This is a genomic window from Collinsella sp. TF05-9AC (assembly GCF_003438495.1).
Taxonomy (GTDB): Bacteria; Actinomycetota; Coriobacteriia; order Coriobacteriales; family Coriobacteriaceae; genus Collinsella.
In genome coordinates, this window is the sequence record NZ_QSSH01000002.1 from 115,344 (window position 1) to 160,044 (window position 44,701).

Annotated in this window: 43 protein-coding genes and 1 pseudogene (1 of these 44 running past the window's edge); 40 read left to right on the top strand and 4 right to left on the bottom strand. The window is 61.1% G+C overall.

The window, feature by feature from the left end:
* The 7 genes from DXC52_RS01170 to rpsJ all read left to right on the top strand — a co-directional run.
* Positions 1-1,757: the final stretch of a DNA-directed RNA polymerase subunit beta' gene (locus DXC52_RS01170; protein ID WP_199409406.1), read on the top strand. The gene continues 2,722 nt to the left of window position 1, outside the view; only the last 1,757 of its 4,479 coding nucleotides appear in the window; its start codon lies beyond the left edge, outside the window; the stop codon is at positions 1,755-1,757.
* A gap of 309 nt (positions 1,758-2,066) precedes the next feature.
* Entirely contained in the window at positions 2,067-2,585 is a 519-nt protein-coding gene (locus DXC52_RS01175; RefSeq protein WP_117745811.1) for an RNA polymerase sigma factor, read from the top strand.
* Positions 2,536-3,612: a DUF4179 domain-containing protein gene (locus tag DXC52_RS01180; RefSeq protein WP_117745812.1), complete on the top strand. Its 1,077-nt coding sequence runs from the start codon at positions 2,536-2,538 to the stop codon at positions 3,610-3,612. The genes DXC52_RS01175 and DXC52_RS01180 overlap by 50 nt, the downstream gene beginning before the upstream one ends.
* Positions 3,613-4,295: 683 nt before the next feature.
* Positions 4,296-4,673 (top strand): 30S ribosomal protein S12, encoded by a 378-nt coding sequence (rpsL, locus tag DXC52_RS01185; RefSeq protein ID WP_006235012.1) that lies wholly within the window; start codon positions 4,296-4,298, stop codon positions 4,671-4,673.
* A gap of 73 nt (positions 4,674-4,746) precedes the next feature.
* Positions 4,747-5,220, top strand: coding sequence for a 30S ribosomal protein S7 (gene rpsG / locus DXC52_RS01190; RefSeq protein ID WP_006235013.1), 474 nt, complete (start codon positions 4,747-4,749; stop codon positions 5,218-5,220).
* 19 nt (positions 5,221-5,239) lie between these two features.
* Positions 5,240-7,339: an elongation factor G gene (gene fusA, locus DXC52_RS01195; protein WP_022094183.1), complete on the top strand. Its 2,100-nt coding sequence runs from the start codon at positions 5,240-5,242 to the stop codon at positions 7,337-7,339.
* A 60-nt stretch (positions 7,340-7,399) separates the two neighbouring features.
* Positions 7,400-7,708, top strand: a complete 309-nt coding sequence (gene rpsJ / locus DXC52_RS01200; RefSeq protein WP_022094184.1) for a 30S ribosomal protein S10 — start codon at positions 7,400-7,402, stop codon at positions 7,706-7,708.
* A gap of 116 nt (positions 7,709-7,824) precedes the next feature.
* Here the strand turns inward: rpsJ and DXC52_RS01205 are convergent, their stop codons facing one another.
* On the bottom strand, positions 7,825-8,601 hold the full coding sequence (locus DXC52_RS01205) for a biotin--[acetyl-CoA-carboxylase] ligase (protein ID WP_158554570.1): 777 nt from the start codon (positions 8,599-8,601) through the stop codon (positions 7,825-7,827).
* A gap of 176 nt (positions 8,602-8,777) precedes the next feature.
* Between DXC52_RS01205 and DXC52_RS01210 the strand changes: the two genes are divergently transcribed.
* The 27 genes and pseudogenes from DXC52_RS01210 to DXC52_RS01340 all read left to right on the top strand — a co-directional run bounded on the left by DXC52_RS01210 (position 8,778) and on the right by DXC52_RS01340 (position 29,688).
* Positions 8,778-9,737 (top strand): 3-oxoacyl-ACP synthase III family protein, encoded by a 960-nt coding sequence (locus tag DXC52_RS01210; protein ID WP_117745814.1) that lies wholly within the window; start codon positions 8,778-8,780, stop codon positions 9,735-9,737.
* Positions 9,738-9,789: 52 nt separating this feature from the next.
* Complete coding sequence (locus DXC52_RS01215; RefSeq protein WP_006235019.1) at positions 9,790-10,026, top strand: acyl carrier protein; 237 nt, start codon at positions 9,790-9,792, stop codon at positions 10,024-10,026.
* Between the two features lie 2 nt (positions 10,027-10,028).
* The gene (fabK, locus tag DXC52_RS01220; RefSeq protein WP_117745815.1) at positions 10,029-10,973 is read left to right on the top strand and encodes an enoyl-[acyl-carrier-protein] reductase FabK; all 945 of its coding nucleotides are present in this window, start codon (positions 10,029-10,031) and stop codon (positions 10,971-10,973) included.
* Entirely contained in the window at positions 10,961-11,887 is a 927-nt protein-coding gene (locus tag DXC52_RS01225) for an ACP S-malonyltransferase (protein ID WP_117745816.1), read from the top strand. The genes fabK and DXC52_RS01225 overlap by 13 nt, the downstream gene beginning before the upstream one ends.
* Before the next feature lie 30 nt (positions 11,888-11,917).
* On the top strand, positions 11,918-12,691 hold the full coding sequence (fabG, locus tag DXC52_RS01230; protein ID WP_117745817.1) for a 3-oxoacyl-[acyl-carrier-protein] reductase: 774 nt from the start codon (positions 11,918-11,920) through the stop codon (positions 12,689-12,691).
* Between the two features lie 39 nt (positions 12,692-12,730).
* Positions 12,731-13,978, top strand: a complete 1,248-nt coding sequence (gene fabF, locus DXC52_RS01235) for a beta-ketoacyl-ACP synthase II (protein ID WP_117745818.1) — start codon at positions 12,731-12,733, stop codon at positions 13,976-13,978.
* Between the two features lie 3 nt (positions 13,979-13,981).
* The gene (accB, locus tag DXC52_RS01240) at positions 13,982-14,455 is read left to right on the top strand and encodes an acetyl-CoA carboxylase biotin carboxyl carrier protein (protein WP_117745819.1); all 474 of its coding nucleotides are present in this window, start codon (positions 13,982-13,984) and stop codon (positions 14,453-14,455) included.
* 9 nt (positions 14,456-14,464) lie between these two features.
* Complete coding sequence (fabZ, locus tag DXC52_RS01245) at positions 14,465-14,887, top strand: 3-hydroxyacyl-ACP dehydratase FabZ (RefSeq protein ID WP_022094192.1); 423 nt, start codon at positions 14,465-14,467, stop codon at positions 14,885-14,887.
* A 10-nt stretch (positions 14,888-14,897) separates the two neighbouring features.
* Complete coding sequence (locus DXC52_RS01250; RefSeq protein WP_117745820.1) at positions 14,898-16,241, top strand: acetyl/propionyl/methylcrotonyl-CoA carboxylase subunit alpha; 1,344 nt, start codon at positions 14,898-14,900, stop codon at positions 16,239-16,241.
* Complete coding sequence (accD, locus tag DXC52_RS01255) at positions 16,228-17,952, top strand: acetyl-CoA carboxylase, carboxyltransferase subunit beta (protein WP_117745821.1); 1,725 nt, start codon at positions 16,228-16,230, stop codon at positions 17,950-17,952. The genes DXC52_RS01250 and accD overlap by 14 nt, the downstream gene beginning before the upstream one ends.
* Positions 17,953-17,992: 40 nt before the next feature.
* Positions 17,993-19,207 carry a PTS fructose transporter subunit IIB gene (locus tag DXC52_RS01260; protein WP_147330585.1) on the top strand — a complete coding sequence of 405 codons (1,215 nt, stop codon included), beginning with the start codon at positions 17,993-17,995 and terminating at the stop codon, positions 19,205-19,207.
* A gap of 150 nt (positions 19,208-19,357) precedes the next feature.
* On the top strand, positions 19,358-20,512 hold the full coding sequence (locus DXC52_RS01265) for a cation diffusion facilitator family transporter (RefSeq protein WP_117745823.1): 1,155 nt from the start codon (positions 19,358-19,360) through the stop codon (positions 20,510-20,512).
* A gap of 39 nt (positions 20,513-20,551) precedes the next feature.
* The gene (locus DXC52_RS01270) at positions 20,552-21,178 is read left to right on the top strand and encodes a histidine phosphatase family protein (RefSeq protein ID WP_117745824.1); all 627 of its coding nucleotides are present in this window, start codon (positions 20,552-20,554) and stop codon (positions 21,176-21,178) included.
* A 459-nt stretch (positions 21,179-21,637) separates the two neighbouring features.
* On the top strand, positions 21,638-22,258 hold the full coding sequence (rplC, locus tag DXC52_RS01275; RefSeq protein ID WP_035137484.1) for a 50S ribosomal protein L3: 621 nt from the start codon (positions 21,638-21,640) through the stop codon (positions 22,256-22,258).
* 46 nt (positions 22,259-22,304) lie between these two features.
* Positions 22,305-22,931: a 50S ribosomal protein L4 gene (gene rplD / locus DXC52_RS01280; RefSeq protein ID WP_006235032.1), complete on the top strand. Its 627-nt coding sequence runs from the start codon at positions 22,305-22,307 to the stop codon at positions 22,929-22,931.
* Positions 22,932-23,219, top strand: coding sequence for a 50S ribosomal protein L23 (rplW, locus tag DXC52_RS01285; RefSeq protein WP_022094197.1), 288 nt, complete (start codon positions 22,932-22,934; stop codon positions 23,217-23,219).
* 179 nt (positions 23,220-23,398) lie between these two features.
* A complete protein-coding gene (rplB, locus tag DXC52_RS01290; RefSeq protein WP_022094198.1) occupies positions 23,399-24,229 on the top strand; it encodes a 50S ribosomal protein L2 in 831 nt (276 codons plus the stop codon).
* A gap of 32 nt (positions 24,230-24,261) precedes the next feature.
* Entirely contained in the window at positions 24,262-24,522 is a 261-nt protein-coding gene (rpsS, locus tag DXC52_RS01295; protein WP_006235035.1) for a 30S ribosomal protein S19, read from the top strand.
* A 14-nt stretch (positions 24,523-24,536) separates the two neighbouring features.
* Positions 24,537-24,908, top strand: coding sequence for a 50S ribosomal protein L22 (gene rplV / locus DXC52_RS01300; protein ID WP_006235036.1), 372 nt, complete (start codon positions 24,537-24,539; stop codon positions 24,906-24,908).
* A gap of 6 nt (positions 24,909-24,914) precedes the next feature.
* Positions 24,915-25,625, top strand: coding sequence for a 30S ribosomal protein S3 (rpsC, locus tag DXC52_RS01305; RefSeq protein ID WP_006235037.1), 711 nt, complete (start codon positions 24,915-24,917; stop codon positions 25,623-25,625).
* Positions 25,625-26,020 (top strand): annotated as a pseudogene (rplP, locus tag DXC52_RS01310) (50S ribosomal protein L16); the annotation flags it as partial. The gene rpsC and the pseudogene rplP, both read left to right, overlap by 1 nt.
* 107 nt (positions 26,021-26,127) lie before the next feature.
* Entirely contained in the window at positions 26,128-26,343 is a 216-nt protein-coding gene (gene rpmC / locus DXC52_RS01315) for a 50S ribosomal protein L29 (RefSeq protein ID WP_006235039.1), read from the top strand.
* A 16-nt stretch (positions 26,344-26,359) separates the two neighbouring features.
* On the top strand, positions 26,360-26,620 hold the full coding sequence (gene rpsQ / locus DXC52_RS01320; protein ID WP_006235040.1) for a 30S ribosomal protein S17: 261 nt from the start codon (positions 26,360-26,362) through the stop codon (positions 26,618-26,620).
* A 118-nt stretch (positions 26,621-26,738) separates the two neighbouring features.
* Complete coding sequence (rplN, locus tag DXC52_RS01325; protein ID WP_006235041.1) at positions 26,739-27,107, top strand: 50S ribosomal protein L14; 369 nt, start codon at positions 26,739-26,741, stop codon at positions 27,105-27,107.
* Positions 27,108-27,120: 13 nt separating this feature from the next.
* Positions 27,121-27,426, top strand: a complete 306-nt coding sequence (gene rplX / locus DXC52_RS01330; RefSeq protein ID WP_006235043.1) for a 50S ribosomal protein L24 — start codon at positions 27,121-27,123, stop codon at positions 27,424-27,426.
* A 432-nt stretch (positions 27,427-27,858) separates the two neighbouring features.
* On the top strand, positions 27,859-28,938 hold the full coding sequence (locus tag DXC52_RS01335) for a Gfo/Idh/MocA family protein (RefSeq protein ID WP_117745825.1): 1,080 nt from the start codon (positions 27,859-27,861) through the stop codon (positions 28,936-28,938).
* A 3-nt stretch (positions 28,939-28,941) separates the two neighbouring features.
* The gene (locus DXC52_RS01340; protein WP_117745826.1) at positions 28,942-29,688 is read left to right on the top strand and encodes a DeoR/GlpR family DNA-binding transcription regulator; all 747 of its coding nucleotides are present in this window, start codon (positions 28,942-28,944) and stop codon (positions 29,686-29,688) included.
* 430 nt (positions 29,689-30,118) lie between these two features.
* On the opposite strand, the gene DXC52_RS01345 is transcribed toward DXC52_RS01340, so the two are convergent.
* Both DXC52_RS01345 and DXC52_RS01350 read right to left on the bottom strand, forming a co-directional pair.
* Entirely contained in the window at positions 30,119-30,778 is a 660-nt protein-coding gene (locus tag DXC52_RS01345; protein WP_040359019.1) for an RluA family pseudouridine synthase, read from the bottom strand.
* Positions 30,779-30,793: 15 nt separating this feature from the next.
* Entirely contained in the window at positions 30,794-33,286 is a 2,493-nt protein-coding gene (locus DXC52_RS01350) for a U32 family peptidase (protein ID WP_117745827.1), read from the bottom strand.
* A 378-nt stretch (positions 33,287-33,664) separates the two neighbouring features.
* On the opposite strand from DXC52_RS01350, the gene DXC52_RS01355 reads away from it, so the two are divergent.
* Positions 33,665-34,042, top strand: a complete 378-nt coding sequence (locus DXC52_RS01355) for a Rid family detoxifying hydrolase (RefSeq protein ID WP_117745828.1) — start codon at positions 33,665-33,667, stop codon at positions 34,040-34,042.
* Positions 34,043-34,166: 124 nt separating this feature from the next.
* Here the strand turns inward: DXC52_RS01355 and DXC52_RS01360 are convergent, their stop codons facing one another.
* Positions 34,167-34,823, bottom strand: a complete 657-nt coding sequence (locus tag DXC52_RS01360; RefSeq protein WP_233504707.1) for a transcriptional regulator — start codon at positions 34,821-34,823, stop codon at positions 34,167-34,169.
* Positions 34,824-35,175: 352 nt separating this feature from the next.
* Here DXC52_RS01360 and DXC52_RS01365 point away from each other — a divergent pair, with 352 nt between their 5' ends.
* The 5 genes from DXC52_RS01365 to xdh all read left to right on the top strand — a co-directional run bounded on the left by DXC52_RS01365 (position 35,176) and on the right by xdh (position 44,551).
* Entirely contained in the window at positions 35,176-36,570 is a 1,395-nt protein-coding gene (locus DXC52_RS01365) for a uracil-xanthine permease family protein (RefSeq protein WP_117745829.1), read from the top strand.
* 196 nt (positions 36,571-36,766) lie between these two features.
* Positions 36,767-38,122: a putative aminohydrolase SsnA gene (gene ssnA, locus DXC52_RS01370; protein WP_117745830.1), complete on the top strand. Its 1,356-nt coding sequence runs from the start codon at positions 36,767-36,769 to the stop codon at positions 38,120-38,122.
* Positions 38,123-38,271: 149 nt separating this feature from the next.
* Positions 38,272-41,271 carry a putative selenate reductase subunit YgfK gene (ygfK, locus tag DXC52_RS01375; protein WP_117745831.1) on the top strand — a complete coding sequence of 1,000 codons (3,000 nt, stop codon included), beginning with the start codon at positions 38,272-38,274 and terminating at the stop codon, positions 41,269-41,271.
* A gap of 10 nt (positions 41,272-41,281) precedes the next feature.
* Positions 41,282-41,761 (top strand): 4Fe-4S binding protein, encoded by a 480-nt coding sequence (locus DXC52_RS01380; RefSeq protein WP_055252516.1) that lies wholly within the window; start codon positions 41,282-41,284, stop codon positions 41,759-41,761.
* Positions 41,762-41,773: 12 nt separating this feature from the next.
* Entirely contained in the window at positions 41,774-44,551 is a 2,778-nt protein-coding gene (xdh, locus tag DXC52_RS01385; RefSeq protein ID WP_117745832.1) for a selenium-dependent xanthine dehydrogenase, read from the top strand.
* The last annotated feature ends 150 nt before the right edge of the window (positions 44,552-44,701 follow it).

The window sequence follows — 44,701 nt, forward strand, 5'->3', positions numbered from 1 at the left end:
GCACCACCGACCTCAACACCGACCTTGTCGGCCGTTGCTTCATTGAGGACGTCGTGGCTCCCGATGGCACCGTGCTCTTTGAGCAGGACGGCTACATCGAGAAGGTCGCTGACATCCAGAAGATGGTCGATGCGGGCCTCAAGAAGGTCAAGCTTCGCGCGCTGCTCACCTGCCGCTCCAAGTACGGCGTGTGCCAGAAGTGCTACGGCTGGGATCTTTCCACCCGTCGTCCGGTCGCCATCGGTACCGCGGTCGGCATTATTGCCGCCCAGTCCATCGGCGAGCCCGGTACGCAGCTTACGATGCGTACCATTCACTCCGGCGGCGTCGCTGGCGTCGACGATATTACGCAGGGTCTGCCTACGGTCAGCCGTATGTTCGATATCGTCGGCAACGTCAACGAGAAGATTCTGGGTCGCGAGGCCGAGCTGGCTCCGTACTCCGGTCACCTCTCGATTAAGCCCGAGAAGTCCGAGTACGTGCTGACGCTCACCGACTCCGAGGATCACACCCGTGTCCTCGACGAGCGTCGCGTCCCCGCTTCGGTGCGCTTTATGCCCGAGATCGAGGACGGCTGCGAGGTTCGCGCCGGCGACCAGATCACCAAGGGCTTCGTCAACTTCCGCAACCTGCGCAAGCTGACCGACATCGAGTCGACGATGCACACCTTCGTCGAGAGCGTCAAGGACGTCTACACCAGCCAGGGCGTCGACCTGAACGACAAGCACATCGAGGTGCTCGCACGTCAGATGCTGCGTCGCGTTCAGATCACCAACCCCGGTGACTCCAAGTACCTGCTTGGTCAGTACGTCGACCGCTACGAGTTCGCCGACGAGGTCGAGCGCGTTGCCCGTCTGGGCGGTCAGGCCCCCGTGGCCGAGCCCGTCATCCTGGGTACGCTCAAGGTCGCGTCCAACATCGACTCCTGGCTGTCGAGCGCTTCGTTCATCCGTACCGCCGGCGTCCTTACCGAGGCTGCCATCGAGGGCAAGGTCGACCACCTGCTCGACCTTAAGTCCAACGTCATCGTCGGTAAGAAGATCCCGGCCGGTACCGGCCTCAAGCCGTACGCCAACGCCAAGCTGACGTATCGCACGGCCGACGGCTACGTGGACATCGACGGCCCGGCTTCGCCCAACGCCAAGTCGCTGCCCGAGTGGGCTCCGGTTGAGCTCAAGGACCTGGACGAGCAGCTCCCGCAGCAGCTCGACTGGGCCGGCTACGACGAGTTTGGTGGTGCTGACGGTTCGTTCACCCGCAACGGCCACACCATCTCCGCCGAGAAGGCTCGCCTGTACTTGTTCGACGACCTGGGCGTGTCGCAGCGCTGGACCAACAAGTTCAGCGAGGTCGGCATCGAGACGGTCGGCGACCTGGTCGGCAAGTCCGAGGAAGATCTGCTGCGCATCGATGGTATCGGTGCCAAGGCGATCGAGGAGCTCCGTGACGGCCTCGAGGCCCACGACCTGCTCTACATCCTCGAGAACAACGACGACGTTGCCGACGAGGAAGACCTCTCGCAGCTGCTGCAGATGGTCTTTAGCCCCGACGGTCCGGACGATATCCTGCTGGGCACCTCCGCCGCGCCGACGCATCACGCCGACGCCGACGAGGAGCTCCTGGGCGCCCCGATCGACGACAAGAAGGCTCCCGCCAACGGTGCCATCAACGAGGACATGGCGTCCCTCGACGAGCTACTCAACCAGCTCGTGGACACCGACGATGCCGAAGAGGCCAAGGACAACGACGAGGAGTAACTAGTTCCGCCGTTCTAACGAACGGCGGCGACCTCCGTCGCTGCGCGGCCCCCAGAGCTACAATCTGTCATTCAAAAGGCAGGGCATGACCAAAAGGTCAATGCCCTGCCTTTTTCATGCCACCTTGTACGCTCTGGGGGCCGCTCGCTTGCGTATGCTCAACCTGTTGCGTTCCATTGATCCCTTGCCAATAAAGGACAGGTTTTTTTGGTAGGTTTTTCCTGCTTGAATTTGAAACATTTCGTCCGGCAAGAGCGTATCTATGGTGAGGGCCTCATCAAGAATCATTAACGTCACCGGGAGGTGATTATGGAAGAACAAGCTTTTAGACAGGCGGTCGAAGATCACAGGGATGTCGTGTTTCGAATCGCATTGACGTATCTGCGCGATCGTGCCGATGCCGACGATGTCGCTCAAGACGTCTTTCTGAAGTTACTCAAAAGCGATGCGCAATTTGAAAGCTGGGAACATCTTCGTCGATGGCTTATCCGGGTCACGATCAATGAATGCAAATCTCTCTTTCGAAAGCCATGGAGGCGTGTGGAGGATATTGAGAACCTGGCCGATTCGCTTTCGACGGCGCAGGAGGAGACCAAGGCGGTCCTGTCAGACGTTATGCGACTTCCGGAACGATTCCGTGTTCCCATCATGCTCTATTACTATCTGGGCTTTTCGACCTCAGAGATTGCCGAGTTACTGCATGTGCCAGCCGCGACCGTTCGAACGCGTTTAGCTCGCGGTCGAACGAAGCTCAAATTCATCCTAGAGGAGGGCGACCGTGAAATCCAATCAAATCAAGCAGGCCTTCGAGTCCGTCCAAGCCGATAGCGATCTTGCTGACCGTGTTCTTTATGCCGCTGCTGGTGAGCCGCTTCGCCGAAAGGGTCACGCGAAGCCTCTGTATGTTGCCGTGATCGGATGCCTTGCCGGAGTGCTGGCGACCGGAGGGGTCGCCTACGCCGTCGTCAATTCCAGTTATTTTGCCTCTGCCTGGGGAAACCACGGCAACGGGGATTCCATTACCTGGACCAACGGCGGCTCATCGGGAACTAAATATACCTACACCAGAGAGTTTGGCGATGGCATCGCGCCCCAAAGCCTGGAAGGCGCAGTCCAGGAGGTTAATCTGTCCGTCGAGGGCAACGGCTATACGCTTGATATCCATGAGATGGCAATCGACCAAAACGGCTGCGGAGCCGTGACGTTTACGTTGTCCAATCCAAATGGAGTTAACTACTACAAGCCAGCAGCAGAGATTGGCGAACTTGTTCTCTATGGTGAAGAAGAGCAGGGCATCGGCACGCCCGATATGAAGTTCGGCGAGGAATGGCCTGACACACGCAGCACAATTGATAAGGACACATCAAGCGATACTGTCATTAATGGCACGATGTACTTTGCCGCTATGGATCGCGAGCGAGATTTGCAACATGCTGTCACCTGGAATATCCACTGGACCGAGGGTGAAGGTGAGAGTGCGAGGCGGTTTGAGGCGTCGACACCCGAGTTCAATATTGGAGCGTACGTCGATACAAAGGAACTCCGCTCCGGTGACTCGCCTCTTGAGATTAGTCCGTTTTCCATCCAGACGCACATCGATGATTTGGGCTATGAAGCAGTTGATAATAAGCTGACCGTCAGCTACAAGGATGGATCGGAGCAGATTATCGAAGATGACGACGCAGGGGTGTTCAACTTATATTTTTCTTATGCGCGCAATAGCGGAGAGAACATCTGGGTGCCAACGAAGTTGATTGATGTCGACCAAGTGGTCTCAGTAACGCTTGAGGGCACGAGGTGCACGTCAACAGGAGAGACCGAAACAGAAGTACCCTTTACCATCATCTATTCGTAAGATTTGGGGCCGCTTCCCAAGAGGGGAAGCGGCCTATTTTGCGTTATATGGACGGTTATTTTGAGCGATATTCGCCTGAATTTCGGAAGTATGCGGCAAAATCTCGATGGGTCGACCACACCGCATATGCTCAAGCGCTCTGCCCGCGGGTTTATTATCGCAAAACCCCGGCGTGCTCGGCAGGTCCAGAATTTACCGCATACTTCCGAAAGCGCCGCCGATTTCCATGCGACAGGTGAGAGCAGATCACCGCTGGAGCGCGACATTTTCCCAGATAAAACCGACCAAAATAAACCTGTCCCTATTTGCCAGGGAACGTTGCCCCAACGATCACGTCGGATTCCCGGGCCGGGCGGCACAGGGGATTAAGTTTGTCGCGAGTTCCGCACGAGCCGGAGGCCACTTAATGTGGCCTCCGTGCGAGCCAGGACTGTAGAGCAGCAAACTTAACCCCTGTGCCGCCCGGCCCGGGAATCCGCCCCCGCGCACAGGAGGGGATTCCTTTTGTGTAGGCTTTGCGGAAATGTGCCAATTTTGGGATACGCCCGGCGGCGTGGTCTGTTGACGGCACAGCTAACGCCACGTATCCTATCGAACTGCGTGTTTCGTAGGGGGATGCTGACCCCTCGATTCAAGCCGTTGCACTTTACAGAAAGCTGGAATCATTCGAGAAGGAGTACGCTTTGCCTACTATTAACCAGCTGGTTCGCCAGGGCCGTCGTTCCGTGCCCAAGAAGTCCAAGAACGCTGCTCTGCAGCACAACTCCCAGAAGCGCGGCGTGTGCACCCGCGTCTTCACCACGAGCCCCAAGAAGCCGAACTCGGCTCTTCGTAAGGTTGCCCGTGTTCGCCTTGTCAACGGCATCGAAGTTACTGCTTACATCCCGGGTGAGGGCCACAACCTGCAGGAGCACTCCATCGTGCTCGTCCGCGGCGGTCGTGTCCGTGACCTCCCTGGTGTCCGTTATCACGTCATCCGTGGCGCCTACGACGCTGCTCCGGTCCAGAACCGTATGCAGGCCCGTTCCAAGTACGGTGCTAAGCGCCCCAAGGCTAAATAAGCCAGATAACGTTTTGATACTTTCGCCGTGTGCCGCCTAAGCGCCGCACGGTAGACACTTAAGGAGATTTCACATGCCGCGTCGTGCAGCAGCTAATCGTCGTGAGGTTCAGCCTGACGCCGTTTACAACAACCGCCTGGTGACTCAGCTCATCAACAAGGTCCTTCTTGACGGCAAGAAGGCCACCGCTGAGCGCATCGTTTACACCGCTTTCGAGATCGTTGCCGAGAAGTCCGAGGGTGGCGACGCTCTCGCTACCTTCAAGAAGGCTATGGACAACGTCAAGCCCACGCTCGAGGTTAAGCCCAAGCGTGTTGGTGGCGCTACCTATCAGGTCCCGATGGAGGTCAACTCCCGTCGTTCCACCGCTCTGGGCATCCGCTGGATTGTCAACTTCTCCCGCGCTCGCAAGGAGAAGACCATGGCCGAGCGTCTCGCCAACGAGATCCTCGACGCTTCCAACGGCCTGGGCGCTTCCGTCAAGAAGCGTGAGGACGTCTTCAAGATGGCCGAGGCCAACCGCGCGTTCTCTCACTATCGTTGGTAAGTTAAGGTAAGGAACTAACATGGCTAAGCCTAAGTACAAGCTTTCCGATACCCGTAACATCGGCATCATGGCCCACATCGATGCTGGTAAGACCACCACGACCGAGCGTATTCTTTACTACACCGGTAAGACCCACAAGATCGGTGAGGTCCATGAGGGCGCTGCCACCATGGACTGGATGGTTCAGGAGCAGGAGCGCGGCGTAACCATTACCTCCGCTGCTACCACCTGCTTCTGGAACAAGGACGGTAAGGACTACCGCATCCAGATCATCGACACCCCGGGCCACGTTGACTTCACCGCTGAGGTCGAGCGCTGCCTGCGCGTCCTCGATGGCGCTGTCGCCGTCTTCGACGCCGTTGCCGGCGTTCAGCCCCAGTCTGAGACCGTTTGGCGTCAGGCTTCTACCTTCAACGTCCCCCGCATCGCCTTCATCAACAAGTATGACCGCGTGGGCGCTGACTTCTTCAACGCTATCGAGACCATGAAGGATCGTCTCGACGCCAATGCTGTGGCCGCTCAGGTCCCGATGGGCGCCGAGGACAACTTCTGGGGCGTCATCGACCTCGTTACCATGACTGCATGGGACTTCAAGGCCGACGAGAAGGGTATGACCTACCCCGAGCCGATGGACGAGATCCCGGCCGAGTTTGCCGACATTGCTGCCACCAAGCGCGAGGAGCTCCTCGACGCTGCTGCCAGCTTTGACGACGAGCTCATGGAGAAGATCCTCATGGAGGAGGACTTCACCGTCGAGGAGCTTAAGGCCGCTCTGCGCAAGGGCGTTCTGGCCAACGAGCTCAACCTCGTCTTCGTGGGCTCCGCCTACAAGAACAAGGGCGTTCAGGAGCTGCTCGACGCTGTCGTCGACTACCTGCCCAGCCCGCTCGACGTTGAGGCCGTCACCGGTACCGATCCGGACACCGGCGAGGAGATCCAGCGTCATCCTTCCTTCGACGAGCCCTTCTCCGGCCTGGTCTTCAAGATCATGACCGACCCGTTCGTCGGTAAGCTCACCTACGTCCGCGTTTACTCCGGCCGCGCCGAGTCCGGCTCCTACGTTGTTAACGCTTCCAACGGTCAGCGCGAGCGCCTCGGCCGCATCCTCGAGATGAACGCCGCCGAGCGTATCGACCGTGACGACGCTGCCGCCGGCGACATTGTCGCTTGCGTCGGCTTCAAGAACTCCACCACCGGTGACACCCTGTGCGCCGAGGGCAAGGAGATCGTCCTCGAGAAGATCGAGTTCGCTAAGCCCGTTATCGACGTTGCCATCGAGCCCAAGACCAAGGCCGAGCAGGACAAGATGTCCCTGGCTCTGACCAAGCTCGCCGAGGAGGACCCGACCTTCCAGGTGTCCACCAACCACGAGACCGGCCAGACCATCATCGCCGGCATGGGCGAGCTGCACCTCGAGATCATCGTCGACCGTCTGCTCCGCGAGTTCAAGGTTGACGCTAACGTTGGTAAGCCCCAGGTTGCCTACCGCGAGACCGCTGGTCACGACGTCGAGAAGGCTGAGGGCAAGTTCGTCCGTCAGTCCGGCGGTCGCGGTCAGTACGGCCACGCCGTCATCAAGCTCGAGAAGATGGAGGAGGGCTTCGGCTACGAGTTCGTCAACGCTATCGTCGGCGGCGTCGTGCCCAAGGAGTACATCCCGTCCATCGACAAGGGCATCCAGGAGGCCCTGAACACCGGTGTTATCGCCGGCTTCCCGGTCCTCGACGTTAAGGTCACCCTGTTCGACGGTTCTTACCACGAGGTCGACTCCTCCGAGGCCGCCTTCAAGATCGCCGGTTCCATGGCTATCAAGGACGCCCTCAAGAAGTCCGATCCGCAGCTGCTCGAGCCGATCATGGCTGTCGAGGTCGAGACCCCTGAGCAGTACATGGGCGACGTTATGGGCAACCTCTCCGGTCGCCGCGGCAAGATCGAGGGCATGGAGGATCGCAAGAACAGCAAGCTCATCCGTGCCAAGGTGCCGCTGGGCGAGATGTTCGGTTACGCTACCGACCTTCGCTCCCAGACCCAGGGCCGTGCATCCTACACGATGCAGTTCGACTCTTATGAGCCCGCGCCCAAGTCCATCGTGGACGAGGTCATGAGCAAGAACGCCTAAGTTCGAGCTCCCTGTTACGTAATCCGCGAGAACATCTCTCGCACTCTTTGGAGGTTTAAGTTGGCTACCCAGAAGATCCGCATTCGCCTCAAGGGCTATGATCACGAGGTCGTCGATCAGTCCGCGAAGCTCATCGTCGAGACCGCTCAGAAGACCGGCGCTCGCGTTTCCGGTCCTGTCCCCCTGCCCACCGAGCGCAACCTGTACACGGTTATCCGCTCGCCGCACGTGAACAAGGACTCCCGTGAGCAGTTCGAGATGCGCACCCACAAGCGCCTCATCGACATCCTCGACCCCACCTCGGGCACCGTTGATTCGCTCATGCGTCTCGACCTCCCCGCTGGCGTCGACATCGACATCAAGCTCTAAGCGATATCGCTCATAGCTTATAGAGCCCCGCTGCCATCTTGGTAGCGGGGCTCTTTTGTTTTGAGTTTAGATTTTGGGATAGCGAATTCGTCTGCCGAGCTGATGGCTGCGGCGCCCTATTCGCTCAGGGGGCGCAAGGACGCTTCTTCGAAGTGGAAGACGCACAAGCCGCTCTCGGTCTCAATGCTTGCGCGGCCGCAATCGTCGACCGTTCTAAATATGCCGCGTGCCAGCTCGTCTCCAGCGGGGGAGCGGGCGATAACGTGCTCCCCAATCCAATTGAGGTGTGCGACATATTCGTCGTGGACGGGCGCGAGCGGTCCGGCGTTTTCTTCCATGGCGTTGAGGCGCTCTGCCCAGGTATCTACAGCGTCTATAACTGCGTGATAGACCTCATCGAGGAGCATGTCGACGGCGGGAACGCTCTCGTTGAGGTCCGAGAGGCCAATTGCCGCCAGGCCGCCATCGGGCACCTCTTGGGGCGTGTAGTTTACGTTGACACCAATGCCGCAGACGGCGAAAGGTTTGCCTTCGTTATCGCGTGCGGCCTCGACCAGAATGCCGCCGAGCTTGCGTCCTCGCGCGACCAGGTCGTTGGGCCACTTGAGGGCTATTTCGCTTGCAAGGCCTTGCTTTTCGAGTGCTTCGAGCACCGCTAGGCCGCTGACGGCGGCAAGACCAGAGTACTTTGCGGGATTAACGCATGGACGCAGGACAATCGAAAGCAATAGGTTGCCGGCGGTTGAATCCCACTTGTGGCCGCGCCGGCCGCGTCCTGCCGTTTGCGCGCGGGCGGCAAGTCCTGTGCCGTGCGGCGCACCCTGTTTTCCTGCCTCGAGCAGGTCATCGTTGGTCGATCCGGTTACATCGACAATCGTTAATTGGGCATCCATAGCGGCTGCTACCTCCTTATTGAATAAGTGAATGACGCAATGGTGTCGAGAGATAGACACAATGTGAAGCCTTTGTCGCATTTGGACAATTTAATGTTAACACGTCAACAAAGACTGAAATGCGTTATCCTCTCTTGGTCGATGTAAACACGTCAACAACTCAAAGGAGGTTAGTGATGGGTTTCACGATTCTTGGAACAGGTTCGGCACTTCCTGAGCGCAGTGTTTCCAATGACGAGCTGTCTGAGTTCCTCGATACCTCGGATGAGTGGATTTTTACTCGCACAGGTATCAAGAGCCGCCACGTCTGCACCACCGAGTCACTTGACGACCTTGCCGTAGCAGCGAGCGAGCGGGCACTCCAGGTGTCCGGAATCGACGCGAGCCAGCTGGATCTGATCGTCTGCTCGACGACGACGGGTGACCACCTTGTTCCCGCCGAGGCGTGTGCCGTTGCTGAGCGACTTGGCGCGACGTGCCCTGCCTTCGATGTCTCGGCGGCTTGTGCCGGCTTCGTATTTGCGCTCGATGTCGCCGAGGGCTATATCGCCCGCAGCCGTGCCGAGCGCGTGCTTGTTGTTGCTGCCGAGCAGATGACGCGCGCGCTCGACTGGACCGACCGTGCCACCTGCGTGCTTTTTGGCGATGGGGCAGGCGCCGCAGTGATTGAAGCTGGGGGAGACAACCCCCTTGCCGTTGAGCTTTCGACGGCGCCCGACGTCGAGACGTTGCGCGTTCCCGGTCTGGTCGGTACCTCGCCGTTTAGGGCTTCCGCAGATAGCGCGAGCGTGCTGTCCATGAACGGCCGCCGCGTGTTCAAGTTCGGCGTCAACGCCATCTGCGACACGGTCCATAAGCTTGCGATCGATGCGGGCATTTTGGTCGAAGACATCGATCATTTTGTATTCCATCAGGCTAACGAACGAATCCTGAGCCAGGCGGTCAAGCGCCTGGGCGTGCCGGACGAGCGCGTGGTTCGCACGTTGCGCGAGACCGGCAACATTTCGAGCGCATGCATTCCGCTTGCCCTCGACCGGCTGGCAAACGCCGGTGCACTTCACACAGGCGACACCATCGCCTTGGTTGGATTTGGCGCCGGTCTGGATATAGGTGGCTATCTGCTTCGTTGGAAGTAGTCGCACATAGGAAATAAAAACGCCCCTAGGGCACAAACAAAGGAGAACTACCATGGCAGATCAGAAGACCTTCGAGCGCGTTTGCGACGTTATCCGCGAGACCGCCGGTCTTGACGATGTCGAGATGAAGCCCGAGTCCACGCTCGAGGAGATTGGTCTCGACAGCCTGGGCACCGTCGAGATCCTCGTTGCCGTCGAGGACGAGTTTGGCATCCAGCTCGATACCGAGGAGAACCCCAAGACGGTCGGCGAGTTCGCCGATACGGTCGAGGCGGCATTGGAGAAGTAGAGATGCTCAAGACTCCTCTCTGCGATCTGCTCGGCATCGAAAAGCCCGTGTTCCAGGGCGGTATGGCCTGGATTGCCGATGCCTCGCTGGCGTCCGCAGTGTCCGAGGCGGGTGGCTTAGGCATCATCGCGGCCATGAACGCCGACGCCAACTGGCTTCGCGACCAGATTCATGAGCTGCGCGCCAAGACGGATAAGCCCTTTGGCGTCAACGTCATGCTCATGAGCCCGTTTGCCGACGAGGTTGCACAGGTCGTGATTGACGAGCGAGTGCCGGTCGTCGTGACGGGCGCCGGCAATCCCGCCAAGTACATGAAGGCGTGGAACGAGGCGGGCATCAAGGTCATCCCGGTCGTTGCCTCGGTGGCGCTGGCGCGCCTCGTGGCACGTCGTGGAGCCACGGCGGTTGTTGCCGAGGGTACCGAATCGGGTGGCCACATTGGCGAGACCTCGACGATGGCACTGGTGCCGCAGGTCGTCGATGCGGTTGACATTCCCGTCGTGGCCGCCGGCGGTATTGCCGACGGCCGCGGCGTGGCGGCCGCCTTTATGCTGGGCGCCGAAGGCGTGCAAGTGGGTACGCGCTTTCTGGTCGCAGACGAGTGCACCGTCTCGGAGCAGTACAAAGAGATGGTCCTGAAGGCCAACGACACTTCAACGCGTGCGACCGGTCGGTCGACGGGACATCCAGTGCGCGCCCTCAAGAGCCCCTTCACCAACGCCTATGCCAAGAGCGAGGGTTCCGGCGCGAGTGCCGAGGAGCTCGGTACTATGGGAACCGGTGCGCTGCGTAAGGCCGCCAAGGACGGCAACTACGAAGAGGGTTCGTTTTTGTGTGGACAGATTGCCGGCATGGTCAACGAGCGTCAGAGCGCACGCGAAATCGTTGACGATCTGGTCGATGGCGCCGAGCGCGTCCTGAAGGGTGCGTCCGCATGGGTAGCGTAGCGTTTCTGTTTGCCGGCCAGGGTGCCCAACACCCCGCGATGGGCGTCGACCTCATCGAGGCATCGCCGGCGGCTGCCGAGGTGTTCGCGATCGCCGACGAGGTGCGCCCGGGGACCAGCGAGCAGTGCCGGAGCGCCTCCAAGGAGGAGCTCTCGCAGACCGAGAACACGCAGCCTTGCGTGTTCGTGCACGACTTGGCTGTCGCCGTCGCCCTGCGCGAGCGCGGCGTGGTGCCTGCCGCCTGTGCGGGATTCTCGCTGGGCGAGGTCGCTGCACTCACCTTTGCGGGGACATTCGATACGCGAGCGGGTTTTGAGCTTGTGTGTGAGCGCGCGGCATTGATGGCCACGGCGGCCGAGCGTCACCCCGGCGGCATGCGCGCCGTCATCAAACTTGATGCTGCGCAAGTCGAGAACCTGGCTGCGCAGGCCGGCGAGGACTGCTGGCCGGTCAACTACAACAGTCCCCAGCAGACGGTTGTGGCCGGAGCGCCCGATGCGCTGCAGACCCTCGACGTCCTAGTAAAAGAGGCTGGCGGCCGCGCCATGAAGGTCGCGGTGTCGGGTGCATTTCATAGCCCCTATATGGCCGAGGCGACAGAGGGGCTGGCGATGTATATCCAGGCCGGCCACGCGCCGTCTCCGCTGCTGATTCCGGTCATGGCAAACATGACGGCGGCGCCCTATCCGGCGGACCCGCGAGCGGCATCGGATGTCTTGGCCAATCAGGTGAGCCATGCCGTGCGCTGGGTCGATACGCTGCATGCTCTGCAGGATCAAGGCATCGACACATTTATTGAGGTCGGCCCCGGCAAAACGCTGTCCGGCCTGGTCAAGCATACGTTGAGCGACGTTCGTGTGTATTTGTGCGAGACGGCCGAGCAGGTCGCAGCTATTGCCGACGAGCTCGCATAGTCCACAGGGCTGTAACCCGAAAGGAATGACATGGGCAACTTGAACAATGGCGCGCTCGAGCGCAACGACTCACGTCGCGTGGCACTGGTCACGGGCGGCTCGCGGGGTATCGGCCGCGCCTGCGCTATCGGTCTGGCGGAGGATGGCTACGATATCGCCGTCGTCTATGCCGGCAGCGTCGATGCGGCGCGCGAGACGTGCGACGCCTGCGAGGCGGCTGGCGCCACGGCGCGCTCATATCAATGTGACGTGGCCGACCCCGCTGCCGTCAACGCGTGCGTGGAAGCGGTCCTCAACGACTTTGGCTCCATTTGGGCGCTCGTCAACAACGCTGGCATCACCCGCGATGGCCTGCTCATGCGCATGGGCGATGACGCCTTCGATCGCGTGCTCGATGTCAATCTTAAAGGAACGTTTAACACGACGCGCGCGCTCACCAAGACCTTTATGCGCCAGCGCGGCGGCTGCGTCGTCAACATGAGCTCGGTTGTGGGCCTGATGGGCAATGCCGGGCAGGCCAACTACGCTGCCTCTAAGGCGGGCGTGATCGGCCTGACCAAGGCGGTAGCGCGCGAGCTTGCGCCCCGCGGCGTACGAGTGAACGCGGTCGCACCCGGGTTTGTCGAGACCGATATGACGGCAAAGCTATCGGATAAGGTGCGTGCGGCATGCGAGGAGCAGATTCCCCTGAGGCGCATGGCGCGTCCCGAGGAAGTGGCCGGCGTGGTGCGCTTTTTGGCGAGCGACGCGGCTGCCTACATTACGGGCGAGGTCGTACGCGTCGACGGCGGAATGGCGATGTAGAAACCAGGGCCGAAGAACGGCTTGGATGAGGAGACCATGATGGAACAGAGAGTTGCAATCACCGGCATCGGTGCCGTATCGCCGCTCGGCAACACGGCGCTTGCCACCTGGGCGGCCATGTGCGCCGGCACGTGCGGCATCGGCCCGATCACGCACTTCGATACCGATGCGTTTGCCGTCAAGGTGGCGGCCGAGGTCAAGGGCTTTGACGGCAACGAGTACTTTGGCAAGCGTGATGCAAAGCATCTGGACCCCTGCGTTCAGTTTGCGATGGCGGCTTCGGACGAGGCTATGCACGATGCGGGCTTTGATGTCGAAGGCGCCATCGATCGAGAGCGCCTGGGCGTCTACGTGGGCTCGGGTGTGGGCGGCATGCAGACACTCGTCGACAACGTCCACACGATCGCCGATCGGGGGCCTCGTCGCGCATCGCCTTACATGATCGCGATGATGATTCCCAACATGGCTTCGGGCAACATCGCGATTCGCCATAAGGCAAAGGGCCCGACCCTGCCCGTCGTGACTGCCTGCGCGACTTCTGCCCATGCGGTGGGTGAGGCGTTCCGCGCCATCAAGCACGGCTATGCCGACGCGATCCTCGCGGGCGGCGCCGAGGCCGCAATTATCCCCGATGCCGTTGCGGGCTTTACGTCCTGCCGCGCATTGACCACCAACCCTGATCCCGCGACGGCTTGCCGCCCGTTCGATGCAGGCCGCGATGGCTTTGTGATGGGCGAGGGCGCCTGCGTGCTCGTGCTCGAGAGCATGGAACATGCGCAGGCGCGCGGTGCGCACATTTATGCCGAGGTCGTGGGCTACGGCAACGCCGATGATGCCTATCACATCACGAGCCCTGATCCCGAGGCTGCCGGCATTGCCCGCGCGATATCGCTGGCGGTGACCGAGGGCGACGTCAGGCCTTCCGAGGGTCTCTACATCAATGCTCACGGCACATCGACCAAGCTCAACGATTCGTCCGAGACGGCGGGCATTAAGCGTGCGCTCGGCGAGGACGCGGCGCGCGCCGCGCACGTCTCGTCGACTAAGTCGATGACCGGCCACATGATCGGTGCCACGGGCGCCATCGAGGTCATGGCCTGCGCCATGGCGCTCGAGCAGGGCGTGGTGCCGCCGACCATTAACTACCGCACGCCCGATCCCGCCTGCGATCTTGACTACACGCCCAATCGCGCAGTTCGCGCCGACCTTACCTGGGCGCTTTCGACCAACCTAGGCTTTGGCGGGCACAACGCCGCCATCGCGCTGCGTAGATATACGAGGAGCTAGAGCATGGATTCCAAAAGACTTGCCGAGATAGCCGATGTGATGGAGGACCGCGGCCTCACGCGCGTGCGCGTTGAGGGGCCCGATGGCACCGCGGTCGAACTCGAGCGCGCGAGCGCCGCGCAGCCGGTTGCCGTGCCCATGCCTATGCCGAGCGCTATGACCGCTCCAGTTGCAGCTCCCACAGTCGCGCCTGCCGCACCGGAGCCCGCCGCGCAGACACCTGCCGCCGCACCGGAGCCCAAGGGCACCGAGGTGACCGCTCCCATGGTCGGCGTTTTCTATGCTGCCCCGGCGCCGGGCGACGAACCGTTTGTGCACGTGGGCTCCAAGGTCAAGGCTGGCGAGACCCTTTGCATCATCGAGGCCATGAAGGTTCTCAACGAGGTGACGGCCGAGGCAGACGGTGAGGTGCTCGAGATCTGCGTGGCCGACGGCGACCTCGTGGAGTTCGGCAGCTGCCTCATGAGGATCGGATAGGTGATATCCATGAACAAAGAAGAGCTCAAGAAGCTGTTACCGCATCGCGAGCCGATGCTTTTGCTCGACGAGGCCGAGCTGGTGGGCGACGAGGCCCACGGCAAGATCACGATCACGGGCGACGAGTACTTTTTGCAGGGGCATTTTCCGGGAAACCCGGTCGTCCCCGGCGTGATTCAGTGCGAGATGCTCGCCCAGAACTGCTGCGTGCTGCTGATGGGCGATGAGGAGGCGCGCGGCGCGACGCCGTTCTATACGAGCCTCGATAAGGTGCGCTTTAAGCGTCCGGTGCGCCCGGGCGACACGGTTGATCTGGTGTGCACCATCACGCGTGCGCGCGGGCCGTTCCGCTTTGCGACGGGTACTGCGAGCGTCAACGGTGAGGTTTGCTGCCGCGCCGATATGTCCTTTGCACTCATGCACGAAAGTTAAGGAAGGCTTCATGTTCGACAAAGTGCTCATTGCCAACCGTGGCGAAGTCGCGGTCCGTGTTATCCGCGCGTGCCGCGATATGGGCATCAAGACCGTCGCCGTCTATTCCACGGCCGATGCGGACGCGCTGCACGTGCAGCTTGCCGACGAGGCATATTGCATCGGTGGCCCGCGTCTTGCCGAGAGCTACCTCAACGACGATGCCGTGCTCACCTGTGCCGTAAAGTCGGGAGCTAAGGCAATTCATCCCGGCTATGGCTTTTTCTCCGAGAAGGCGAGCTTCGTACGCGACTGCGACAAGTATGGCCTGGCGTTTGTCGGTCCTTCGGCCGAGGTGATCGACAGCATGGGCGATAAGGACGCCGCGCGTCGAACGGCTGCCGCGGCGGGCGTGCCCATCGTGCCGGGCTGCGATTTGCTCAAAAGCCCCGAGGAGGCAACGGCCGAGGCCGAGCGCATTGGCTGCCCCGTGCTCATTAAGGCGCGTGCAGGTGGCGGCGGTCGCGGCATTCGCAAGGTCGATCGCGTGGAAGATGCGGCAAAGGCCTTTATTGAAGCACGCGCCGAGGGCGAGGCCGTTTTTGGCGACGGCGAGTGCTACATGGAGAAGTTCGTCGCGCCGGCGCATCACGTTGAGGTACAGATTATGGCCGATAAGCAGGGCCATGTGTTTTCGCTCGGCGAGCGCGAGTGCTCGGTGCAGCGGCGCAACCAAAAGCTAATCGAGGAGAGCCCCGCGCCGTGCCTCGACGGACACGACGACATTCGTGCTCGCATGCACAAGGCAGCGCGTGACTTGGCTCGTGCCGTCGGCTACGAAGGGGCCGGTACCATCGAGTTCCTGTATTCGGACGACGGCAATTTCTACTTTATGGAAATGAACACGCGCTTGCAGGTGGAGCATCCGGTTACGGAGTTTGTGACCGATACCGACTTGGTCAAGTGGCAGCTGCGCGTGGCAGCCGGCCAACCTCTGCCCTTTGAGCAAGAGGACGTACCGGTCCGCAACCACGCCATGGAGTGCCGCATCAATGCCGAAACGCCGGACTTTCTGCCGTCATGCGGAACGGTCACCGCGTTGCGTGTGCCGGGTGGTCCGCGCGTGCGCTGGGATTCCGCCATGTTTACCGGGGCTGCCGTTCCGCCGTACTACGACTCCATGCTCGGCAAGCTCATCGTGTGTGCGCCCACGCGTGACGGCGCCATTCGCAAGATGCGCTCGGCCCTGGGCGAGCTCGTGATTGAGGGCGTGAGCGAAAACAGCGAGCTTCAGCTCGACGTGCTGGCAAACGACGAGTTCTTGTCGGGCATGTATCACACCGATCTGATGGGGCATCTCTATGCTGATGAATAGAAAAGCGAAGACGGTCAATGTCCTTGAGGGGCCGATAACCGAGTCGTGCGCCGAGTTTCCCGCGCGCCACGTGTTTATCAAGTGCCCGGAGTGCCGCCGTGTGATCGATGAGGCACGCCTGCACGACAACCTCGAGGTCTGCCCTCGTTGCGGCAAACACTTTCGCGTGAGCGGTCGCGCGCGCATGCGCATGACGGTCGACGAGGGCACGTTTGAGGAATGGGATGCCAATCTGGCGTCGGAAGACTTCCTCTCGTTTCCCGGCTATGCCGACAAGCTCAAGAGCGTGAGCGAGCGTTCGGGCGAGCGCGATGCCGTTGTGTGCGGCAGGGGCAAAATCTGCGGTTGCGATACCGCGCTCTTCTTTATGGACGCCAACTTTATGATGGGCTCGATGGGCTCCGTGGTGGGCGAGAAGATCTGTCGCGCATTTGAGCGTGCGACCGAGCTGGGATTGCCGGTTGTCGGTTTTACCGTTTCGGGCGGTGCGCGCATGCAAGAGGGCGTGACATCGCTTATGCAGATGGCCAAGATTTCTGCGGCGGTTAGGCGTCACAGCGAAGCGGGCGGCCTGTATATCACGGTGCTCACCGACCCCACGACCGGAGGCGTAACCGCGAGCTTTGCCATGGAGGGAGACATTATCCTGGCCGAGCCAGATGCCCTGACGGCATTTGCCGGCCCGCGCGTGATCGAGCAGAACATGCACAAGCGCCTGCCCAAGGGATTCCAGCGCTCAGAGTTTTTGCTGGAGCACGGCTTTTGCGATGCCGTTGTTCCGCGTGGCGAGATTGCGCTTACGGTAGGCGAGCTGCTGGCGCTGCACGAAGGGCACGCGCCCGGCCTGGGGGCACCGCACGAGATCGTGCATGCGGGTCGCCGCGGTAAAAAGCTGGGACACTTATTCAAGCGCTCGACGGCACCAAAAACCGCGCTCGAGATTGTCAAGCAGACCCGCTCGGCAGATCGCGCCACGGCGGGTGAGATAATCTCGCTGGGCCTGGATGGATTTGTGGAGCTGCACGGCGACCGTTACTTTGGCGACGACGCCGCTGTGGTGGCTGGCATTGGCTGGAAAGACGGACGCCCCGTAACGGTCATCGCCATCGAGCGCGGCACCACGACCAAAGAGCGTATGCGCCGCAACTTTGGCATGGCGCATCCCGAGGGCTACCGCAAAGCGCGTCGCCTGATGCGCCAGGCCGAAAAGTTTGGTCGACCGGTTCTGTGCCTGGTCGATACTTCGGGCGCGTTTTGCGGCATCGGTGCCGAGGAGCGCGGCCAGGGCGAGGCGATTGCCCAGAATCTCATGGAGATGAGCGGCCTTAAGACGCCGATTGTCTCGGTGGTGACAGGCGAGGGCGGCTCTGGTGGCGCGCTGGCGCTATCCGTGGCCGACCGCATCCTGATGCTTTCGAGCTCGGCCTATTCGGTCGTGAGCCCTGAGGCCTGTGCGTCGATCCTGTGGAAGGATACCGAGCGCGCGAATGAGGCCGCCGAGGCGCTTAAGCTCACGGCTCCCGACCTGTTGGCGCTCGGCATCATCGACGGCATTGTTGACGATAGGGGTCTGTCGCATGAGGAGATCGCCGGTGCCGTCATGTCCTCGGCATTTGATGCCTTCGATACACTTGGGCGGCTCGACGACGCGACCCTCACAAACCTCCGCTACGAAAAGTACCGCGCAATCGGTCAGTACCGCACGATGTGACAAGGGGACAGCCCGCATGTCACATTGGGAAAGGCGTTCCATGTCACAAGTTTCTAACACCTCGTTTACAACGACGGTTTCATCAAACGCCATGGCCGTGGTGGACTATCTGTCCAAAAGCATGATGTCGGCGCTGCCGTTTATTGTCTGCGCGGCGTTGTTCCGCACCGTCGCCGTCATTATGGGCGAAGGCATGCTGGGCCTATGGTCTGCCGATTCCGAAATCTATCGCCTGTTCTACAGTTGGCTCTATAACGCCGGCTACTACTTTTTGCCCATTTATCTTGGTTGGGCGGCCGCCCGCCAGCTCGGTTGCTCGGAGCAGCTGGGCATGATGCTGGGCGGCGTATTGATTGCGCCCGATCTGCTTAAGCTCGTCGATGCCGCATCGACGACGGGGGCATCGATGACTTCCGTGTATGGTCTGCTTCCCGCGCCGGTCAATGATTACACGACGACTGTTATTCCGGTTCTCATCTCGGCGCCCGTGCTATGGCGAGTGGAGTGTTTCTTTAAGCGCGTTATCCCTAGGGCCGTGGCGTTTTCGTTTGTTCCGTTTGCGACCATGCTTGTCATGGTTCCGGTTTCGCTGTGTATTACGGCACCGGCGGGCAGCTATCTGGGCATGCTGTTGGGCCAGCTTATGTTTATGCTTGGCAATTCCGGTGGCATCGTGTCGCTGCTCACGCTCATGGGGCTTGCTGCGGGCTGGGAGTTCCTAAAGATCGCCGGCGTCAGCAACGTTGTCCTATCGCTCGCCTATGCGCAGTTTATGAGTGTGGGAACGGATTCGTGCATCCTGATCGCCGCGACGATGGCAACGTTCGCCGTTTGGGGCATGCCCTTTGGCGCGTCGCTTCGCGTTGCGGATAAGGACGAGAAGGCGCTCATGCTGGGCTATTCAATCTCGGGTGTTCTTGGCGGCGTAAGCGAGCCGGCGCTGTACGGTTGCGGCTTTAAATATGGCAGGTGCCTGACGTGCATGGCCATTGGCGGCGCCGTCGGAGGCCTTGTTGCGGCCGTGGGCCACGTTACGGCCTATACCATCGGCATGACGAATGTCCTTATGGTCATTGGCTTTGCCACGGGCGGCATCTCGAACCTGCTGTGGTGCTGCGCTGCCGGCGGTGTGGCATTTGCGGTGTCTGCGGCGCTGAGCTACTGCTTTGGCGTGGTGCCGGCGAAGGGGCGGGCGGCAGAAGACGGAGCCGATTTGCCCGAAACCTCGAAGAGCGCGGCCGAAGCAAGCGCATAAATCGATCGACAAAGGGACAGTCCTGCATGTCACATTCCAAGGTCGTGGCCCATGTGGGTTGCGGCCTTTTTGTATCTGGGGGACAAAGTGGCTACACTACAATCCGTTTGAGCAATAGATATATAGGTAGTACCGTGGGGGCGGATGTAGATGGTCGAGTGGATTGTTAAGCGTGCGCAGGGCGACCGTGCGCGCGTGGGCACGTTGACGGGCGTGGTGTGTATTCTCGCCAATGTGGCACTATGCGCTGCGAAGGGCGTAATTGGCGTGCTGTCGGGATCGGTTTCGATTGTGGCGGATGCCATGAACAACCTGTCCGATGCAAGCTCGAATATCGTGAGCGTGCTGGGCTTTAAGCTGGCGAGCAAGCCGGCCGACCCCGAGCATCCTTACGGCCACGGTCGCTACGAGTATCTCTCGGGTTTGGTCGTGGCGGCGCTCGTGCTGCTTATTGGCATCGAACTGGTGAAGTCCTCGGTGGAGCGTATTGTCAACCCGGAGCCTGTCGAGTTCTCGCTTGCCCTGGTGGCGGTCCTGGCACTTTCGATGGTTGTAAAGCTGTGGATGGCGGCCCTCAACCAAAAGCTCGGCGATCGCATTGAGTCCGAGACGCTGCATGCGACCGCGCAGGATTCCAAGAACGATGTCCTTGCCACAGGCGCCGTGTTGGCGTGCGCAATTGTTTCGCAGGTGACGCACATCAATCTTGACGCATGGGTCGGCCTTGCCGTTGGCGCCTATATTGGCTGGAGCGGTTTTGAGCTCATCCAGGATACGGTGAGCCCGCTTTTGGGCCAGTCGCCCGATCCTAAGCTGGTCAAGCACATTCGAGACAAGATCATGAGCTATCCCGGCGTTTTGGGCGTTCACGATTTGATGGTTCACGACTACGGCCCGGGCAGGAAGTTTGCAAGTGCGCATGCCGAGATGGCGGCCGAGGACAGCCCGTTGGAAAGTCACGACACGCTCGATAACATCGAGCAGTCGTTTAGGGACGAAGACGGCATGATCGTTACGATTCACTACGATCCCATCGTGACCGATGACCCCAAGCTGGCGAGCATGCGCTTGCGCATTCACGCCATGGCCCAGGAGATCGATAGCCGCCTCTCGATTCATGACCTGCGCTGCGTGCCGGGTCCTACGCACACCAACGTGATCTTTGACTGCGTGCGTCCCTCGGATCTGCAGATGAGTGCCGAAGACGTAAAGCACGCGCTGACACAACGGGTCGAATCAGAATATCCCAAGTCGATTGCCAAGATTACGATCGACGAAGACTACGTAGGGCATACCCACGAGTAAGGCTATGCCGGCAAAGCAGGTTATGCAGAAGGGGAGAGCATGAAGAAGCTGTATCTACTCCGCCACGGTCAGACGGAGTTCAACGTCAAAAAGCTGGTCCAGGGCCGCTGCGATTCACCGCTCACCGACTTAGGCCGTCAGCAAGCCGGGATGGCAGCCGCATGGCTCAAAGCCCACGGCGTCGTCCCCGACAAAGTGGTCTCATCACCCTTAGGCCGAGCCATGGACACGGCAAGTCTCGTCGCATGCGAGCTCCTCGGCCCGGACGCAGCAGCCGAGCCCTGCGAAGGCATTATCGAGCGCTGCTACGGCTCCTTCGAAGAAGGCCCGCACGGCGCGCTGCCCACCGACGTCTGGGATCCGGGCGAGGACCTGGTCCCCTTCGGAGGAGAAGGAAGCCAGGCGCTGCAAGAACGTATGGTGGATGCGCTTACCAATATCATGGGCTCCGAGGGCATCGAAACCCTTCTAGCAGTAAGCCACGGCAGCGCCAGCCGCCAATTTATCAAGGCCGCAGCCCCAGAGGGCTTCGAGCTTCCAACAAAACTCCCCAACTGCGCCATCATGATCTTCGATTTCGATGAGGCAAAGCCACAAGCAGAAGGCGAACCGTCCCAATGCAAGTTCACCCTCCAGCAAATAGTGGACCCCCAACAAAGTCATTAGCCTGAGCGAGCAAGGTTTAGCAGACATCAACGTGGCGTTCCCAGTGTGCGGCGGAGGGGGCGGGCCTGAGACATATTAAGGTTGTCGCGAGTTCCGCACGAACAGGAGAGCACTTAATGTGCTCTCCGTCGTGAGCAGGACTGTAGAGCAGCAACCTTAATATGTCTCAGGCCCGCCCCCTCCGCCGCACACTGGGAACGTGCCACACACTTTACCTGCGTAAACAATGTGAGTGAAATATGAATCTCGATGGATACGCCCGCAGCCGTGTATACTAAACAGCTGTGTGTAACCAGGGGAGTATTCTGGCTGGACAAAATGCCTGCTTAATAGGGTTGTCAGGTAGTCCGGGCGAAATACAAGGCTGGGGAGCACGTCGTGTAAGTAGTGGTCCTCTAGGGGCGTACGCTCGGTGGTGTACGCATTGTCCCAAGACCACGCGAGAGTTGGGATCATATCTTGATCAGCATGATTCTCGGCCGCAAGATTGGCATGACCCAGGTTTGGGACGAGGACGACAACGTCGTTCCCGTCACGGTCATCCAGGCTGGCCCCTGCGCTGTCTCGCAGGTTAAAACTCAGGCAACCGACGGCTATGACGCCGTCCAGATCGGTTTCGGCGACATCAAGGCCAAGAACGTGAACAAGCCCATGGCTGGTCACTTCGCCAAGGCTGGCGTCGAGCCTGTCCGCTTCCTTCGTGAGGTCCGCGTCGAGAACGGCGAGGAGCACAAGGTCGGCGAGGTCGTCACCGTCGCTGATTTCGCTGATGTCGAGAAGGTCGACGTCATCGGTACCTCCAAGGGTAAGGGCTTCCAGGGTCGCATCAAGCGCTGGGGTCAGCGCCGCGGTCCTATGACGCATGGTTCTCACTTCCAGCGTCACCCCGGTTCTATCGGTCAGTGCGCCTATCCTGCGCGCGTCCTCAAGGGCGTCAAGATGGCCGGTCACATGGGTAACGAGCGCGTTACCGTCAAGAACCTTTCCGTTGTCCGCATCGATGCCGAGCAGAACCTCATCTTGGTCAAGGGCGCTGTCCCGGGTGCCAAGAATGGTCTCGTCGCCATCCGTATGGCCTAAGGGCCCAGCCCATTTAGCCCAGCGTCATACCAAGGAGAACACTTAAATGGCAAAGTTTGAAGTAAAGAACAGCGAGGGCAAGAAGGTCGCCGAGGCCGAGCTCGCCGCTGAGGTGTACGGCATCGAGCCGAACATCCACGTTATGCACCACATCGTCAAGTGCCAGATGGCCTCTTGGCGTCAGGGCACCCAGTCTGCTAAGGGTCGCTCTGAGGTTTCCGGTGGCGGCAAGAAGCCTTGGCGTCAGAAGGGCACCGGCCGTGCCCGCCAGGGTTCCATCCGTGCTGCCCAGTGGCGTCACGGTGGCGTTGTCTTCGCCCCCAAGCCCCGTTCCTACGCTAAGCGTATGAACAACAAGGAGGTCAAGCTGGCTATGCGCTCCGCGCTGTCCGCCAAGCTGGCCGATGGCGAGCTCGTGCTCGTCGACGACTACGGCTTCGAGAAGCCTTCCACCAAGGCTGCCGTCGCCATGCTCAAGGCTCTCGGTCTTGAGGGCAAGCGTCTGACCATCATCGTTCGCGATGAGGACGTCAACGCCTACCTGTCGTTCCGCAACATTCCCAAGACGTTCATCATCACCGCTGACGAGGCCAACACCTACGATCTCGTCAACAACAACGCCGTGTTGATGCCCGCCGACATCGCCGCTCACTTCGGGGAGGTGCTTGCATAAATGACCGCCCACGAGATCATCATCCGTCCGATCGTGTCCGAGCGTTCCTTCTCCGGCATGGAGCTGAACAAGTACACGTTCGAGGTCGCCAAGGATGCTAACAAGTATCAGATCAAGGACGCTGTCGAGGAGATCTTCGGCGTCAAGGTCGTTCGCGTGAACACCCTGACGGTCAAGCCCAAGACCAAGCGCGTGCGCTATGTCGCCGGCAAGACCCGTTCTTGGAAGAAGGCCATCGTCACGCTGGCCGAGGGCGACACCATCGAGGTCTTTGGCAACCAGGCCTAAGACTCGCTGCTGTTGAGTGAGCTCATGCCTCCCAAATAGGGGAGGCGGGAGCTCAAGGTTTTGGGCGTATTAAATGGACACGCCCGGAACCGTGTATACGTCCGGTGTCATCGCACCCGAGGCAGAACCTCGAATCCCTGTCTGCGATGGCTAACGGATTCCTATTGAAAGGGATTGTAATGGCTGTAAAGCACCTTAAGCCGACCTCCGCTGGTAGGCGTTGGCAGACGATCTCCGACTTCTCCGAGATCACCTGCACCAAGCCCGAGAAGTCTCTTCTCGAGCCCCTGCCCAAGAAGGCCGGTCGTAACAACAACGGCCGCATCACCACCCGCCACCAGGGCGGCGGCGTGAAGCGTCGTTACCGCGTGATCGACTTCAAGCGCAACAAGGACGGCGTGCCCGCCAAGGTTGCCACGATCGAGTACGATCCGAACCGTTCCGCTCGCATCGCTCTGCTGCACTACGCTGACGGTGAGAAGCGCTACATCCTGGCCCCCAAGGGCCTCGAGGTCGGTCAGACCATCATGTCCGGTTCTGACGCCGACATCAAGCCGGGCAACGCTCTGCCCCTCGCCGACATCCCCGTCGGTACGCTCATCCACGCCGTCGAGTTCCAGCCGGGCAAGGGCGCTGCTATCGCCCGTTCCGCCGGTAACTCCTGCCAGCTGATGGGTAAGGAGGGCAAGTACGCCATCGTCCGTATGCCTTCCTCCGAGATGCGCCGCATCCTCGTTACCTGCCGCGCCACCGTCGGTGAGGTCGGCAACGCCGATCACTCCAACATCGTCATCGGCAAGGCCGGCCGTAAGCGTCACATGAACGTGCGCCCGACCGTCCGCGGTACCGTCATGAACCCTGTCGACCACCCGCACGGCGGTGGCGAGGGCAAGAACCACACCTCTGGTCGTCCCTCCGTTACCCCCTGGGGTAAGCCGACGAAGGGCCTTCGTACGCGCAAGAAGAAGAAGGTCTCGAACCAGCACATCATTCGTCGCCGTAAGAAGTAATTTCGGATACCGAGTTTTAGGAGAAAGCACTTATGAGCAGAAGTCTCAAAAAGGGCCCGTTCGTGGAGACTCGCCTTCTCTCGCGTATCACCGCGATGAACGAGGCTGGCAAGAAGGACGTCGTGAAGACCTGGTCCCGCGCGTCCACCATCTTCCCCGAGATGGTTGGTCACACCATCGCCGTCCACGACGGCCGCAAGCATGTGCCCGTGTATGTTACCGAGTCCATGGTTGGTCACAAGCTCGGCGAGTTCGCGCCGACTCGTACGTTCCGTGGCCACAAGGCCAAATAGGGGGTTAACCGTAAATGGCAACTAAGTCTATTGAAACTGAGGCCACCGAGGTTCGCGCCGTCGCTAAGTACGTGCGTGTTTCCCCCAGCAAGGCCCGCCTGGTGGTCGATCTGATCCGCCGCAAGCCTGTCGCTCAGGCCTTCGACATCCTCCACTTCTGCGACCGCGCCGTCGCCGTGGATGTCGAGAAGGTTCTCCGTTCCGCCGTTGCGAACGCCGAGAACAACAATGGTCTGCGTGCCGACAACCTGGTTGTCGCCGCTGCCTATGTTGACGAGGGTCCGACGCTTAAGCGCATCCGTCCCCGCGCCAAGGGTTCCGCTTCTCGCATTCTGAAGCGTACTTCCCACATCACCGTCGTCGTTGCTCCTCGAAAGGAGGCGTAAAGCTGTATGGGTCAGAAAGTCTACCCCACCGGCTTCCGTCTTGGCATCACCGAGAACTGGCGCTCCCGCTGGTTCGCAGAGAAGGATTACGCTAAGACCCTCGGTAACGATCTCGAGATCCGCAAGTACCTCGAGAAGCGTCTTTCCCGCGCAGCTGTCTCCCGCGTCGAGATCGAGCGCGCTGGCGACAAGGTGAAGGTCATCATCCTCACCGCTCGCCCCGGCGTTGTCATCGGTAAGAAGGGTGCCGAGATCGATACCCTCCGCACCGAGCTCGAGAAGGTCGCTGGCGTCTCCAAGGGCCAGCTCTCCGTCGACGTTGTCGAGATCAAGCGCCCCGAGCTCGACGCCAACCTCGTTGCTCAGTCCATCGCTGAGCAGCTCGAGGGCCGCGTTGCCTTCCGTCGCGCTATGCGCAAGGCTGTCCAGTCCGCCCGCAAGGCCGGCGCCAAGGGCATCCGTATCCAGTGCTCCGGTCGTCTCGGCGGTGCCGAGATGGGCCGTCGTGAGTGGTACCGTGAGGGTCGCGTGCCTCTGCACACCCTCCGCGCCAAGATCGACTACGGCACGGCTGTCGCCAGCACCACCATGGGTGCCTGCGGCGTGAAGGTCTGGATCTACCTGGGCGAGAAGCTCCCGGGCCAGCCTGTTCCCAACCCTGCACTCGAGGGCTCTTCCCGTCCTCGTCGTCGTAACTCCGAGAGGAGGGGTCAGTAGTGCTTGCCCCTAAGCGTATTCTTCACCGCAAGGTGCAGCGTGGCTCCATGAAGGGCCAGGCCAAGGGTAATACCGAGCTGCATTTCGGCGAGTTTGGTATCCAGGCTCTCGAGGCCCATTGGATCACCAACCGTCAGATCGAGGCCGCTCGTATTGCCATGACCCGCTACATGAAGCGTGGCGGTCGTGTCTACATCACGATCTTCCCCGATAAGCCCATCACCAAGAAGCCTGCCGAGACTCGCATGGGTTCTGGTAAGGGTAACCCCGAGGAGTGGGTGGCCGTCGTCAAGCCCGGCCGCATCATGTTCGAGGTCAAGGGCGTGCCCGAGGAGGTCGCTCGCGAGGCTCTGCGTCTTGCACAGCACAAGCTTCCCATCAAGACCAAGATTGTTGCTGCCAAGAACGCTGAGCAGCGCATCCAGAAGGAGATGGCTGAGGAGGCCGCTCTCGAGGCCAAGTGGGCTGCTGAGGACGCCGCCGCCGCCAAGGAGGAGAACTAATGAAGCCCGCAGAGATTCGTGAGCTCTCGGACGCTCAGCTCGTTGAGAAGCTGAAGGAAATGCGCGCCGAGCTCTTTAACCTTCGTTTCCAGATGGCCACCAGCCAGCTGGACAACACCGCTCGCGTCAACACCGTGAAGAAGGACATCGCTCGCGTCCTCACGGAGCAGCGCGCCCGCGAGATCGCAGCGGAGAAGTCCGCTGTCGCCGAGTAGGACCTAAGGAGAGAACATGACTGATTCGCGTAACTCGCGTAAGGTCCGTACGGGTGTCGTTACCTCCGTCTCCGGTGCCAAGACCATCGTTGTCACCATCACCGAGCGCAAGCGTCACCCCAAGTACGGCAAGATGATGACCAGCTCCAAGAAGCTGCACGCTCACGACGAGGAGTGCACGGCTGGCGTGGGCGATACCGTCCGCGTTATGGAGACCCGTCCTATGTCCAAGATGAAGCGCTGGCGCCTCATCGAGGTCGTCGAGCGCGCTAAATAAGCAGTCGCTCTTACGACTTGTACGTTTCCGAAGATGTGCGTATGCCTGGCTTGCATACCACGGGCCGTATAAAGGCTGCGCACCTCTCTTCGGTTCTTAGTTCGGAGGAACATCTACCATGATTCAGATGCAAACCATGCTGAACGTCGCCGACAACTCCGGCGCTCGCAAGATTCGCTGCATCAAGGTGCTTGGCGGTTCCAAGCGTCGTTATGCAGGCATCGGCGATGTGTTCATCGGTGCTGTCCAGGAGGCTACCCCTGGCGCCAACGTCAAGAAGAAGGACGTTGTCCGTTGCGTCGTCGTTCGCACCGTTAAGGAGATCCGCCGCAAGGATGGCTCCTACATTCGCTTTGATGAGAACGCCTGCGTTGTCATCAACAACGATGGTTCGCCCGTCGGCACCCGTATCTTCGGGCCCGTCGCTCGCGAGCTTCGTGACAAGAAGTACATGAAGATCGTCTCGCTCGCTCCCGAGACCCTGTAGTTAGGGGAGATATATGTATATCAAGAAGGGCGATAAGGTCCAGGTTCTCTCTGGTAAGGATCGCGGCAAGCAGGGCGTTGTCCTGCGTGCTCTCCCCGCCGAGAACAAGGTCGTTGTCGAGGGCGTTTCGGTCGTCAAGAAGGCCGTCAAGCCCAACGCTGCCAACCAGCAGGGCGGCATCGTTTCGCAGGAGGCTCCCATCGACGCCTCCAACGTCAATCTCGTTTGCCCCGAGTGCGGTAAGGTTACCCGCGTCGGTCACGAGAAGGACGGCAAGAACAAGCTGCGCGTCTGCAAGAAGTGCGGCCACAAGTTCTAAGCTGCCCGCAACAGTTAAGTTGCTAGCAAAGGCCCGGATGCCACGGCACCCGGGCCTTTTTTCTATCCCTACTCATTGGGCACTCATTGGGGACAGCCTTAAATGAGTGGTTGCGCGCGCGAAAGGCTGGCGTGACAGTCGGTCAGCTCGTGCGTTGTTGCGAACTCGGTGAGGCAACGGTTAAAAGGGCAACTGCTGGCTGGCGCGACGCCTCAAATGATCCGTTTTCCTCCGTCCCCAGGGGATCAGGTGATGCGCGTCTGTGCGCAGCTGCGTGCGTATGATTGCGTGAGTATACGTGTATATGCGCCGTTAACTCCTGAATTTTGACCATTTAGCGGTAATACACGCAGAAGCACGCACATACACGCGCATTTGTGCGAATATAGAGCTGTCAGAAATGAAAGACTTTTCACGATGTAGGAGGCACATATGGCAGATTCCAAGCAGGCTCCACTCGACTCCGCGGCAGCCGCAAAGGCAGCGTTCGCTTCGGTCCAGGGCAAGCCGTTCCCCGATGATATCTTTACGGCTCCCGAGCTTCGTTGGGCTGTGATTGGGTGCGGCGTTATCGCCAACCAGATGGCCCAGTCTCTCGCTCTTGCCGGTCGCAAGCTTGCGGGCGTCGCTAACCGCACGCTGTCAAAGGCTCAAGCTTTTGCCGAGCAGTATGGCATCGAGAAGGTCTATGAAACGGCCGAGGACCTCTATGCCGACCCTAACATCGACGCAATCTATATCACCACTCCGCATAACACGCATATCACCTACCTGCGCGCCGCCCTGGCAGCTGGCAAGCACGTGCTCTGCGAAAAGGCCATTACCCTCAACTCCGCCGAGCTCGACGAGGCACGTGCCATTGCCGACGAGCATAACGTGGTCCTTATGGACGCTACAACGGTGCTCCACATGCCCTTATATCAAGAGCTGCGCCGCCGCATGGATGCCGCTGAGTTTGGCCGCATGAACCTCGCTCAGCTCAACTTTGGCAGCTACAAGGAGTACGGCGATCTGACCAACCGTTTCTACAATCGCAACCTTGCTGGCGGTGCCGTGCTCGACATTGGCGTCTATGCTCTGTCCGTTATGCGCCTCTTTATGGCAAGCCAGCCCGCTGAGGTTGTCTCGCTGGGTAACACCTGTGAGACCGGTGTCGACGTTGCGGGCGGCATCGTCTGCCGTAATGCTGAGCAGCAGCTGGGCGTTGTGAGCCTTACGCTTCACTCCAAGCAGCCCAAGCGCTCGGTCATCAGCTTTGACAAGTGCTATATCGAGGTCAACGAGTATCCGCGTGCTGATCACGCGACCATTGTGTGGACTGCGGACGGCCACCGCGAGGAGGTCCACGCCGGCACCGAGGCTTATGCCCTGTGCTACGAGATGGCCGACCTCGAGAAGGCGGTTGCCGGCGACGACTCCAAGCGCGAGCTGCTGGATTATGCTTATGATGTTATGGAGCTTATGACCAAGCTCCGCGCCGACTGGGGAGTCGTGTACCCCGAGGAGGAGTAAGCGATGCTTGCGGAAGATAGGCTCAACGCGATTGTGTCGATGGTGCAGCAGGCTGGCTCGGTTACTGTGCCAGAGCTTGCCGATACCCTGGGCGTGACGGCGTCTACCATTCGGCGCGACCTGCAGACGCTCGATCGAGCGCACCGCATCGCCAAGGTCCACGGCGGAGCGACGAGTCTTGAACGCGCGCACGTGACGCGCGACCTAACGCTCAATGAGCGCAGCGACCTCCATAACGACGACAAGGAGCGTATCTGCGCCCGTGCGGCGGCGCTTGTGGAGCCCGAGAGCTTTGTATACATCGACTCGGGCTCGACGACGCTCAAGCTCATCGAGCATCTTCCACACCTTGAAGGTGTCACCTACGTGACCGACTCCGTGCTCCATGCTCAGCATCTCGCCCTGCGCGGCATGCGCACTGTGGTGTTGGGTGGCGAACTCAAGCCCGAGACCGAGGCGCTCGTTGGCCCCGATGCCTTGGCAACCCTAGACCACTACAACTTCAACTGTGGCTTTTGGGGTTCTAACGGCATTGCTGCCGAGCAGGGCTTCACGGCGCCAGATATCGAGGAGGCGCAAGTAAAGCGCATCTCGATGCGCCATACGGCCAAGCGCTTCGTAGTCTCGGACGCCAGCAAATTTGGCATGGTGGCGCCCGTCAAGTTTGCGGACTTCCGCGACGCAACGATTATTACCGCAGGCGAGGTCCCCGCCAAGTACCGGGCAATGGACAACGTCATCACGGTCTAGCAAGCAGAGGCAGGTTAAGGCCAAAACCACCGCAAAGGTGCCTGTCCCCATTGTGGTGGTTAGTAACGAAAACCGAGTAGTTTTCCCAATAGAAAAGCGGCAACGTCCATCACGGGCGTTGCCGCTTTCGTTGTCTGCCGGCTTGTCTAAGTCTGTAACAACTGGACCGTTAAAAGTGGGCTAGGTGTTACAGATTGAGATACTTCCGAACCGCGCCGTCCCTTTGTCTCAATCTGTAACATCTGGGACGGATTTTGCCGAGTTACTGTTACAGATTGAGATTTTCCCTTGAGGGGGATTCGAGTGTCTCGATCTGTAACAGATAGACCGGAAAATGGGATCTAACTGTTACAGATCGAGACGTTTTGGGACCGCGGCTGAGCCATTGGGGCAAAACCACCACAAAGGTGCCTGTCCCCATTGTGGTGGTTTAGGGTTCCCAGGGGCAGGGGGCTTCGATGTGGATGTGCTCGCCGGTAACGGGATGCGTAAAGGACACGCTGTGGGCGTGGAGCATCAATCCACAGGGGCGAGCAGTGCCGTACAGGTCGTCGCCGACCAGGGGGTGATGCTCGCTGGCCAGGTGGACGCGAATCTGATGCTTGCGGCCGGTGAGCAGCTCGACATCGATATACGAACGCGTGGGCAGACCTCGGCGGCTCTTAAGGCGCTTGAGCACCTTCACGCGCGTCTGCGACGGCTTGCCGCTGGCGCCGACGCGCATCTTGCGGCTGTCGTGGCGGTCGCGGGCGATGGGCTTGTCGATGAGCTTCTCGTTCCAGTCGATCTTGCCCTCGGCCAGCGCCAGATAGTGCTTTTCGAAGGCGTGGTCGTTCACCATCTGGTCAAAGGCGGGCTGCGTCTGCTTGTCGAGCGAGAACAGCACCACGCCGGTGGTGTTGCGGTCCAGGCGGTTGAGCGGCTGCATGTCGGTCGCGGCAAAGCCGTCGCCCATCGCCAGCAAAAGGTCGCTGGCGTAGTCGGTAAGTGTGCGCTCTCCGGTGCCGTCGCCGTGGACGATCATGCCGGCGGGCTTGTCGATGGCCATGAGCCAGGCGTCGCAGTAGAGGACTTGAGGTTCTTCGTTCACGTGTTAGCCTTTCGGTTAGCTGATTCCCACAAACATGCAGCCCGAGGTCGCCCCGCGTAGGCGGGCGGCGGGCTTGCGGCCGGTCTGCGCTGCTTCGACGGCACGACGGGCGCGGGCGACGGCACGGCCCACCTCATCCGTCTCGAGCAGCGTTCCGTCCACCATGAGACGACGCACGCCGGCATCGAGCAGCTGAGGAACCTGAGGCGTGAGGTCGATGGGGTAGGCGTCGTACAGGCGAGAGCGGCCGTGGATGTCGGTGCGGACGGGCATGACCTTTCCGTCGATATTCTTGAGTGACAGCTTGCGGGCACGCAGGCGGCAGTTGGCACAATCGTGGATGCAGCCGTTGGCAACCTGCAGAATGCAATGCTCGCTTGTCATAACGCGCGGGCGGCCAAAGACGGTGATGCCCAGAGCCGCGGGCGCGGCGGCGCCGAGCGAGACAATCTCGTCGAGCGTGATCTCGGGCGAGAGCCAAAACGCACCGGCTCCACGCTCGGCAAGCGCCTCCATGCAGGGCGTGTTGTGCACCGGCAGGCAAGAGCGAATCTCGGCCGTGGCGCCGGTCTGCGCGGCTACGGCGAGCTCGGAGATATTGCCGACGGCGACGGTGGCTCCGGCATTGATCCAGGGGTCAACGCGCTCGTGGTCAACAGCACGGCAGACCTCGTCGAGTACGGGCACGATACCCTGCTCAAATGCATCGGCAGGGGAGAGTCCGACAGCCTCGAGCACGTCGGTGGTCATGTAGAGGCGCGTTGCACCCTCCGCGCGGGCTGCCTCGACGGCCTCGAGCGAGGTGACGGTGGCGCAGATCTGCGGCTCATCGCGGTAATGCTCGGGTATGGCGTGCGTACATTTGTCGAGCCCCGGAATCTCGAGCGTTTTCGCACGCTTCTCATACGGTGCCAGAATGGCCTCCTCCAGCGCCTTGCAGGCGGCAGCGCGCACCTTGTGCACAGCGGAGAACCCCATGCCGCAGCCCTCATCGAGCGTCACATCAAAGCTCGCAGCCTCAAAGGGCGAGGAGCCCATGCGGCCCACATGCTCAACCAGGTCTGCCGCCTCGACGGCGCGGGTCTTGGCGGCCTCGACGGTGAAGCCCGTGGCGGTGGCGATGAGCGCGGGGTCGTCGCAGCAGGTGAGCGTAACGGTAAACGGCTTGCCCAGACGCGCCACGACGGACACATCTACGGCGCGGCGGCGCAGCACATCGCGCTTGAGCGCGGCGCCGGCGGCGTCAATGGCACGCTGACTGCGAATCACGCGGACGCGGCAGCCCTCGGGCATGCTGCGGGGCACGCGGCACTCAATGATGTCACCGGCGGCGGCATCATCGGCGGCGATGGTGGTCAGGAACTGATCAAACTCGTTATCGTGGCGAAGCTCCAGCAGGTCGCCCTTGCCCACGGGCTCAAACAGCTCAATGCGGGCGATGGCGGCGCGGCGACGGCGGTCGTCGGGTTTGAGCCCACGCACGTCGCGGTTGGCCAGACGGCTGCCCAGCACCGTGCCAACGATCTGGCCGCGGTTGTTGGAACGCTCGTAGCTCATCATCTCGTCGCCCGAGGTGCCGTCTTGGTAGGCGTGCGTGAAGTCGCGGTTAAAGCAGCGCTTGAGCTGGCGCTGGCGGGCGGCCTCTTCATCCTTGGAGGTCGAAACATCGGCCAGCATGTCATTAATCTGATGGCGATACACGTCGACGATGGAATACACGTAATCGGGGGCCTTCATGCGGCCCTCGAGCTTGAGCGATGCGGCGCCGGCGTCATACAGACGGCGAACAAGCTGCGAAGTGTTGGTGTCGCGTGGGCACAGCGCGCGCTCGCGACCGGCAGGGGAGAGCACGCGACCGTTCTCGTCGATCAGCTCGTAAGGCAGGCGGCAGGGCTGGGCGCACATGCCACGGTTGGCCGAGCGGCCCGCCATGGCAAAGCTCGAAAGCAGGCACAGGCCCGAGTAGCAAAAGCAGATGGCGCCATGGCTAAAGACCTCAAGGTCCACATCGGGTGCGGCGTCGTGGATGGCAGCGATCTCGTCAATGGAGAGCTCGCGCGAGAGGGTCACGCGGTCGGCGCCCTGCTCGCGGCACCAAAGGGTTCCGCGGTCGTCATGGATGTTCGCCTGGGTTGAGATGTGCGTCTCGATGCCGGGCATCGTGCGCTTGACCTCAAAGAACAGGCCCCAGTCCTGGATGATAAAGGCGTCGGCGCCCAGCGTGGAGCAGCGATGGATGAGTTGCAGCGCTTCGCCCATCTCGGACTGCTTGATGACGATGTTGACCGTGACGTAGACGCGCGACCCGGCTAGATGTGCGGCGCGGCAGGCTTGCTCAAAGGCCTCGTCGGTAAAGTTGGTGGCCTTGCGGCGGGCGTTGAAGCTGCCCATGCCGCAATAGATGGCGTCTGCCCCGGCGGCGAGTGCGGCGGCAAAGGGCTCGGGTCCTCCGGCGGGCGCCAAAAGCTCGGGTCTGCGGTTGGTGGTTCGACTGGCGGTTGCGGTCATATCCTGCCTTTCAAAATGCTCAGATACTCAAAAGTATAGTGGTGCTGTTGCGGCGGACGAGCCCTGTGGCCCAAGCAGGATAAAGTCTTCAGCAGCCCTTGCAGCAAAAATGATCCGCTTCCCTCTGTCCCCTATGGATCGCCTGATCCGATGGGGACGGAGGGAAACGGATCATTTTGAGCTTCACTGTCCGGTCGTGCCGTTCAGCGGCCGACAGGCACCGTTGGGCGATAAAATATTCTCGCAACGTGATAATAATCTTGCATCGCGCGGAAACCTTGAGTACTATCCCAAATCAAGCGCGGTGTTCAGACCGAATTGTGCCTCCCGGTGTGAACGCCGCGCTCACGCTCTCTATCTGATCGTAAGGAGAAAAACATGAGCAAGACCGTCGTGTCTTCCGATAACGCACCTGCAGCCATCGGCCCGTATTCCCCCGGCATCCAGACCGGCAACATGGTGTTCCTGTCCGGCCAGCTGGGCATCGACCCCGCAACCGGCAAGATGCCCGAGGGCGTCGAGGCCCAGGCTAAGCAGTCCCTTGCTAACGTCGAGGCCCTGCTGACCACTGCCGGCGCCACCTTTGCCGATGTCGTTAAGACCACGGTCTATCTGGCCGACATTGCCGACTTCGCTGCCGTGAACGAGATCTACGCCTCCAAGTTCGAGGCTCCGTTCCCCGCGCGCAGCGCTTTCCAGGTTGCCGCCCTTCCGGCCGGCGGTCTGGTCGAGATCGAGGTCGTCGCCGCTCTCTAAGGGGTTGGCAACAACTAAACATGACATGCAAAAAGACCCTGCAGTGCGTGTGAACTGCAGGGTCTTTTGTCAAGCGATGCGACAAAAATGATCCGTTTTCCTCCGTCCCCAAGGAGTCAGCGGGTTAGCCTTCCTTGCGGACTTTTTGCAGGTAGCGGTAGACGCTGGGCTCCGAGATGCCCAGCGCGGTGGCGGCGCAGGCTACGGCGCCCTTGAGCATGAACACTCCGTTGCCGTTGAGGTGGCGAATGACGTCCACGCGGTCGCTTTGACCAAGCGACGTCACATCCAGCCCGCGAGCGCTCAGCAGCTCGGAAATACTGCGGTCGATGAGCTCCTGCGTGGACTCCGAAAGGCTTTCGACCTCGATGGGGGAGGGCTCGGTGCGTGCGGGAGCGGCGTCAAAGCAGGCCATAAGCTGCTGGGCCATGGCACTGATGTTGCGCACGGCCGAAAGATCGGTGTTGACGCAGAGCATGCCGACGATCTCGCCGTCCTCGCGAATGAAGTACGTCGCCGACTCCAGCGTCTTGCCACCGGCACCGCGGCCTTCGTAGCCCGTAATGAACGGCAGATCGCGATATTTACCATCGTGCATGATCTTGAGTGCCAGATCGGTGGCGGGACCGCCGACCTTACGGCCGCTCACGATGCCGTTGCGAATATCGACGATGGCGTGGTCGGGATCCGAGAAATCGTGCAGCACGATTTCGCTGTTCTTACCGAGTACCTGCTCCAGGAAATCGACCATCGGCAAAAAGCGGCGTACGGTCTCGTTCACGGGCAACTCCTTTGGGTGAAATCGGAAATGTTCATAACAATTTTTTCTCATGGTAACACGGTGTCTATTGACTCGTATATCCGCAGGTACATTGCGTAATGCAGACGAACGGTAGGAATTTGGCGGTAAACGGTTGACCAAAAGAAAAGTTAGATGTTATTTTGAGCAGACACTTTCCTGACCTGCGGAAATGCGTTATCTCAGCTGAAGAATAGTCTGATAACAAAAAATTATTATTGAGAATGAGAATCATCTTTAATACGATATGCAACGAAGGCACAACCTCAACCCCGCACTGCGTCACAATAGAGCGTTAGATGCGAAAACAACTATTTCGAGGATTGGTGGTCAAATGACCCAGGAGACGGTTACGAACGGCACTGAAGCCCTGTTCACTCGCGAAGGCATGCCGCCCGTTAAGGAAATGATCCCGTGTGCCCTTCAGCATGTACTGGCATCGTTTGCCGGCATCATTACCCCGGCGGTCATCATGGCCGGCGTCTACGGCTTTAATAGCCAGCAGAGCACCGACATCATTCAGGTTGCACTCATTCTTTCGGCAATCGACACGGCCCTTCAGGCCTTCGCTCCCTTCCGTCGCATTGGCGGCGGCCTGCCCATCGTCATGGGCGTTTCGTTCGCGTTCCTGCCGGCCCTTCAGGCCATGGGCGCCTCGGGCTTTAGTTTTGGCGCGCTGCTGGGCGGCGAGATCGTTGGCGGTGCCGTCGCGGTCCTCTTTGGTCTGGCCTACAGCAAGATTAAGTGGCTGTTCCCGCCCGTCGTGACCGGCACGGTCATCTTCTCCATTGGTGTCTCTCTCTATCCCACGGCCGTCAAATACATGGCCGGTGGCATGGGCACGCCGTTGTGGGGCACCCCGCAGGCATGGTGCGTCGCTCTTATCACCTTCGCCGTGGTCTTTGCGCTCGCCAACTTTGGCAAGGGCACGCTCAAGCTGGGATCCGTGTTCTTTGGCATGATCGTTGGCATGATCGTTTCGATCCCCTTTGGCATGATCGACTTCTCCAGCGTCGCCACCGCTCAGGTCTTCGCTCTTCCCAAGCTCATGCCCTACGCGCTCGAGTTTGATCCCGAGGTCTGCATTACCCTCGCCGTCGTGTTCCCCATGGTTGCCATCCAGGTTATCGGTGACGTCTCCGCCGCCTGCCTGGGCTCCATCGACCGTATGCCCACCGAGCGCGAGCTCTCCGGCGCTATCGTGTCCCAGGGCCTCACCTCTATGGTCGGCGGCCTGCTGGGCGGTCTTCCCACCAGCGCCCTTGGCCAGAACGTGGGCATCATCTGCTCCAACAAGGTCGTCAACAAGTGGGTCTTTGTGATCATCGCGGCCGTCTTTGCCATCGCCGGTCTGTTCCCGCAGCTCTCTGCCGTCCTTTCCGCTATCCCGCAGCCCGTCATCGGCGGCGCGACCGTCGGCGTCTTTGGCACCATCACCATGAACGGTGTGCGCATGTTCACCCGCGAGGGCCTCACGCAGCGCACCACCACCATCGTCGGCACCTCCGTTGTCTTTGGCTTGGGTATCTGGATGGCCAGCGGTTGCCTTGCCGGCGAGGGCATGCCCACCTGGGTGTCCACCGTCATCGGCTCCAACGCCGTAACCCCCACCGCCATCATGGCCATCGTGCTCAACCTGATCCTTCCGCAGACGCCGGTCGTGGCTCAGCACATCGATGCCGCCAAGGATGCCGCTGTGAATCTGGTCCTGCCCGAGAGCAAGAAGTAACCAATTCGGTGCTATTCGCCGGTGGACGCATCGCCTCGTCCGCCGGCGCCATGCGGCGCCAAGCCGCACTTCAAAGGGCTTGTCCCTTTGGTGAAGCGTTGACGGGAGAGGGCCCGTTTCCGGTGTAGGCCGGCGCTTCGCACTTCCGCCATGTCAGAGGTGTCAAACCCCGCCTCTGATGTTGAAGGGAGCATTTATGCTTCTGGTCGCTAACGGTTCCGTCTTTACCCGCAACGCTCAGACTCCGTTCATTCCCAACGGTGCAGTCGCTATTGACGGAGATACGATCGTCGAAGTGGGCCCCGAGCGTGAGCTCAAGGCCAAGTACCCGGATGCCGAGTACGTCGACGCCCAGGGCAACCTCATCATGCCCGGACTTATCAACTGCCACACCCACATCTACTCGGGTCTGGCCCGCGGCCTTGCCATTAAGGGCTGCAACCCCACCAACTTCCTGGAGAATCTTGAGCAGCAGTGGTGGAAGATTGACGACAACCTGACGCTCGATGGCACCAAGGCCAGCGCCTATGCCACGATTCTGGATTCCATCCGCGACGGCGTCACCACGATCTTCGATCACCATGCGAGCTTCTGCGAGATTCCGGGCAGCCTCTTTACCATTAAGGACGCCGCTCAGGAGCTGGGCATGCGTTCGTGCCTGTGCTACGAGGTTTCCGACCGCCGTGGCCAGGAAAAGTGCGATCAGGCTATTGCCGAGAACGCCGAGTTTGCCCAGTGGGCCGCCAAGGAGCGTCGCGATAACGACAATCACATGATCGCCGCCATGTTTGGCGGTCACGCCACCTTTACGCTGTCGGACGAGACCATGGATAAGATGGCCGAGGCCAACAATGGCCTGACCGGCTTCCACATCCACGTGTGCGAGGGCATGAACGATGTGTGGGACTCCCGCCTCAACCGCGGCGGCATCAGCCCCGTCGAGCGCCTGCTGCAGCACAACCTGCTCGGTCCCGACACCATGCTCGGCCACTGCATCCACGTGACGCCCGCCGAGATGGACATCGTCAAGGAGTCCGGCACCTGGCTGGTCAACAACCCCGAATCCAATATGGGAAACGCCGTGGGCTGCGCCCCCGTGCTCGAGTTCTTCCGCCGCGGCATCCCCGTGTGCATGGGCACCGACGCCTACACCCACGATATGCTCGAGAGCCTCAAGGTCTTCCTGATCATTCAGCGCCACAACGCCGCCATGCCCAACGTGGGCTGGTGCGAGGCCATGACCATGCTGTTCGAGAACAACGCCAAGATGGCGAGCAAGTACTTCGATCGCAAGCTCGGCGTGCTCGAGGCCGGCGCTGCCGCCGACGTCATCGTTATGGACTACAAGCCCTTTACGCCGCTGAGCGAGGAGAACATCGACGGCCACATGCTCTTTGGCATGATGGGCAAAAACTGCCGCACCACCATCATCAACGGCAAGGTCCTGTACAAGGATCGCGAGTTCGTCGGTATCGATGAGGAAAAGATCAACGCGTGGACCATGGCTGAGTCCAAGAAGCTCTGGAGCACGCTCAACGATCGCGCCTACTAATTCACAAGTAGATTCGCGTGCGTCGGATGTTTCGCCGCATCCGACGCACGTATAGGCGGCCTCCGCGGGGTCGCCGGCGCTGTGCTAGCGCTACACCGTATTTGCGCCCGCCGCGCGGTCTCGCCGGGCGTTACAGAGAGGAGCTCATTATGAGCGACATCATGAGGCCGATCCCGTTTTCGCAGCTGATGAACTGGATCATCGAGGAGCACAAGACCCAGGGCGCCGTCTTTGGCGTGCGCAAGATGGTCACGACCAACCAGGAGGGCGCGCTTCCCATTTTTGACGAGCGCATCGAGACCCCGTTTGGCCCGGCCGCCGGCCCCAATACGCAGCTTGCCCAAAACATCGTGGCATCCTACGTTGCCGGTTCCCGCTTCTTTGAGCTCAAGACCGTTCAGGTTATGGACGGCGAGGAGCTCTCCAAGTGTGTGAACAAGCCCTGCATCGTGGCGCAGGACGAGTGCTACAACTGCGAGTGGTCGACCGAGCTCGAGGTTCCGCAGGCCTTTGCCGAGTACGTGAAGGCATGGTTCGCCTGCCACCTGATCGCTCGCGAGTACGGCCTGGGAAGCCCGGACGGCTTTGTCTTCAACATGTCCGTGGGCTATGACCTGGAGGGTATTAAGAGCCCCAAGGTCGATGCCTACATCGAGGGCATGAAGGATGCCAGCGGCTCCGACGTCTGGAACGAGTGCCGCGCATGGGCTCTCGCCAACCTGGACAAGTTTGAGCATGTCGACGCCGCGTTTGTCGAGTCCATCCCGGCACGCGTTTCCAACTCCATTACCGAGTCTACGCTGCATGGCTGCCCGCCGGCGGAGATTGAGCGCATCGCGACCTACCTCATCACCGAGAAGGGCCTCAATACCTACATCAAGTGCAACCCCACGCTGCTGGGCTATGAGTTTGCACGTCAGCGCCTCAACGAGCTGGGCTTTGACTACATCGTCTTCGATGACACGCACTTCCGCGAGGACCTGCAGTGGGCCGATGCCGTGCCCATGTTCGAGCGCCTGATTGCCCTGTGCGCCGAGCGCGGCCTGGAGTTCGGCGTCAAGCTGACCAACACGTTCCCCGTCGACGTGACGAGAAACGAGCTGCCCTCCACCGAGATGTACATGTCCGGCCGTTCGCTGTTCTCGCTGACCATCGAGGCCGCCCGCCGCATTACCGAGCAGTTCGATGGCAAACTGCGCATCAGCTACTCCGGCGGTGCCACGGTCTACAACATCCGCGCCCTGTATGACGCCGGTATTTGGCCCGTCACCCTGGCGACCGACGTTCTCAAGCCCGGTGGCTACGAGCGCTTTAGCCAGATGGCCGGCGAGTTCACCGATCTGGATGGCAAGCCGTTCGCGGGCGTCTCGCTCGACGCCGTGACCGCGATCCAGGCCGATTCGCTCACCAACCCGCTCTACAAGAAGCCGCTGCGTCCGCTGCCCGACCGCAAGGTCGCCGGCAAGAGCCCGCTTTCCGACTGCTTTACCACGCCGTGCCGCACGAGCTGCCCCATCCAGCAGGATATTCCCGCCTATCTGGCGGCTGTTGACGAGGGCCGCTACGAGGACGCGCTCAACATCATCATCGAGCGCAACGCCCTGCCGTTCATTACCGGCACCATCTGCCCGCATCCCTGCGGCCGCGCTTGCGAGCGTGCGTTCTACGAGCCCGAGGGCGCCCAGATTCGCGCCAGCAAGCTCAAGGCCGCCCGCGAGGCCATGACCGCCGTGCTGCCCAAGCTGCGCGCCCAGGCCATCGCCAACGACAGCGAGCGCAACGTTGCCGTTATCGGCGGCGGCCCTGCCGGTCTGGCGACGGCGTTCTTCCTGACGCGCGCCGGCGTGCCCGTCACCATCTTCGAGGCCCGCGATTCGCTTGGCGGCGTGGTCCGTCACGTGATCCCCGAGTTCCGTATCGCGAGCGACGACATCTCCCACGATGCCGAGCTCTGCCTGGCCTTTGGCGCCAAGGTGCAACTTAATGCTCGCGTGGAGTCCATCGGCGAGCTCAAGGCCCAGGGCTTTACCGACGTTGTCGTGGCCACCGGTGCCTGGATGCCCGGCTCTGCGGGCTTGGGCGAGGGCGCCGAGCTCGACGTGCTGGAGTTCCTCGAGGCCGCCAAGAGGGGCGAGAAGCTCGAGCTGGGCGAGGACGTCGTAGTCATTGGCGCCGGCAACACCGCCATGGATGCTGCCCGCGTGGCCAAGCGCCTGGCTGGTGTGAAGAACGTGCGCCTGGTGTATCGCCGCACCAAGAAGCAGATGCCCGCCGACGAGGAAGAGCTTGATCTTGCTCTTGCCGACGGCGTTGAGTTCTGCGAGCTGCTGGCTCCCAAGGCACTCAACGGCGCCGTGCTGACCTGCGATGTTATGGAGCTTGGCGAGCCGGATGCAAGCGGCCGTCGCAGCCCCGTTGCCACGGGCGAGACCGTTGAGCTTCCCGCCACCACGGTGATCTGCGCCGTGGGTGAGGGTATCGATGCCAGCCTGTATGATGCCGCGGGCGTCGAGCACGACCGTCGTGGCCGTCTTGCCGCCACCTCCACCGGCGTTGAGGGCGTCTGGGCTGCGGGCGACTGCCGTCGCGGTCCTGCTACCGTGGTCGAGGCTATTGCCGACGCCGCCGAGGTCGCCCGCGCCATCGCCGGCGTGGACTTTAACAAGTACGCCGACTGCAACGAGCAGGCCGGCCGCGAGGACACCTGCTACGAACGCAAGGGGTCGCTGTGCCGCGACAAGCGCAACTGCACCAAGACTCGTTGCTTGGGCTGCGGCTCGGTGTGCGAGGTCTGCTGCGACGTGTGCCCCAACCGCGCCAACGTTGCCATTAAGGTGCCGGGCCTGGCCAAGCATCAGGTCGTTCATGTCGACGGCATGTGCAACGAGTGCGGCAACTGCGCCGTGTTCTGCCCCTACCAGGAGGGTCGTCCCTACAAGGACAAGCTCACCCTGTTCTGGAGCGAGCAGGACATGGAGAAATCCGAGAACGAGGGCTTCCTGGCCGTGGGCGAGGACCACTTTAAGGTCCGCGTCGCCGGCACGGTCCGCACCGTCTCGGTCGATGCCGTCAACACCGGCCTTCCCGAGGCCGTCCGCCTGACCATCAAGGCCGTGCGCGACAACTATTCGTATCTCCTTAAGAAATAAGGGACCCCTTATGGCCAAATCCATTCAACATAACGTGGCCTACGTTGCCTGCGGAAGCGGTTGTGCCTCCGCAGGCGGCGACGCCCGCTGCAGTGAAGGCTGCATTGGCTGTGGCGCCTGCGTCACGGCCTGCCCCCACGGCGCCATTGCACTGGTCGATGGCATCGCCCGCGTTGATCGCTCAAAGTGCACGGGCTGTGGCCTGTGCGGCATGGCGTGCCCGCAGCGCGTGATCGCCTTCGTCCCCGGCTACCAGAATATCCTGGTGCGCTGCAACAACACCGATAAGGGCGCCATCGCCCGCAAGATCTGCGACACGAGCTGCATCGGTTGCGGCATGTGCGCCAAAAAGTGCCCCGCCGGCGCTATCCGCATCGAGGACAACTGCGCCCATATCGACGGCGCGGACTGCCTGTCGTGTGGCATGTGCGCCGTCGTCTGCCCGCATGGCGCTATCCACGACCGCACCGGCATCGCCGCCGGCGTGTAGAAGGGAATCACCATGGCACAGGAATTCACTTTTACCGTTAACGGCGTTGAGCGCACGACGACCCAAAACAAACCGCTGCTGCGCTACCTGCGCGACGACCTGCACATTCACTCCGCCAAGGACGGCTGCTCCGAGGGCGCCTGCGGTACCTGCACCATTCACGTGGACGGTGCGGCCGTCAAGGCGTGCGTACTGACCACCGCGCTTGCCGCCGGCCGCAACATCGTGACCGTCGAGGGCCTGCCCGAGGACGTGCGCGAGGCCTTCGTGTACGCCTTTGGCGCCGTGGGCGCCGTGCAGTGCGGCTTTTGCATCCCCGGCATGGTCATGGCGGGTGCAGCGCTTATCGCCGAGGACCCCGAGCCCACCGAGGAGCAGATCAAGTACGCCATCCGCGGCAACGTCTGCCGCTGCACCGGCTACAAGAAGATCATCGAGGGCATTTCGCTGGCGGCCGCGGTGCTCCGCGGCGAAAAGCAGATCGACGAGGACCTGGAGCGCGGCGACGACTACGGCGTGGGCAAGCGCGCCTTCCGCATCGACGTGCGCAAGAAGGTGCTCGGCGAGGGCAAGTACCCCGACGACATCGACGAGCTCGATCAGCCGGGCCTGACCTATGCCAGCGCCGTTCGCTCCAAGTATCCGCGCGCCCGCGTGCTCTCCATCGATACCTCAAAGGCCGAGGCCCTGCCCGGTGTGGTGGGCATTCTGCGCGCCGAGGACGTGCCGGTCAACCAGGTCGGCCACCTTATCCAGGACTGGGACGTCATGATCGCGGCGGGCGATATCACCCGCTGCGTGGGCGATGCCATCGTGCTGGTGGTCGCCGAGGACGAAGCGACGCTCGAGAAGGCCAAGAAGCTCGTAAAGATCGATTACGAGCCGCTGGAGCCCGTGCGCAACATTGTCGAGGCCAGGGCTGCCGACGCCCCGCGCCTGCATGACAGCTTCTTTGCCTTTGGCAACACGGTGGAGCTCAAGGACAACGTGTGCCAGAGCCGCCATGTGACGCGCGGCGACGCCGCCAAGGCGCTGGCCGAGAGCGCGTTTACCGTGACGCAGCGCTTTACCACGCCCTTTACCGAGCATGCCTTCTTGGAGCCCGAGTGCGCCGTTGCCTTCCCGTACAAGAACGGCGTCAAGGTGCAGTCGACCGACCAGGGTGCCTACGACACGCGCAAAGAGTGTGCCCACATGTTTGGCTGGGACAACGAGCCCGAGCGCGTGGTCGTCGAGACCATGCTCGTGGGCGGCGGCTTTGGCGGCAAGGAGGACGTGTCCATCCAGCATCTGGCCGCGCTCGCCGCATATAAGTTCCAGCGTCCTGTGAAGTGCAAGCTCACGCGTGCCGAGTCGCTCGCTTTCCATCCCAAGCGCCATGCCATGGACGGTACCTTTACGCTGGGCTGCGACGCCGAGGGCAACTTTACCGGTCTGGACTGCGAGATCAACTTTGACACCGGCGCCTACGCGTCGCTGTGCGGCCCGGTGCTCGAGCGCGCCTGCACGCATGCCGTCGGCCCCTACAAGTACCAGAACACCGACATTCGCGGTTTTGGCTACTACACCAACAACCCGCCCGCCGGCGCGTACCGCGGCTTTGGCGTTTGCCAGTCCGAGTTTGCGCTCGAGAGCCTGATCGACTTGCTGGCAGAGAAGGTCGGCCTGGACCCGTGGGAGATTCGTTACCGTAATGCCATCGAGCCGGGCGAGGTTCTGCCCAACGGCCAGATCGCCGACTGCTCCACGGCGCTTAAGGAGACGCTGCTCGAGGTCAAGGATGCCTACTACGCGCATCCCGGACACGCTGGCATTGCCTGCGCCATGAAGAACGCCGGCGTGGGCGTGGGCCTGCCCGATGCCGGCCGCTGCAAGATTCGCATCGAGGACGGCGTGGCCGTGGTCTATGCCGCCACATCCGACATCGGCCAGGGCTGCAACACCGTCTTTTTGCAGGACGTTGCCGAGGCATGCGGTCTGCCGCTTCGCTGCATCGCCAACGGTGAGTGCTCTACCGAGAACGCTCCCGACTCCGGCACCACGTCTGGCTCGCGTCAGACGGTCGTGACCGGCGAGGCCGTGCGCGGTGCCGCCTTCCTGCTGCGCGATGCCATGCTTGACATCGAAGCCGGCGAGTCTGCGCCCGCCGCTCCCGTGAATGCGCATGGCGACGGCGTCAAGATCGAGTACGACGACGGTCGCGCCTATCAGCTGCACACGCAGGAGCTCGTCGCCGGCCAGGGTATGCATCCTCAGGATCCCGCGGCCGCCATCAAGGCGCTCGAGGGATGCGAGTTTGGCTACGTGTACCTGGAGCCGACCGACAAGCTGGGTGCGGATGTTCCCAACCCCAAGAGCCACATCTGCTACGGCTTTGCCACGCATGTGGTTATTTTGGACGACGACGGCCGCGTGAGCGAGGTCTATGCCGCGCACGATTCCGGCAAGGTGGTCAACCCCATCTCCATCCAGGGTCAGATCGAAGGTGGCGTACTCATGGGTATGGGCTATGCGCTTACCGAGGACTGGCCGCTCAAGGACTGTGTACCCCAGGCAAGGTACGGTACGCTCGGGCTGTTCCGTGCGCCCGAGATTCCGGATATCCACGCCATTTACGTGGAGAAGAACGAGCTGCTGCCCGTGGCATACGGCGGCAAGGGCATCGGCGAGATCGCAACGATCCCCACGGCGCCCGCCGTGCAGAACGCCTACCGCGCATTTGACGGCAAGCTGCGTCCCGATCTGCCCATGGTGGATACGCCCTACAGCCGCGTCCGCAACCGCGGGTAGGGTAGGGCGCGGACGGTCATTGCTGACGAGCTGTTCGCGCTCAACATCAACTGTATATGCTGCGCCTTTGGCCCCAGCTCCATCGCGAGCCGGGGCCTTTTGTTCAAGACTTTAGTCTGCTGGCCGCGCAGCGGCCAGCTTTAAACCACC

Coding starts and splice junctions, on each gene's coding strand:
- DXC52_RS01175 (WP_117745811.1), top strand. CDS start 2,067: ATGGAAGAACAAGCTTTTAGACAGGCGGTCGAAGATCACAGGGATGTC.
- rpsG (WP_006235013.1), top strand. CDS start 4,747: ATGCCGCGTCGTGCAGCAGCTAATCGTCGTGAGGTTCAGCCTGACGCC.
- fusA (WP_022094183.1), top strand. CDS start 5,240: ATGGCTAAGCCTAAGTACAAGCTTTCCGATACCCGTAACATCGGCATC.
- DXC52_RS01205 (WP_158554570.1), bottom strand. CDS start 8,601: ATGGATGCCCAATTAACGATTGTCGATGTAACCGGATCGACCAACGAT.
- DXC52_RS01210 (WP_117745814.1), top strand. CDS start 8,778: ATGGGTTTCACGATTCTTGGAACAGGTTCGGCACTTCCTGAGCGCAGT.
- DXC52_RS01215 (WP_006235019.1), top strand. CDS start 9,790: ATGGCAGATCAGAAGACCTTCGAGCGCGTTTGCGACGTTATCCGCGAG.
- fabK (WP_117745815.1), top strand. CDS start 10,029: ATGCTCAAGACTCCTCTCTGCGATCTGCTCGGCATCGAAAAGCCCGTG.
- DXC52_RS01225 (WP_117745816.1), top strand. CDS start 10,961: ATGGGTAGCGTAGCGTTTCTGTTTGCCGGCCAGGGTGCCCAACACCCC.
- fabG (WP_117745817.1), top strand. CDS start 11,918: ATGGGCAACTTGAACAATGGCGCGCTCGAGCGCAACGACTCACGTCGC.
- fabF (WP_117745818.1), top strand. CDS start 12,731: ATGGAACAGAGAGTTGCAATCACCGGCATCGGTGCCGTATCGCCGCTC.
- accB (WP_117745819.1), top strand. CDS start 13,982: ATGGATTCCAAAAGACTTGCCGAGATAGCCGATGTGATGGAGGACCGC.
- fabZ (WP_022094192.1), top strand. CDS start 14,465: ATGAACAAAGAAGAGCTCAAGAAGCTGTTACCGCATCGCGAGCCGATG.
- DXC52_RS01250 (WP_117745820.1), top strand. CDS start 14,898: ATGTTCGACAAAGTGCTCATTGCCAACCGTGGCGAAGTCGCGGTCCGT.
- accD (WP_117745821.1), top strand. CDS start 16,228: ATGCTGATGAATAGAAAAGCGAAGACGGTCAATGTCCTTGAGGGGCCG.
- DXC52_RS01260 (WP_147330585.1), top strand. CDS start 17,993: ATGTCACAAGTTTCTAACACCTCGTTTACAACGACGGTTTCATCAAAC.
- DXC52_RS01265 (WP_117745823.1), top strand. CDS start 19,358: ATGGTCGAGTGGATTGTTAAGCGTGCGCAGGGCGACCGTGCGCGCGTG.
- DXC52_RS01270 (WP_117745824.1), top strand. CDS start 20,552: ATGAAGAAGCTGTATCTACTCCGCCACGGTCAGACGGAGTTCAACGTC.
- rplD (WP_006235032.1), top strand. CDS start 22,305: ATGGCAAAGTTTGAAGTAAAGAACAGCGAGGGCAAGAAGGTCGCCGAG.
- rplW (WP_022094197.1), top strand. CDS start 22,932: ATGACCGCCCACGAGATCATCATCCGTCCGATCGTGTCCGAGCGTTCC.
- rplB (WP_022094198.1), top strand. CDS start 23,399: ATGGCTGTAAAGCACCTTAAGCCGACCTCCGCTGGTAGGCGTTGGCAG.
- rpsS (WP_006235035.1), top strand. CDS start 24,262: ATGAGCAGAAGTCTCAAAAAGGGCCCGTTCGTGGAGACTCGCCTTCTC.
- rplV (WP_006235036.1), top strand. CDS start 24,537: ATGGCAACTAAGTCTATTGAAACTGAGGCCACCGAGGTTCGCGCCGTC.
- rpsC (WP_006235037.1), top strand. CDS start 24,915: ATGGGTCAGAAAGTCTACCCCACCGGCTTCCGTCTTGGCATCACCGAG.
- rpmC (WP_006235039.1), top strand. CDS start 26,128: ATGAAGCCCGCAGAGATTCGTGAGCTCTCGGACGCTCAGCTCGTTGAG.
- rpsQ (WP_006235040.1), top strand. CDS start 26,360: ATGACTGATTCGCGTAACTCGCGTAAGGTCCGTACGGGTGTCGTTACC.
- rplN (WP_006235041.1), top strand. CDS start 26,739: ATGATTCAGATGCAAACCATGCTGAACGTCGCCGACAACTCCGGCGCT.
- rplX (WP_006235043.1), top strand. CDS start 27,121: ATGTATATCAAGAAGGGCGATAAGGTCCAGGTTCTCTCTGGTAAGGAT.
- DXC52_RS01335 (WP_117745825.1), top strand. CDS start 27,859: ATGGCAGATTCCAAGCAGGCTCCACTCGACTCCGCGGCAGCCGCAAAG.
- DXC52_RS01340 (WP_117745826.1), top strand. CDS start 28,942: ATGCTTGCGGAAGATAGGCTCAACGCGATTGTGTCGATGGTGCAGCAG.
- DXC52_RS01350 (WP_117745827.1), bottom strand. CDS start 33,286: ATGACCGCAACCGCCAGTCGAACCACCAACCGCAGACCCGAGCTTTTG.
- DXC52_RS01355 (WP_117745828.1), top strand. CDS start 33,665: ATGAGCAAGACCGTCGTGTCTTCCGATAACGCACCTGCAGCCATCGGC.
- DXC52_RS01365 (WP_117745829.1), top strand. CDS start 35,176: ATGACCCAGGAGACGGTTACGAACGGCACTGAAGCCCTGTTCACTCGC.
- ssnA (WP_117745830.1), top strand. CDS start 36,767: ATGCTTCTGGTCGCTAACGGTTCCGTCTTTACCCGCAACGCTCAGACT.
- ygfK (WP_117745831.1), top strand. CDS start 38,272: ATGAGCGACATCATGAGGCCGATCCCGTTTTCGCAGCTGATGAACTGG.
- DXC52_RS01380 (WP_055252516.1), top strand. CDS start 41,282: ATGGCCAAATCCATTCAACATAACGTGGCCTACGTTGCCTGCGGAAGC.
- xdh (WP_117745832.1), top strand. CDS start 41,774: ATGGCACAGGAATTCACTTTTACCGTTAACGGCGTTGAGCGCACGACG.